Below are 57,486 nucleotides of genomic sequence, written 5' to 3'. Positions count from 1 at the left end.
CTTATGACCGGGAAACAGTCATCCGGTGCTTCAGTATCAAGAAAGCGGGGCATGAAATTTCCTATCAATTTGAGTGGCTTGAACCAGAAGGAAATGAGTGGAAATACGTATTTACTGTAAACAGCAATCGCTGCTTGAAGGATCATTTTTCTGAGCAAATATGATTACAAGTTCAAATGAAAAATAGGGTTGTGCAAGGTGTCCATGCAGATTAGCGCCTTGCTTTTTATTTTTTTTGGTGGTAACATCTTTACGAAGCCATTAATCAACACATTTAAGACAATAAAATATTTCCAACGTTAACTTCGGGGCAGGGTGAAATTCCCTACCGACGGTGATGACTGCTTGGAGACTCGCTAGAATGAGTTTGAAGCTAGTACAAGTCCGTGACCCGCTTGCGCTACATAAGAAGCTTGCGGCTGAGCCGGTGAGATTCCGGGACCGACAGTATAGTCTGGATGGGAGAAGGAGACGCAGGATATATGACGTATCGACTACGAGTATATCTAATATAATCAAAGCATATTCTTTAAGTTCCAATTTTCACAATGACATGTTCATTCATGAGAATCATGTCATGTTGGAAACAGGATTACTTAAAGAGTTGGTTGAGCGACGACGGCTTGGGCTGCTATCTGATGATTGGCCCCTATGTTCCGTTATGTTTTCGCATACCCAACTTTGTGTGCTTTCATTTTGCGTACATTTGCTCTCATGCCCCATCGGATTCCGGTGGGGCTTTATTTGTTTGCTGCCGATGTTGCTTGAAGCAGGGTGGAGGTGAAACATATTTTGGAGATCATTAATGACGAGTACTATATGAGACTAGCCCTGGACATGGCGGGCCGGTCTCAGGGACAAACCGGCATCAACCCGGTGGTTGGGTCCGTTATTGTAAAGGATGGAGCTGTCATCGGTCTTGGCAGTCACTTGAAGCGGGGGACTCCGCATGCGGAAGTTCATGCGCTGAATATGGCCGGCGAGGCGGCAGAAGGCAGCACGGTTTACGTGACGCTGGAGCCGTGCAGCCATCACGGGGCAACGCCTCCGTGCAGCGAAGGCCTGGTCAAAGCCGGGGTAAGCCGCGTAGTTGTTGCTTGCGAAGACCCAAATCCACAAGTGGCCGGTAAAGGTATAGAGCTTCTGCGGCGAAACGGAATCGAGGTGGAGGTCGGTGTCCTGCGGAATGAGGCGATAAAGCTAAACCGGAAATTCATCAAATTCATTACGACCGGGATGCCGTATGTCACGATCAAGACCGCCAGTACGCTGGACGGGAAAATCGCTTCTAAAAGCGGTGACAGCAAATGGATATCAAACGATGCATCACGGGAGCGCGTACACACGATGCGCCATCGCCATCATGGGATTATGGTCGGTGTGGATACGGTGATCGCTGATGATCCTTCTTTAACAACGAGGCTGTCGGTACCTGGCATTTCGCCAGCGAGAATCATTGTCGACTCGACTCTTCGTATACCTGATGAAGCCAAGGTGCTCAGCGATAACGCCGTACAGACGATTGTGCTGACGACGGAGAAGGCTTCTGAAGCCAGGCGGGCACAGTTAACCGAGCGGGGAATCCAGGTTATTGTTAGCGGCAAAGGGCCGCGGGTCGATCTTCAATCCGGATTGCGCAGGCTTGGCGAACACGGCATTTCTTCGCTGCTTGTCGAAGGGGGGGGACGTCTTAACGGATCGCTGCTTAATGGCAAGCTGGTTGATGAAGTTGTTTTGTTCATGGCACCAAAAATCATCGGCGGTCTGAATGCGCCAGGCACCTTTGTGTTTGATGGCTTCGAACTTATGAAGGATGCGGTCGTCTTAAACGATTTAACCGTGGAGCAGATCGGCGATAATGTTTGCATTTCGGGATATCCCGCTTGGAACGAATAGAGAATCAGAAGTTAATGGAAGGAGGGGGCTGCGTTGTTTACCGGGCTAGTGGAGGAAGTAGGCGCCATCAAATCGGTTCAAAGCAAGGGCGAGGCGATGGTTATCAGCATATCTGCAAACACGGTGACCCAAGGGATGAAGCTTGGGGACAGCGTCGCTGTCAATGGGGTGTGCCTGACGGCCACGCAATTTGACCGTTCATCCTTTTCGGTAGACGTTATGCCGCAAACGTACCGCCATACGAATCTGAGCCAGCTCAGATCGGGCAGCAAAGTAAACCTAGAGCGAGCCATGGCTGCAGACGGCCGTTTTGGCGGACATATCGTTCAGGGGCACGTAGACGGAGTAGGAACGATTACGGGAGTGAAGCAGGATCAGAATGCGGTCGTTTTCGAAATATCCCCTGCGAAGAAATCCCTGTTTAGATACATTATTCCTAAAGGCTCCATTACGGTCGATGGAATAAGCCTTACAGTCGTTCGCGCGGAAGACCCTATCTTCAGCGTATCGATCATTCCCCATACTTTGGCGGAAACCGTTCTTGCGCATAAACGCCAGGGGGATACCGTTAATCTGGAATGCGATATCCTCGGCAAATATGTTGAGCATTTGCTCGCATTCGGTAAAGGGAATAACGAGGGTGAGCCGTCCGAGACTGAAGACTCCTCAATAGGCATCGATATGCCGTTTCTGATGAAGAACGGGTTCGCATAAGTCAGATTGCTTCAATTAATCGTGCAGCTAAAGGGAGGGACCTATTATGAGTGATATTCAATTGGATCGGGTGGAGGAAGCCATTTACGAGCTCATGCGCGGCAAAGTCATTATCGTTGTCGATGATGAGGACCGGGAAAATGAAGGGGATTTCGTGGCACTCGCCGAGAAGGCCACGCCGGAGGTCATCAACTTCATGATTACCGAAGGGCGCGGGCTCGTCTGCCTGCCTATTACTTCGGAGCGGGCGGAAGAGCTTGATTTAAAACCGATGGTCGCGCAAAATACGGACTATCATGGTACGGCTTTTACCGTATCGATCGACCATGTCGACACAACAACCGGTATATCGGCCTATGAACGTTCGCTTACGGTGAAGGCGATCATGGATCCCAGCGCGAAGCCTTCCGACTTCCGCAGACCAGGGCATATGTTCCCGTTGATCGCGAAGAAAGGCGGTGTTCTGCGGCGTGCAGGGCATACGGAAGCGGCGGTCGATCTAGCGCGGATGTGCGGTTCATATCCAGCCGGCGTCATCTGCGAAGTGATTAAGGAAGACGGAACGATGGCACGCTTGCCGGATCTTGTGCAGATTGCCAAGCAGTTCGACTTGAAGCTGATCAGCGTCAAGGATTTGATCCATTACCGCAACGAGAAGGAGAAGCTCGTTACTCGGGAAGTGGAGGTACGCATGCCGACCGACTACGGTGAGTTCCGCGCGATCGCTTATACGAACGATGTAGACGCCAAGGAGCATGTCGCTCTTGTCAAAGGGGAAATCAGCAGCGAGGAACCCGTGCTGGTGCGGGTCCACTCCGAGTGTCTGACCGGAGACGTGTTCCATTCCCACCGCTGCGATTGCGGGCCGCAATTCGAGGCAGCACTAAGGCAAATCGAAGAGGAAGGCAGCGGTGTCCTGCTATACATGCGCCAGGAAGGACGGGGCATTGGGCTGGTCAACAAGCTCAAGGCATACAAGCTGCAGGAGCAAGGACTGGATACGGTTGATGCCAACCTGAAGCTCGGCTTCCCGGCTGACCTGCGGGATTACGGCATCGGCGCGCAAATTCTGAAGGATCTTGGCGTCCGCCAGATCCGGCTGCTAACCAATAATCCTCGTAAAATTACCGGACTTGAGGGCTACGGTCTGCAAGTCGTGGAACGTGTCCCTATCCAAATGAAGGAAAATGAGGACAACAGCAATTATTTGCATACGAAGCAGAAGAAACTGGGGCATTTGCTTCATTTTGACGTCATCGAGCAGAACGAAACATCGGGAAATTAAACCATCATATAAATTGGAGGAATTGATTTATGGCACAGGTATTTGAAGGACATCTTGTCTCGGAAGGTTTGAAATATGGGATCGTCGTTGGCCGCTTTAACGAGTTTATAACGAGCAAGCTGCTTGGCGGTGCGCTGGACGCATTGAAGCGTCATGGTGTAAAAGATGAGGAAGTAAACGTAGCCTGGGTTCCCGGAGCATTCGAGATTCCATTTGCTGCACAAAAGATGGCTGAAAGCGGAAAATACGATGCCGTCATTACGCTGGGTACGGTCATCCGTGGATCAACGTCTCATTATGATTATGTATGCAACGAAGTCGCTAAGGGCGTAGCCGCGATCGGATTGAAAACAGGCGTTCCGACGATCTTCGGTGTAGTGACTACGGAGAATATCGAGCAGGCCATCGAGCGCGCAGGCACGAAGGCAGGCAACAAAGGCTGGGATGCGGCAATGGCTGCAATCGAAATGGCCAACTTGACGAATTTGCTAAAATAGTGCTTATTTAATGTAGTACCCTTAATTAGGGTACTGCATTTTTTATTCACTTTGCGTTCAATAAGGAAAGCCTTTTGAACTGCCTCTAACGGGTGGAGGATGTCCATTGACGACAGTAACTTATAAACTGGATACCTTTGAGGGTCCGCTGGACCTGCTGCTTCATCTTATCGATAAGGCAGAGGTCGATATATATCAAATATCAGTCAGTGAAATTACCGATCAATACCTGGAATACCTGGATAACATGCAGGAGCTCGAGCTGGAAATCACGAGCGAGTTTCTCGTTATGGCAGCTACCCTGCTGTCGATCAAGAGCAAGCAGCTGCTTCCTAAGCCGCCTGTGATCGAATTCGATGACGATTTCGATTATTTGATGGAGGATGAGGAGGATCCGCGGGACGAGCTGATCCGCAAGCTGATCGAATACCGTAAATACAAGGGGATTGCCGAGCATTTGCACGAGCGGGAATGGGAGCGAAGCCTGATCTTTACAAAGGAGGCCGAGGATTTATCGCCCTTCATGCCGGAAGTGCATGACAATCCCGTAAAAGGGCTGCATGCTGCCGACTTGATCGCTTCGTTTCAGAAGGCGCTGCGCCGCGCCGTGAAACGCAGCTCGGTCGCCCGAATTCACCGGGACGAAATTTCGGTCAAGGATCGGATCCGTGACGTAATCGCTGCGCTGGAGAGTACGGGCATAGGCGGAAGGCTGCTGTTTTCCAAGCTGCTGCATCCGGAGATGTACCGTCATGAAATCGTGGTCACCTTTCTGGCGATATTGGAGCTGATGAAGATGAAGCAGATCGTATGTTACCAAAACAAACTTTTTGACGACATTGTGATGGAGTGGAGAGGGGAAGTAAAGGCAGATGAATTATCGGGACTTGAAATCGATTATTGAAGGATTGCTGTTCCTGGCCGGAGAGGAGGGTCTCAGCGTAAAGCAGATTGCCGAAGTCACCGAACAGCGCCAGGACATCGTCACCGATGCTCTATTGGACATGAAGTCATCCTTTGAGCGGGAGGGGAGGGGACTGCAAATCGTCCAGCTCGCGGGTAATTATCAGCTGGCCACGCTCCCGGAGCATGCAGCCTATTTCGAAAGGCTGGCCTATTCGCCGACCCGCTCGTCCTTGTCCCAGGCTGCATTGGAGACTTTATCCATCATTGCGTACCGCCAGCCGATAACCCGAATCGAGGTGGAGGAGATTCGCGGCGTCAAGTCGGAACGGGCTATTCATACGCTGGTGAATAAGGACTTGATTCAGGAGGTGGGGCGTGCCGAGGCCATCGGACGGCCAATTTTGTACGGTACGACAGCTGCCTTTTTGGATTATTTTGGCCTAGGCAGCCTGCAGGATTTGCCCGACCTGAACGAGTTTGAAAGTGCGGAGAATTTGGAGGAAGAGACCCAGCTGCTTTTCCAGAAGCTGGAGGAGCAGCAGCTTACGTTTGATGACGTTAACGAGGAGTAGCACAGCCTTCAGCGCATGATTTCCTTTTTACGGAGCCATACTATTTCAAGATCGTCATTTGAATGGTATGGAGGGCTTTCCTGTGTGGATTTGGCTCGGAGTCATCCTGATCCTTTTGCTCGCATGCATTGCTTTGGTCCTCATTTTATTATCTCCGATCAAGTTTCGCTTGGTTGCCCGCAAAGTAAACTGGAACGAAACCGTTCGTATAGAAGTAGTTACACTTTACGGGCTAACTCGGCTTCGCTATGAAATTCCGTACATCATTTTTAAAAATATGAAGGACGGCTTCAAGGTGGAGCAGAAACATGCAAGCAATCTTGAAAAGGGAGAAGCGGATAGCAGTGCGCAGGATATCAATAAAGACAAAGTTCGTTTTTGGGCAGATCAATTTTATGATTTGCTGCGGGCGACAAGAGGGCTAAAGCAATGGATGGCAAGCACGCTAAGGTATGTTACTTTTGACAAGCTGGACTGGTCCACGAATGTTGCTTTGTCCAATGCGGCTCATACCGCAACTTTATCGGGAGTGTTATGGGGCTTGAAAACGACGTTAATCGGTTGGCTATCCTGCTACATACGCTTAAAGCAAAGGCCCAGGCTGTTCGTAGTGCCCGTCTTTGATCAGCCGCCGCAACTTGTCACCGAATTTGAATGCAGCGGCAAAATTCGCTTAGGGCGCGCGCTATACGCTGGATTCGTACTTATTGTTCGTGTGCTAAAGGTAAAAGGCGGATTCAAAAAATGGCTGAGCTTCGCCGTCAAAGGAAATCAAGGGAGTTCGCGGTCTTAGGGACCTGCGGGCTCCTTTTGATTTTGTCACGCATATTACGGCCATGTGCTGCGCAAACTGTAGAAGTGAAGGTAGTTCTTATTACTTAGGCTGAAGAGGAGGATTAATCATGTCAGATCATCCGATCCAAGGGCTGATGCAAACGGCCATGGAAAATATCAAAGATATGGTGGATGTAAACACAATTGTCGGCGAGCCCGTAGAAACACCGGACGGCAGCGTTATATTGCCGATTAGCCGCGTTGGCTTCGGCTTTGCTGCCGGCGGGAGCGATTATAATACTGATGAGATCCATGAGGCGTCCACGCACGATAAACAACTGCCTTTTGGCGGAGGCAGCGGCGGAGGCGTGTCGATCAATCCGATCGCTTTTCTCGTTGTCGGGAAGCAGGGCGTTAACATCGTTCCGCTGGATAATCAAACCCATCTGTTTGAGAAAATGATCGATGCCGTTCCATACGTCATGGACAAAATTCAATCGATGTTTCCGAACAACGGCGCAGGAACAACTCCGTCAGCTTCGATTCAAGGGATCCCCGTTCCCGACCATAATACAGGAAATACGTACAGCTAAACAGGCTTGCCAGTCGAAGAGGCCGATCGATCCTTTCCGCCGATTTTCGGGAGGGGTCTTTTTTTGCCGGGAACGGTGGACATACTCCCCTCTTTTCCCGCATATAGTGTACAAGTATTAGCGCTAGAATACCGGAGGAGTCGCATAATGACAATACGCTCGATATTTCGTTACAGCATGGCAGCCATGATGGCTGTATCGTTGCTCATCCCCGTAAACGCAGCAGCAGAAAATAAAGCGCCACGTCCGCCGGGAACTCATGCACAGGCGGCATCCCTGATCGACGTGAAGTCGGGACGCATTCTTTACAGCCACAAAGGCGACGTGGAAATGCCAGTGGCCAGCTTGACCAAGATCATGACAGCAATTGTTGCGATCGAGCACGGCAAATTGGATGATGTGGTGACTGTCACTAAAAATGCCTATCGCAAGGAAGGCTCGTCCATCTATCTGGAGCTTGGAGAAGAGATGAAGCTGGAAAATTTGCTCTATGGCCTGATGCTTCGCTCAGGGAATGATGCGGCGACAGCGATCGCCGAGCATGTCGGCGGGTCGGAGGAAGGGTTCGTCCATTTAATGAACGAAAAGGTGAAAATGCTGGGGCTCAAGCATACTCAATTCCAGAATCCGCATGGCCTAGATGCTAAGGGGCATTATTCCTCGGCTAATGATTTGGCCGTCATAACCGCTTACAGCTTGCAAAATCCTGTATTTAAGGAAATCGTTAAAACGAGAAGCAAGCGAGCCCCCAACCCGAATAACCCCTGGGATTACAAATGGGATAATAAAAATAAAATGCTGCGATTCTATGAGGGAGCTGACGGGGTTAAGACAGGCTACACTAAAACCGCCCGCCGCTGCCTGGTCAGCTCCGCAAGCCGGGCAGGCCAGCAGCTGGCTGTCGTTACACTTAACGATGGAGACGACTGGAACGATCATCAGAAGCTGCTCGATTATGGTTTTGCCAATTATCCGCTGAAGAAAATCATTGAAGCGGGACAGCCTGTAGAGAACGGCCTAGTAACAGGTACCGGGTTCAGTTATGCCCTTGCCAGCGGCGAACTTGAACGCGTTGAGCGCAGGCTGTTTCTCCAGAGCGCGCGAGCCAAAGACTTCGGATACAGCGGAAAAATAAAAATCTCGCTGGATGGCCATGAAATCGGACAGGTTCCTGTCTATGAGCAGGGCAGCTTCATACCCTCGCCAGACCCGGCGGGGGGGAACCTGACATCCAAGGCGGCGTTCGCTGGCGGAGGCTGGGGAAATTCATTTGCGGCAGTGATCAAATTACTACTGCTCGTAGATTAACATTTTACCCTGTGGAGAGGGGATGAAATAATGGTTAATAAAATCTGGCTAGGGCTTATCATCATCGGCTTTGCTTTTGCGGCGGTGAAAGGGGATATCAATCTCGTTACCCAGGCGGCATTTGAGGGAGCCGCAACAGGTGTCACGGTTTGCTTCGGTTTGATCAGTGTGCTCGTATTCTGGATGGGAATGATGCGGATGGCAGAGGATGCGGGACTCGTCAAAGCCATTTCCAAGCTGCTTGGGCCGGTCGTTACATATTTATTTCCGGACGTTCCAAAGAACCACCCTGCGATGGGATATATTCTTTCGAATATGAGCGCGAACCTTCTGGGGCTGGGAAATGCTGCGACGCCAATGGGCATTAAAGCGATGCAGGAGCTGCAGGAGCTTAATCCGGACAAGGAAACGGCATCCGCAGCGATGTGTACGCTCCTCGCGTTGAATACTGCTAGCATTACTTTGATCCCAACGACATTGATTGCCATCCGGCTCAATTTCGGCTCCGCCAACGCGGCGGATATCGTCGGCTCGACCTTGCTGGCGACGGCCATAGCGACCGCGGCGGCGATTGCGGCAGACCGCTGGTATCGGAACCGCACTTTCCGACGCACGCCGAATCCGCCTGCGTCCGCTTCCGCAATAACGATGAAGAGGTGATCGTCCTTGCTGGATTGGATTAATATTATTTCGGCGTGGGCCGTTCCTATGATGATTGCATTTATTCCGTTATGTGCATTTATGAAGAAGGTTCCGGTGTATGAATCGTTTGTGGACGGAGCCAAGGATGGCTTCTCCACAGCGATTGGGATTATTCCCCACTTAGTAGGGATGATGGTGGCTATTAGCGTTTTTCGCGCCTCTGGCGCGCTCGAATTTTTTACAGGCTGGATGGGTCCGCTCCTTAAAATGCTGCATGTGCCGCCCGAAATAATGCCTTTAGGAATACTCCGCCCCTTGACGGGAACCGGCTCCCTGGCCTTCACCACCGACCTGATCAAGACGTACGGGCCGGATTCCATGATTGGCCGGATCGCTTCTACGGTACAGGGAAGCACCGACACGACGCTATACGTGCTGACCGTATACTTTGGGGCCATCGGCATCCGCAACGGACGCTATGCCTTAAAGGTCGGGCTCTTCTCGGATGCAATAGGTTTTGTGGCCGCGATTGCAGTATGCTTGCTGATATTCGGTTGACAAGCCGTTACGACTGTTGAACAACAGTTCGGACGGCTCTTTATTTTTGCCGGATAACCCGTGCTATTGTGATTTTTCTTTCATATAGGTATCATGTTTATGAGGTGACTAGAGATAATGGAAAGATTACAGAAAATATTGGCCGCTGCCGGTGTGGCATCGCGCCGCAAATGCGAGGAATTGATTACGAGCGGCCAGGTGCAGGTGAACGGCGAAACGGTTACGGCGCTTGGAACGAAGGCTGACCCGGCTGTGGATGTCATTACCGTAAACGGGAGAACGATTGGGGCAGAGAAGAAAATCTATATCATGTTCAACAAACCCAAAGGTGTGATCACGAGTGCTTCCGACCCGCAGGGAAGAAAAATCGTCACCGACTACTTGAAAGGCATTACCGAGCGGCTGTATCCTGTAGGCCGTCTGGATTATGATACGGAGGGTCTGCTGCTGCTGACCAACGATGGCGACTTTGCCCATTTGCTGACGCATCCGAAACACCATGTGCCCAAAACCTACCTGGCTACCGTCAAAGGCGTACCGCACGGGACGGAGCTGGATAAGCTGAAGGACGGCGTCATGCTGGAGGATGGGATGACAGCGCCGGCCGAGGTGGAGTACTACGACGTGGATCCCGACGGCAAGCAAGCGGTCATCAGCATTACGATTCACGAGGGCCGCAATCGTCAAGTGCGCCGGATGTTCGAGGCGATCCAGCACCCGGTTACGAAGCTGAAGCGAATTTCCTTCGGAGGTCTTTACCTTGATAATTTGAAAAGAGGGCTGTATCGTCATTTGAGCAAGGAAGAGGTCGAAGAGCTGTTCAAGCAAGCGCGAAGCGCAGGCAAGCCGAGAAAACGATAGAAGGTCACATAAAGTTCAAATTTAACCTAGCGGCATCTATGACACTTTTCGTTATAATGTTCATAGGATATTCACCTTTTGTCCATATATTATGAGCTTTGTCATAGAAGGAGTGCTGATAATGGGTAAGGCAAGGCGTCCGGTACAAATTATCATATTGACGCTTATCGTCATTTTGGGAGGTTATGCGATAGGCACGGCTGTGTTTGGAGGCGAGAAGGGGATTCCTCAAGCTGGCGATAAACCTCCTGCCTTCAATTTGCGCGGTTTAGACGGACAGGTACATAATCTGGAGAAATACCAGGGCAAGGCGCTGGTCATTAATTTCTGGGCGACCTGGTGTACGTACTGCGTGAACGAAATGCCGGCCTTGCAGACGCAATGGGAGAAATGGAAGGATCAGGACGTCGTTATCCTGGGGATCAATACCGGAGAAGACGATTTGACCGTGGCCAATTTTGTGAAGCAAACCGGAGTCGATTTTCCGATCTTGTTCGATAAGAAGAATGAGATCGTCAGAAAATACGGGGTTGTGCCGATGCCGACTACCTTTTTCGTGAATAAGCGAGGCAAAATTATCTCCATCCATCAGGGCGAGCTGAATTTGAAGACGCTTAACCAACAAATCGCCACGCTCGTTGCATCCAATTGATGATAGGAGGACCAGACATTGATTAAAAATACGAAATGCGAATGCGGGCATCAGAATCCGGTCGGCACGGTGCTCTGCGAAGCATGCGGCAAACCTCAATACGAAGAAGCGGGCCATAGCTCCAGCGAATTGCTGGAGATGCGCTACGATGGGGTAGCCCGCCGCTCACAGCGGGCCAATCCCAATTTCATCGATAAAATCTGGAATTTCTTCTCCTCGGTTAAAGTAGCGGTGTACCTGATCAGCATTACATTGGTTGCAGCAATGCTTGGCACCGTATTTACCCAGGAGACCATGTTTGTTAAAAATTTCGACCCTTCCACGTACTATAAACAGAAGTATGGAACCATCGGTGAAATTTACTATATGCTCGGACTATCCGACACGTACAATTCCTGGTGGTTCATTCTGCTGCTTGTCATGATTGGCGCATCGCTTGTGATTTGCAGTTTGGACAGGGTATTGCCGCTCTATCGAGCGCTGTCCAAGCAGAAAATCCGCAAGCACATGCAGTTCTTGACCCGGCAAAGGGTGGTCTATAAGGGACCCGTTTCTGGCAGTGGGGAGGAATGGGTGAACCGGGCCATCGCTCCGCTGAAGAAGAAGGGTTACCGGGTTCATACCGATGGCGGGGCTTTGCTGGCGGAGAAACAGCGTTTCAGCCGCTGGGGTCCGTACGTCATTCATATCGGCCTGATTGTTTTCCTGCTCGCCGTGCTGTTCCGCGGGCTGCCCGGCCTTCATTTGGACGAGCACTATTGGTTTCCCGAAGGAGAAATCACGCAGATTCCCGATACGAACTATTATTTGAAAAATGAGAAATTTACCGTGGAATATTATACCGAGGATGAGATGTCCGATGAATTCAGACAGAAGGGGAAAATCGTTCCAAAGCTGTTCGAGACGAAAGCCGTACTGTACAAGTGCGTCGCCAGCTGTAATGACCCTTTGAACGAACCCGAGCTTGTAGAGGTCGACCGGCACAACATCCGTGTCAACGATCCTTTGAGCTACAAAGGACTTCAAGCCTATCAATTCGACTTCGAGGAGGTTACGATGCTTCGTTCCGTCCAGCCGACACTTGTGGATCAGGAGACGGGGGAAGTGTATGGTAAGTTTATGCTCCGTATGAACGACCCCGAGACGGAATATGACGTAGGACCTTATCATTTGAAGCTAAAAGACAAGTATTTGGATTTCGGCCTGGACGAGAATAATAAACCGATTACGAAATCGGGCGAGCCGAATGCGCCGGCCTTCTTGTTTACGATCACCGGACCGGGTCTGCCCGAAGATGGGGGACAATTCATCTACTTTCCATACCTTCAGCAGCAGGAGCTTTTCGGTCAGGATAAGCTGAATGAAGCGCTGGGAGGCATTAACCACAAGCTAAGATTCGATATGCTGGCGATGGAGGACGTTGACTTCATTCATTTCACAAGCTTCTTGAACATCCGCATCGACCGCGCTATGCCTTTTGTATGGACCGGACTCGGAATCGTCATGGTGGGGCTCATTATGGGCTTCTATTGGCAGCATCGCAGAATTTGGCTGCGCATCGATGACGGTATCCTGACCTTGGGCGGGCATACGACCAAGAATTGGTTTGGAATGAGGCGCGAAGTGTCATCATTCCTGGAAACGATGGGAATTGAAGTGGATGAGAAGTCTTTGGATAACGGAGGAAACCGGTCATGAATTTATTGGATATCAGTAAACAGGCATTTGTCATTGCTTTTTTACTTTATTGTGTGGCATTTTGTTTTTATGTGGTGACGATTACGGGAAAAACGTGGAAAAATCGTGATCCGCAGGTACATGAGCGCAAATGGGGAAAAATTTCGTTTATTACTTCCACGCTTGGACTTATCACTCATTTGGTGTACGTAGCAACGAGATGGGCTTGGTCTGGACATATTCCGGTCAGCAACATGTATGAATTCATGTCCTTCCTGTCCCTAATGATCATCATGGCATTTACGGTATTGTATTTAATTTACCGCAAAGCCTTGCTTGGTTTGTTCGCGACACCGCTGGGGATTGTCGTCATGGCGTATGCGGCGGTGTTTCCGAAGGACGTGCAGCCTTTGATCCCGTCCTTGCGCTCGATCTGGTTGTATATTCACGTCACGCTGGCCGCGGCCGGGGAATCCTTTTTTGCAATCGCTTGTGCCGCAGGCCTGATGTATCTTTTGCGTACCGTTGATTTCAAGGGGACCGACAAATCGGCTCGCCGCCAGAAGCTATGGCTTGAATTTACGTTTTATTCTATTATTATAGTAGTGGGATTTATCGTGTCGGTTTTTGCTTTCCGTGCCGCCGGGTACGAAGCTGTGTTTACGCCTAAACCTACGGAAACCGAGCAGTCTAGAACAGTTGAAATGGTATACAACTTGCCGCCGATCGTGGCGCCGCATAATAGCCAATTGGTTAGCGCCGATTCTTTCCTTGGCATGAGCAAGCCGTGGATGGAGGTTCCATCCTGGTTCAAAGGAGAGAGCTCAGGCCGCAAAACCAATACACTTGTATGGGCGTTCATTACCGGGACGGTCCTATACGGTTTGTTAAGGCTTATTATCCGCAAGCCGATTAGCGAAGCGGTGTCACCGGCCGTAAAAGGCTTAGACGCTGATCTTCTCGATGAAATCAGTTACCGTTCGATTGCTATCGGATTTCCGGTGTTTACGCTAGGCGCGCTCGTCTTTGCGATGATCTGGGCTCAGCAGGCCTGGGGCAGATTCTGGGGGTGGGACCCTAAAGAAGTATGGGCGCTCATTACCTGGTTATTCTATAGCGTGTATCTCCATCTTCGGTTATCCCGAGGATTCCATGGCCGCAAAGCCTCGTGGCTTGCCGTTTTAGGGTTTCTGGTTGTCATGTTCACGCTCGTAGGCGTTAATCTGATCATCGCCGGTTTGCATTCTTACGCGGGTACGGACTAATGATATAATGTAACCATTTACTAGTGCTTAAGCGAATGGGAAGATGATGAAGGGGTTGTTGTTCATGTCAGATCAAGAAAACCGCATTCTCGTTGTGGACGATGAGGAACGTATTCGCCGTCTGCTCAAAATGTATTTGGAAAAAGAGGGTTATGAAATTGATGAAGCGGAAGATGGAGAGACCGCTCTCAAAAAAGCAACCTCCAATGATTACGGCTTGATCCTTCTCGACGTAATGCTTCCGGGAATTGACGGGGTCGAGGTGTGCAGCCGTTTGCGGCAGATCAAGTCGACGCCGGTGCTGATGCTCACGGCCAAAGGGGAAGAAATCAATCGGGTACAGGGATTTGAAGTTGGGGCAGACGACTATGTGGTCAAGCCGTTCAGTCCCCGTGAAGTCATATATCGGGTCAAAGCGATCATGCGGCGCGCATCGGCTACAGCTTATTTGACCAAAGAGAGCGGTACGAGCAATAATATCGTATTCCCTCATCTTGTCATTGAGCACGATGCCCATCGGGTAACCGCAAGCGGACAAGAGGTTAGCCTTACGCCGAAGGAGTACGAGCTGCTCCATTATTTGGCCACTTCGCCCGACAAAGTATTTTCACGTGAGGAGCTGCTGAAGGACGTATGGAATTACGAGTTCTTCGGCGATTTGCGGACCGTGGACACCCATGTGAAACGGCTGCGCGAGAAGCTGAATAAGGTATCGCCGGAGTCGGCAGCCATGATTACTACCGTATGGGGCGTTGGTTATAAGCTGGAGGTCGCGAAATAAGTGAGCTTCTGGAGAACGCTTGTAGGCAAGCTGTGGATTACGATCATCGGTTTAGTGGCTTTTGTGCTCATGAGCATGGGATTGTTTCTGCTGCCATATATCGATACGAATTTCACCGATCCCGCAGCAGTCAAGAAGCTGTTTGTCATCGTTTCCATCATCGGCTTCTCGCTGACGACGTTTTTTGCCTTATTCCTCTTCACGAAGATTACGCAGCCGATGCAGCAGCTAATCAGCGCTGCCGATGCGATTCGCAAGGGGAAATACGATACGAGACTATCGCTGCAAACGAGCGATGAGATCGGTGAGTTGGCTAATACCTTTAATCATATGGCTGAGGAGCTGGAGAATACGATCCGCAGCTTGAACCATGAGAAGGAACATCTGTCCAGCGTTTTAAGAAGCATGAATGACGCAGTGATTACATTGGATTGGGGAGGAGCGGTCATTCTGACTAATCCTCCAGGCGATCAGCTTCTCCAATTGTGGGGCGACTTGCCGGACGAAGAGAATGACGCACTTCAATTAAGTGTGCAGGGCGAACGGGCGATCGAGATTCCAAAACCACTCCTGCCGATGTTCCGGAAGGTGCTGGATCAGGAAGGGGATCAAAGCGCCAATATTCACGTCAAGCAAAGCGTCTGGTCCGTGCATATGGCGCCGCTTTCCTCGGATGGCGAAATTAGAGGCGCGGTAGCGGTTTTGCGCGATGTGACCGAAGAAGTGCGTTTGGAGAAGATGCGCCGGGATTTCGTGGCCAATGTATCGCATGAAATCCGGACACCGCTGTCGATGATGCAGGGTTACAGCGAAGCGCTTCTCGATGGAATGGCCGCTTCTCCAGAAGAGAGCCAGGAGCTCGTCCAGGTTATCCACGACGAGTCTCTGCGCATGGGACGTCTGGTCCGTGACTTACTCGACCTGGCCCGGATGGAAGCGGGACATACCGATATTGCCATGCACCGGGTTGACGTCAAGGAGCTCATTGAACGCGTTTATCGCAAGTTTGCGGTACGGGCCAAAGAGCACAATGTTCAACTGGAGCTGGATTTGGGGAGCAGACCGATGATAGCCGAAGCAGCCAATGAAGACCGTTTGGAGCAGGTTCTCACGAATCTGCTAGACAATGCCTTCAGGCATACGCCGGAGGGACGGAGTGTTTATATTGCTGCGGAAGCCAGGGAAGGCAAGCAAGGACGTGAGCTTCACATCTCCATTCGAGACGAAGGCACTGGGATACCGACGGAGGATTTGCCTTTCGTATTTGAGAGGTTCTATAAAGCGGATAAAGCCCGGGTTCGGGGAACGGCTGCCGGAACGGGACTTGGCCTTGCTATCGTAAAAAATATCATCGATGCCCATCACGGCTCGATTCAGGTGAACAGCAGCATAGGGAAAGGGGCGCATTTCCAGATCACCCTTCCTGTCGAAAAGGTACAATAATCGTAAAACATCCTTACTTCGTAAGGATGTTTTTGTTGAAAAATTTCTGATCTCGAAGATAAATCTTGTTCATCGTGGAACAAACAGGAGAGGGGCTTCAGACGGGGGATTATCACGTCTGAAGCCCCTTGCTTAATTTTGCAGGCTAATTATGATTTAAATTCGATTTGCAGAGCCGTGTTCAGCTCTTGCAGGCTCATTAGTTCATCAAGCACTTCTTTGGAAACTGTCTTGTCGACGGTCAGCACCATGATCGCCTCGCCGCCAATAATTTTACGTCCAACTTGCATCGAAGCGATATTTACATCATTTTTGCCGAGCAAGGTGCCTACGCTTCCGACAATGCCAGGCTTATCATTATGAGAAATGAAGATCAAGTTGCCTTCCGGAGCAATATCGACCGGGAACTTATCGATCCGTACGATCCGCGCGCCATATTCTTTCAGCAAAGTGCCCGCGATGCGGCGATCTTTGCCGTCTTCTGTTTTCAGCGTAACGCTGATGCGGTTCGTAAAGCCTTTGCTAGCCGAGGATTGCGATACAACCACATCGATATCACGTACCTTGGCCAGATGCACCGAGTTGACGATATTCACATCGTTGCCGAAATGGCGGGACAATACCCCCTTGATGATGTAGCGCGTAAGTGGTTGAGTATCTACCTCTGCTAAATCGCCGGCGTATTCAACATGAATTTCATGTACAGCCTGGTTGTTCAACTGGGCAGCAAAGGCACCGATTTTCTCGCCAAGCTCGAAAAACGGCTGCAATTTGTTCATCACGCTTGCCGCGACTGGAGGCATGTTCACTGCGTTCTTGAACGGTTCATTGCGCAAAATGTGCAGCACTTGCTCCGATACGTCGATCGCTACGTTTTCTTGAGCCTCTACTGTTGATGCGCCCAAATGAGGAGTAACGATGATTTTCGGATTGTTCAGGAATGGATGATCCGCTGCCGGCGGCTCCTGCTCGAATACGTCGAAGGCTGCACCTGCAACGATGCCTTGATCGATCGCTTCGACCAATGCTTGCTCATCGACTACGCCGCCGCGGGCGCAGTTAATGATGCGCATGCCTTTTTTCATCACATCGAACTGCGGACGGGAAATCATGTGCTTCGTTTCAGGAGTAAGCGGCGTATGGACTGTGATGAAGTCAGCGTTCCGTACGATTTCATCGACGGTAGCCAGCTTCACGCCCAGTTTCTCGGCGCGTTCCTCTGTCATGAACGGATCGTATCCGAGGATATCCATGCCAAATGCCTTAGCGCGTTTCGCGACTTCGCTGCCGATACGGCCCATGCCAAGTACACCCAGCTTCTTATTGCGCAGCTCCACGCCGAGGAACTTGCGATCCCAGGTTCCTTGGATCGTCTTAGCGTAAGCTTGCGGAATATGGCGGGCAAGTGCCATCATCATCGCAAAAGCGTGCTCGCATGTCGTAATTGTGTTGCCGTCCGGGGCGTTGATCACGATAATACCGCGTTTGGTCGCTGCATCCAGGTTAATGTTATCGACACCGACGCCTGCGCGGCCGATCACTTTCAGATTGGTTCCGGCTTCCATAATCTTTTCAGTAACTTTCGTTTGGCTGCGTACGAGCAGAGCGTCGTAGTCCGGAATGATTTGGATGAGTTCATCCTCCGAAAGTCCCGTCTTTTTCTCTACTACAACGTCGCTTGCGTCCATCAACTGCTGGATTCCGAGGTCGCTGATGGGATCTGATACTAGTACTTTGAACATGATTTCTTTTCCTCCTAAAAGTTTTGTATATAGCATTGCTTCTTCGGAAAGTCTTCGATACAAAACTTTCTTCGGAAGCATTCGCTTAAATTAGGAAACACTATATCCCGATACCGTTCCAATGCGTTAGAGGAGCGAAGGATCGAGGTTCAAATCTATTTGCTAAAGGCTGCAAGCAGGTTGCCAGCAAGCATAAAAAAACTCTCAATCCGCACACTACTTCCGTAGTAAGGGACGAGAGTTGTTCGTGGTACCACCCTAATTCGCTGCTCCTCGCAGATACAGCCTCAGTTGTCATGATGACATGTTGATAACGGAGTTCCTCCGATTGCGCCTACTCCTATCGTTCAGCACAATTACTCAGGATCGCTAGAGTTCCCATTCCGCTACCGGTTTGCAGCACCACCGGCTCTCTGTAAGCTTCGCGATAACTCGTTTCCTTCATCGTGTTTAACAAATGCAATTTTTCATAATGTATCATGACCATAAGGAAAGTGTCAATACCGTAAATGATAAGGTCCGGAGGAGCCTTGAATAACCTTGGTAATTTGGTTATGATTTTAATGTTGTCGAATTGTAGCACACCCCGCCATACTGACAGCAGCTACTGTTCGGAGAAAAACGGCACCTCCGGAAGGAATTCCGTTGCATAATAGGCTGATTTCCATTTCAGGAACTCTTTTCCTTGCACAGCTTCGGTATCCATAAGGACGTTGACGATGGAATTTACCGAATTCAGCTTCATGGAGCCAGCTTTGCCGCTGTCGATCATCTGGTCGATTTTAGCCGTCATATCCTGCGGGAGATACGATACATAGAGGTTGCTGCTGACCATCAAGTCGCTGACAATTTTATTTTTAACCGCCAGTGGATAGGCTGCCCATTCTTTGATGGAGGTATTTTCCTTAAATACTACGTCCGAAGGGATCGACTTGTTGCTTTTAGCGGCCCATTTCATCATGGACGTATAATATTTTTGCTGGGCTTTCAGTCCGTATTGTTCGGCATTATTCGTAAATTCGTCCTCAGCCAGCAATTTAGCAAGCTGAGCCCCGTTTTTGCTGCCGATTTCAATCCGGCTTGTGCTTTCATCAAAGAGCTTCAAACTTTTCAAAACATCACTTTGTGCATCTTGTAACAAGGGGGAGGACACCGTAATCGTCTGAGCTTGGATCTGCTCATATTGCTTGCGTGATGCATTGCGGATATCCTTCATGATGCCGATTGATTTTACCCTAGAATCGCTGCTTCTCAGTTGGTCGACGAGCCCGAAATACTCATGTTTGAATTGCTCGTAGGGCTGGAAGACAACGTAGTAGTAAGCGACGAGGTCCTGCTGCTCGTAGGAAGCCGTCGTTTCAAATCCCGGTAGGTTCGTCAGATGGGCGTATTTCGCTTCAGCTTGAGTGATGCCCATTTTGAAGCCAAGGAAGAAAGTTCCGAAGGCCGCGACCAGGGTAAACAGAAACCCGAGCATGAACAATAATTCGAACCGGTAAGATTTTTTCTGCATAATCAAAAAACGCTCCTCTTACAAGTATTTTTTAGTCCAAGAGCACTAAAATTGCTTATATGCCTGGTACTGGTTTGTGTATAGAACTATAATAAAGGACAGGATTTGACGAATACTATGAAAAAAGACAAGTTCGGCAAAATAAAAATTCAAAGAGTCGATCCGGGTCAACTTAATGAGCGCCTATTGCTGATTAATTTATACATTACACAAGGTCTTACTTTAATTATCGGAATCATCATCCTTTTTTTTCAGAAGCGAAGCGTGTTTTCACTGCTCCAATTTCCGGAAAATTATCGATTTCTGCTATGGGGCTGTGGATTGGCCGCAGCGATGTTTGGTGTCGATTTCCTGTTATCGAGGTTCGTGAAGGAGGAGAGCTTGGATGATGGGGGAATTAATGAGATGTTGTTTCGCAATCGTCCGGTGTGGCATATCGCAATCATATGCGTCATCGTGTCTGTTTGCGAAGAACTGCTGTTTCGCGGGGCGATTCAGCACGGGCTCGGACCGTATTGGACGAGTATTATTTTTGCCTTGATCCATGTCCGCTACCTTAGACACTGGATTCCAACAGGATGGGTATTTCTTAGCAGCTATGCGCTGGGATACATTTATATACAGGCGGGTACGTTATGGGCTCCGATCGTGTGCCATTTTCTCATTGATTTCATATCGGGACTCGTCATTAAATTTCGGAGGGGAACATGAGTGAACGCTTGAGCAGGATGGAGCGGTACGGTCAGCGCCGCCATCCGAAAGACAGACATCAACGATCCGGGGCGGCCCGGAAGCATCCAGAGCAGCAAATTTCGAGCGAAACCAATTCGAGAGTTCCAACAAGCAACGGTGCAAATTCAAAAAAGCCATTAAAGGAAAATAAGGTCTCGCGCAAACCAAATCGACAAGCGAGAATTAGCGCCATGCAGGGCTCTGATCCTGTTGAAGCTGCCCGTATAGCCCACGGGAGCTATATAGTTGATCCGGTCAGTCGGCAAGATGCAGCCGGGGCACATTTGGATATATCAGCCCGGGAGCTTCCGTCCAGGCGGGAGGTTTATCCTTCCCAACGGGTAAAGTTGACGAGATATTTTTTCAATACCTTGCTTTTTATCTTTATTACGGTGATGGTATCGTTGTTCTGGTGGGGGATCAGCGAATCGCCATGGGGACAAAACAACGGCATGTAGTTTAACCTTGTCAGGTGGCTTCTTTTTATCATATACTATGTAGAATAATTTCAAATTCAGAATATGCCGATGAAGAGAATCCAACTCGGAGGCGTTTTCGCCAAGGGAGCTTGCAAGTGCTGCGCTGCTTTCCTAAGTTAACCGGCACCGCCCGTTATCGCGGAACCAAAGCGATTGGACTGTCAACACAGTTCAATAATTTGGGTGGCACCGCGAGCAGAGCGCTCCTCGTCCCAAAGGATGAGGGCGCTCTTTGTGTTTTAAAAATCACCCCATCCGGGGAAAGGAGCGGTGTTGGTTAATGGAAATGAAATGGATTCGGGATCATGCTGAGCAGATCCAACATGCAGCGAAGTGTAAAGGGATTGAGTTTTCGGTTCGTGAACTTTTGGAATGGGATGATCGCAGAAAAAAGTATCAACTGGAATGTGAAGAGCTTCGTCGGCTGCGAAATGAAGGAGCAGCAAAAGCAAGCGTGCTGCTTGCTGCTGGGAAAGAGGCCGAAACCGGCGAGCTGAAGACGGCCTCAAAGCGTGTCAACAAGGCGCTGAAGGAATCGAGTAAACGGTGGGAAGAAGCAGTTGAAAAGGTTACTAAACTGGCACTTCTGGCCCCTAACGTTATATCTGAAGACACTCCGATTGGAAGCTCGGAGGAAGATAACGTGGAAATCAGGCGCGTGGGCAGAACCCCGGAGTGGAGCTTTATGCCAAAGGATCATGTAGAGTTGGGCATGATGCATGATATGTTTGATATCCCGAAGGGAGTCAAGGCAGGCGGAAGCCGCAGCTATTATCTGAAAGGAACGGGGGTACTTCTGCATCGAGCTGTACAACAGCTTGCTTTCGATCTGTTAATGGAGCGCAGCTTTACTCCTGTGGAAGTTCCGTTGCTGCTCAAGGAACAACCATTTGTTCATAGCGGATATTTCCCAGCTGGGCAGAATCAATCCTTTTATATTGAGGAGGAAGAGAAGTGGCTTGCGGGTACATCGGAGGTTCCGCTCATTTCCTATTTTGGAGGAGATGTGCTGGATCTAAGTGAACCGCTAAGGCTAGTTTCTGTATCAAACTGCTTTCGCAGCGAGGTGGGCTCTGCCGGCCGGGACGTGAAAGGTTTGTACCGCGTACATCAGTTTGCCAAGGTGGAAATGGTCGTGCTCTGTCAGCCCGATCCGGAATTGTCCGAACAAATGCTGCAGGAAATCACGAGCCATGCCGAAGAACTGCTTACTCTTCTGGAGCTTCCCTATCGCGTAATGTCGGTATGTACAGGGGACATGTCGGCCAGAACGTATAAGCAGTACGATATAGAAACCTGGATGCCTAGCCGTGGCAGCTTCGGAGAGACGCATTCTTCGTCTAATCTGCATAGCTTCCAATCGCGTCGTGCCAATATACGATGTATTAACGAGCAAGGCCACCCTGTGTACTGCCATACCTTGAACAATACAGCGGTTGCTTCTCCGCGTATTCTTATTCCACTTCTGGAGAATCATCAAGCACAGGACGGTTCCATTTATATTCCTAAAGCGCTTCGCAAATATGTAGGAGGCAGGGAGCGGTTCAATCCGAATATATAGCCTGAATATAAGGGGCTCCCTTGGTCGACCGTGGACCAAGGGAGCCCTTATTCCTGATTCAAATATGATGTGCCTGGAGATCCTCTACGATTCAGTAGAGTCCTCGGGCAGAGCGGAAATCGTCCGCGGATCTACGAAACTGTAGCCTGCTGCCTGAATTTTCATCAGCAGCTCGTCAAGTGCCTCTTCCGTCCAGGGAAGCTCGTGCATGAGGATATTGCTGCCGGGATGGAGCTGATCCATTACGTTTTGAATGACGCCTTCCGGCTTGTTCTTGAATTTGGCGTCCCAATCCAAGGAGCCGTTGGACCAGGTCATATAGATCATTTCATTATCCTTGACGATGCCGTGAAGTGTATCGTTACCTGAGCCAAAAGGGGGACGGAAGAATCGCGGGCGTTCCCCGACGGTCTCCTCAACAATGCTTTGTACGTCTTCGATCTGCTTGCGAGCGCTATCCGCAGATTCCTTCTTCAAGTCGATGTGATCCCAGCTGTGATTACCGATAATTTGCCCGCGATCATGGATGAGCTTCAGCAAATCCGGATTTTTTTTGACACGGTAGCCATTAACGAAAAATATCGCTTTAGCCTCGTATTTATCGAGGGTATCCAGGAGTCCTTCCAGCATTTCTTTCTCTTTCGGGCCGTCGTCAAAGGTCAGCAGAACGACCTTCTTCTCGGTACCTTCCTCATTCGGAACTACATTATAGGCCTTATTGATGTGATACTTATATTCGGGCGAAGCCTCGGCATCAGAGCTGTTGTCGAAATTTGCTTCCTCTGCTCCCGCGGAAGCATTGCTGCTGCCGTCCCCAGCGACATCGACAGCTTCGGCGTTAACCGGAATCCCGGGGGAATTCGTTTCGGTTGACGCGGTTTGGCCTGCATTGGCAGCGTCAGAATTGACGGATGGACGAACGGAGCCGCATGAGGCAAGAATGATGCAGCAGGCTGCGATGAGCAGAACCTTCTTGTTGAGCAAATGATTTCATCTCCCTTTTCGTGTTTCTTCCTGTATTTATTGCGCATGAGTTTGAACCAAAGCGTGAACACTACAAATGATTTTAACACAATCAAGGAGGTTTTTAGGGTGAAATCTGTCTCATTCTTATGTGGTGCATTAGTTGGGGCTGCAGCTGTGATCTGGTCGGCCAAAAGAAACGGAGGCAAGCTTACAGGCGGCAAAGGAATCATGAATTTGGCTGGAATGACCATGAATTCTGCAGGCAAAGGGAGCGAACATGGGCATTCGTCCGCAAGCGAGCATAAGCACGGCTCGTCCGGCATGGGCGAATCGAAGGTGCATCCCAGTTCCGCTTCATCCTCGCACGATGCGAGTCATTCGAAGGAATACAGTGTGAAGCAAATTACGGACTTCATCAAAGGAAATGCGGATGTCCGCCGCGAGGTGGAGCAGATCTTGAAAGAGACGAATTCGGTCATTCCCGGGCTCTAAAAATTGCCGATTTATGGATCATTTTCAGCTCCCTCGAGGTCGAGCAGAAAATGATTCTTTTTTTGTCTATTTTATTACGTGCATTTAAGTAAGATAAATGATAACATACTTACAAAGAACCATTTCCAGCACATATTACAGCAGGTTTCATAATCTGTTATAACAAGGCTTGGGGAGGAGGATCCTGTATGAAAATTGAAAGATTGGGCCAAGATAAGATACGGATTTTCCTCACGTTTGACGACCTTAGCGAACGCGGTATCCAGAAAGAGGACATGTGGCAGGAAATTCCCAAGGTTCATGACCTGTTCACGGAAATGATGGATCAGGCTTACAATGAAGTGGGATTTGACGCTACTGGCCCTTTGGCCGTTGAAGTTTTTGCGCTTCCTGCTCAAGGAATGGTCGTCATAGTGACGCGCGGCAAATTCGACCACCATCATGGGGTTGGGCCGCACTATGAGGATGATTTACCGGACGAAGTCTATGAGATGGAAGTAACGCTGGAGCAGAGTGATACGATCCTATATTCCTTTGATGATTTCGAAGTATTGATTGAAGCGGCTCACGTTCTGCGGCCTATGCTTACTGAAGCTGGCAGACTATTTAAATATAACGGGAAATGGGTTCTTCATTTAGAGCCAGAAGATTTGGAAGAAGGAAAGCATCCGGCAGTCATTGCGGTTCTCGCTGAGTTCGGCGAGGCGACCTCTGTTACTCCAGCGATGCTGGAGGAGTACGGAAACCAGGTCATGTCCGAGAATGCAATCGGAGTTATCTGCAGTAACTTCAAACGTCAGGACTAAGCCATGGTTGCGGTACGTGTTGTATCGGATCAACGAAAGCTTGAATATTTCGAAGGGTCGATGAGGGGGAATACCGTTGATTTTTTTCTCGATTGCGACCGCAGCGGTAGCCCCCGGAATCGCCTTGTTGACTTATTTTTACCTTAAGGACAAGTATGAAGCCGAACCGCTGCATATGGTCATTAAGGTTTTTTTACTTGGATTTATTATTATTCTCCCGGTTATGATACTGCAGAGCGGATTGATGCTCTGGCTGGGTGAGGGCTCTCTGGTCAACGCTTTCGTCATTTCAGCAGGCGTTGAGGAATCGCTGAAATGGTTTGTACTGTTCCATATGATATATAACCATACAGAATTTGATGAGCCTTACGACGGGATTATATACGCTACAGCCATTTCGCTCGGCTTCGCCACGGTAGAGAATGTCATTTATTCCTTTGCCCAGCAAGCTACTGTCGGAACATTGCTTCTCCGGGCTTTGCTGCCTGTCTCCGGGCATGCCATGTTCGGCGTCATGATGGGTTATTACATGGGCCGGGCTAAATTCTCTACAGGCAAGGATAGCCGAAGATTTCTGGTCTATTCATTGCTAATGCCTCTGTTCTATCATGGTGTATATGACTGGATACTGGGTAATATTACGCATTACTGGATTTGGTATATTGTTCCTCTCATGGCATATCTATGGTATGGAGGCATCGGTAAAATGTACAGGGCCAACAAGAGATCCCCTTTCCGAAGACTGCTTGAGGATAGGGTTAACAATAGCGAAAATAGGGCATCCTAATAACAGCTTATTCGCGGAAATCCATGTCGTGAAGCTGAAAGGGGTGCCTTTTTTTAGTGCGTGTAAAAGTGAAAATCACTTGTAAAACATGCGGCGAACGATTCGTTCTGCGCGGCAAAAAGGAGCGCGGTCAGATCGAGACGGGGTTCAAGCAATGTCTATGCGATAACCGCCATGATTTCGTTATTGAAGAGGACATGCCTTGATGGGCAATGGGTAACAAATGGACAACAAGAAAGAACATTTTTCAGCAGAGCTGTCAAAAGTGAATAATCTTCCTTCCTTCTAGTCAAACTAACTTCAGTTCGTTGAAGGAAGGAGTGTAGATGATATGTATAGACGTTTGAGTGCCATACTATTTCCGATCGCCACGGTTCTGTTAATCGGTGCTTTAATGTGGGGCTATCAGGAAAACCAAGAAAAGAACGCGATTCTCATCAAAGCGGAAAATCAGTATCAGCGCGCATTCCATAGTTTGTCGTTCCATGTCGACAAGCTTCACGGAGAGCTAGGGAATACGCTGGCCGTGCATAGCAACTCGACCGGATCGCAGCGCAAAGGTTTGGTGAACGTATGGAGGATCACGAGCGAAGCGCAGAATGAAATCAATCAGCTGCCATTGACCATGCTTCCTTTTAATAAAACGGAAGAATTCCTGTCCAGAATTTCGAAATTTTCTTATCAGGCGGGAGTTCGCGACTTGGCCAAGCAGCCGTTGACCGACAGTGAAATGAAAAATTTGAAGGAGCTGTACAAGAGCTCTGAGCACATTTCCAAACAGCTGCAGGAAGTTCAGGACAAGGTTCTTTCCAAACGCCTTCGCTGGATGGACGTGGAGACTACGCTAGCCAATCCGAACAGTCAGCAGGACAATACGATTATCGATGGCTTCAAGACGGTAGACAAGCGAGTCGGGGAATACCCGGAGCTGGATTGGGGACCATCCGTGGCAAGCATTTATAACAAACGCTCCGTCAAGAAGCTCGGAGGGAAACCTGTTACCGTCAATGAAATCAAGACGAAAGCCGCCCAGTTCGCTGGAGTTCATTCACCGCATAATATCCAAGTTACCGAAAATGGAAAGGGAACGGAATGGGCTTCCTATACGGCCAAGGTTCAAGGAGGAAACAAGTCCGAGTCCGTTACGCTCGATTTCACGCGTCAAGGCGGCCATTTGATCAATTACTGGAGCGACCGCCACATCGGACCTAAAGCGATCACTCACGAGCAGGCTAGGGAGTCGGCGGCTCATTTCCTGAAGAACAAGGGCTATCACGACTTAACGCCGGTGACTTACGATGAATACGACAATATCGGCAGCTTCACATTTGTCAAAAAAAATAAAGACGTGCTAATTTATCCGGAGAAAGTTTCGGTTCGGGTCGCTTTGGACAACGGGCATGTGATCGGCATGCAGGCAAGCGATTATGTTTATGAGCAGCAGGACGGAAAGGCGCGGAAACTGTCGACTCCAAAGCTAACGCTTGAGCAGGCCCGCAAGTATTTGAATCCCGAATATAAAGAGCAGTATCACCGGCTTGCGCTGATCGAAAACGATATGGCGGAGAAAGTGCTGACGTACGAATTCGGCGGGGCAATCAACGGCTCGAAATATCGTATCTACCTTAATGCTGATAACGGCAATGAGGAAGTCGTCGAGCAAATCCGCGATGGGCACGCTAAGAAGACCTCCCGGTAAAATCGGAAAACGGACCAGATTGAAATGATCTGGTCCGTTTTTTATTGTCAGCGGAATATTTATTTGATCTAGCCCGTGGTATAATCAAATGGTAATGATAACCTATAATAAACAAGGTGGTGGAGGGACTTGTTTCCTAATGTAAATGACCTGCTGTACATTCAGGTCGCATCGGCAGAAGGCAAAAATATGGATAAGGAATACAAGTCACGCATTGCCGATGTGGAAGACGATACGCTTCTGATCGAAGTTCCGATCGAAAGCGGCAGCGGACATATGAAGCGGCTGTATATGGGTGACGAGCTGTCGGTATATTTCCTGACCGATCAAGGAGTCAAAAATTATTTCAATACATACGTTCTTGGCTTCGCGGATGATGTCGTCCAACTGGTCAGAGTCAGAAAGCCGGAGCCTGAGACGATTACCAAGGTGCAGCGGCGCCATTTCCTGCGGGTTGTATCCAAGCTGGACCTTGCGGTCAAGCTGAAGGACAACACTCGGTTCGTGGCATTGACGGAGGACGTGGGAGGCGGGGGCGTGTCTCTGATCGCCGATAGCCAATACCACTTGTCCGAAGGCGAGCAATTGTATTGCTGGCTGCTGCTGTCCTATAAGAACGGAAGCATTGACCATGTTCCCTTCGAAGCTGAAATCGTACGCACGAAGCAGCTCGAAACGGGGCGGACGAAGGCGATGCTGAAATTCGTCAGCATTTCCGATATGGAAAGGCAGAAGCTGATCCGGTATTGCTTCGAACGCCAATTCGATTTCAAGAACCGTTAAATTTCATTCTCGAAGGCCGCGGTGTTCAGGGGCTGACAAGATTGGCATCGGCCTGCTTTGGATATGATAATCATATCCATGCAAGCAGAGGTGAGTTCATTTGCAGAAAGACCACGAGGCCGAGGAATACACGGAGTTGTTTTTGACATTCAGCAGCGGGATGGAGGCTTTTCTGAAAAAGGCGGTCATCGTTGCATTGGCCGGACTTTGCGCCTGTCAGATTATCCTTAGGGTTCCGGCTATTCGGGCTTATATTGCTTCAGCAGACCGTTATGAAGGCGTGGCGCTCGACCGCTCCGGGGAACGATAACAAAGAATCGCACAAAGACGGCTGGCGATTCCCGCCTTTTGCATCCGCCCACGTTGTGTGGTATAATTTTCACGTCGCAGGCAATGCCTGCTTTTTTATTGAGACCGTGTTTTGAGGAGGCGTCCGCGTTGGCTAGGACAACGTCATCACATAACGGCAAGATCAACATCGCGATCGACGGACCTGCCGGTGCGGGGAAGAGTACTATTGCCCGAATGGTTGCAAGCATGCTGTCATATGTCTATGTAGATACCGGTGCAATGTACCGGGCAGCTACCTGGTATTTGCAGAATCTTGGAATCGGGCCGGAAGAAGTCGATAAAGTGCTTCATTCGGTGCAAAATTTGGGTATAGAATTAATGCCGGGAGAAGACGGACAGAAGGTTCTTGTAGACGGTCAAGATGTGACCGCCGAAATCCGCTCTTTAACGGTGAGCTCTCAAGTGTCCCGCTACGCGCAAATCGAAGGTCTGCGAAACTGGCTCGTGTCTCTTCAGCGGCAAATGGCTCTGCGCAAAGGCGTCGTCATGGATGGACGCGATATCGGTACGACGGTGCTGCCGGATGCTGAAGTGAAGGTGTTCATGACGGCAACCGTAGAGGAGCGTGCCCGCCGCAGATTCAAAGAAATGCAGGATCAGCAAGGAATTACGTTGGAAATGATCGCCCGCGATATCGCAGAGCGGGACCGGCTGGACCAGGAGAGGGAAGTATCCCCGCTTCGGCAGGCTGAGGATGCCATTCTGCTGGATACGACGCATTTGACGCCTCGTGAAGTGGCAGAGCGCATCGTTTCATTTAGCCAATCTTATGGGAGAGAGAACAGAAATGATTTATAGCTTTTGCCGTGGTGCATTACTACTTATTTATAAAGCGCTATTCCGTTTGGAGGGGGAAGGACTTGAGCATATCCCCAAGGAAGGCGGCGTGCTACTCTGTTCCAACCATATCAGCTTGCTGGATCCGCCGACGATCGGCATACTCCTGAAGCGGAAAGTACACTTCATGGCCAAGAAGGAATTGTTCGACATTTTCGGTTTTGGCTGGCTTATTACGCAGCTTGGCGCATTCCCAGTCAAGAGAGGCGGCGTGAGCAAGGAGTCGATCAAGACGGCATTAACCATTCTTCGTACGGGTAAAGTCATGGGGATTTTCCCGGAAGGCTCCCGCTCCGGCGGGATGGGCAAGAGGGGAGCGGCGACCTTCGCGCTTCGCAGTGATGCGGTCATTATTCCCGTAGCCATTGTGGGAAATTATAAGTTATTCAAGAAAATGAAAGTTGTTTACGGGGCTCCGATCGATATCTCGGAGTTCAAGGAAGGTTCTGATCCTGATGCCGCAGAGCGCGTGACGGAAATGATTATGTCCCGGATTGCGGAACTTAAGGCGCAGGGGTGACTGGATTGATCGCTGGACAAGAGTTTATATGCATGAAGGCAGGAGACTTTTGGAAAGCTATCAACATCAAGCTGTTTTGAACTTCGCTTCAAGCGGGTTTAAATAAATGGGTTGCTGAATTGAGGAGGGTATTGACATGTCGGAAGAAATTAAGAATCAAGAAGCTGTTGAGGCAGCGAACCAGGATGAACTGGATCAAATCGTATCCTTGAAAAAAGGGGACACCGTTAAAGGAACGATCGTCAAAATCGAGGACAACCAGGCTTATGTGAGCATTGGATATAAATATGACGGCGTTATTCCTATTCGTGAATTGTCCTCTGTTCATTTGGACAGCGCTTCGGATGCCGTTCAAGTAGGTCAAGAGGTAGAGACCAAAGTCGTTAGCATTGACGATGAGAAAGAGCGTCTTGTGCTATCCAAACGGGCGATTGACAGCGAGAATGCGTGGGAAGTGCTGCAGAAGCGCTTCGAAAGCCAAGAGACTTTTGAAGTAACCGTTGCCGATGTCGTTAAAGGCGGTATCGTGGCGGACGTTGGCGTTCGCGGATTCATTCCCGCATCGATGGTGGAGCGTCATTTTGTGGAAGATTTCAGCGATTACAAAGGTCGCACGCTTCGCGTTAAAGTGAAGGAAATCGATCCGGAGAACAACAAAGTGATCCTGTCGCAAAAAGACGTTCTCGATGAGGAATTCGAAGCGAATAAGCTCAAAGTCATGAGCGAGCTGCAAGAAGGCCAAGTCATCGAAGGGACGGTTCAGCGCCTGACTCAGTTCGGTGCATTCGTAGACGTAGGCGGCGTAGACGGACTTGTTCACGTATCCGAAATTGCTTGGAACCATGTTGACAAACCGTCGGATGTGCTTTCCGAAGGACAACAAGTGAAGGTTAAGGTTCTGAAGGTAGATCCTGAGAAAGGCAAAATCAGCCTGAGCATCAAGGCAGCAATGCCTGGCCCTTGGGATACTGCGGCAGAGCAATTCAAGTCGGGAGATATCGTTAGCGGTGAAGTGAAGCGTCTTGTTAGCTTCGGTGCTTTTGTCGAAATTGCGCCTGGCGTAGAAGGACTAGTTCATATTTCGCAAATTTCCCACAAACATATCGGTACACCACATGAGGTATTGAAAGAGGGACAGACGGTTCAAGTCAAAGTCTTGGATGTGAATACAGCCGAGCAGCGCATCAGCCTGAGCATCAAGGAGACGGAAGAGGCTCCAGCACCGGCACCGAAGAGCGAGAAGCCATCCAGAGGCAGCAGCGTAAGGAAAGAGGACTTGAACGACAACCCTAACGTTTCGCTGAATAATCAAGGCCTGAGCGTTACCCTTGGCGAGCGGTTTGGTGACAAATTGAGCAAGTGGAAATAGACGGGATTTAGCAGGCATAAGGATCGGCGGCCCCCTAACACGGGTTCGCCGATTTTTATTTTTGTTTATGTATGGTTCACGGGGAGTAAAGAAATAGCAGGCGGCTATAATAAAAACGTTTACTTTACCGGAAGATGGGCAAAACGTAACGCCTTAAAATAAGCAATGAAACGTTAGCCAATTAGTGCTTTTTTTGCTATGATGATAATCGTGAATCATGACTTAGTTAAGCATTTCGTTTAAATATAGGGATAAAAATTTAGGAGGTATCCGTATGGCAAGACCCGTTGTGGCTATCGTAGGAAGGCCGAATGTGGGCAAATCGACGATTTTTAACCGGATTATCGGCGATCGGCTCGCGATCGTGGAAGACAAGCCCGGTATTACCCGCGACCGTATATACGGCGTAGGCGAATGGAATGGCAAGCCGTTCAGCATCATCGACACGGGAGGCATTGAGCTCGGGGACGAGGAACCGATTTTGAAGTCGATTCGCATGCAGGCCGAGCTGGCGATTGAGGAAGCGGACGTCATTGTTTTCATGTGCGATGCCAAAGCCGGGGTAACGAGCTCAGACGAGGAAGTTGCCAATTTGCTGTACCGCTGCGGCAAGCCGGTTATCGTAGCCGTCAATAAGGTGGATAACATCGGCCGCTCCGATCACATTTATGAATTTTACAACTTGGGTTTTGGGGAGCCGATTGGCATTTCGGGCAGCCATGGGACAGGGATCGGCGATCTGCTGGATGCCATTGCCGAGAATTTACCAGAACTTGCGGATGATGAATATGACGAGGATGTCATTCGTGTCGCTCTGATCGGCCGGCCGAACGTAGGCAAATCGTCCCTGATTAATGCAATTCTCGGGGAAGAACGGGTCATCGTCAGCGATATTGCCGGAACGACCCGCGATGCGATAGATACACCGTTCGAGAAGGATGGCCAGCGTTACGTGCTGATTGATACGGCAGGCATGCGCAAGCGCGGCAAGGTCTACGAGACGACGGAGAAATACAGCGTCATGCGGGCGATGAAAGCCATCGAGCGGGCCGACGTCGTTCTTGTATTGATCAATGGGGAAGAAGGCATCATCGAACAGGATAAGCATATTGCCGGTTATGCCTATGAGGCAGGCAAGGCTTCTGTTTTTGTCGTAAACAAATGGGATGTTGTTGAGAAGGACGACAAGACGATGCATCAATTCGAGCAGAAGATCCGTGATCATTTCCTGTTCATGACTTATGCGCCTGTCGTTTTCCTGTCCGCGAAGACGAAGCAGCGTCTGCATAAGCTGCTGCCCGTCGTGCAGCATGTGGCGGATCAGCATGCGAAGAGGGTGCAGACGCACTTGCTGAACGATGTCGTATCCGATGCGATTGCGATCAATCCGCCGCCGACAGATAAGGGAAGAAGACTGCGGATCAACTACGTGACCCAGGTATCCGTCAAACCGCCGACAATCGTGGTGTTCGTCAATGATCCGGAGCTGATGCATTTTTCCTATGAGCGGTACTTGGAGAATAGGATCCGGGCGGCATTTGATTTTGAAGGTACTCCAATTCGGTTGTTCACACGCCGTAAGTCTGATGAAGGTTAGGAGAGGAAAAATGTGATTTTACCCGTGATTGCAGTAATTTTCAGTTATTTGTTGGGATCTGTCAGCTTCAGTGTCCTGCTGGCGAAATCCTTGAAAGGAATTGATATCCGTCAGCATGGAAGCGGCAATGCTGGAGCAACCAACACACTGAGAGTACTCGGCAAGGGGCCGGCGATCATGGTGCTAGCTCTTGATGTGCTTAAAGGAATAGCTGCGGTCTGGATTGGCAGGTGGCTTGGCGGGGAGCATGTATGGGTACCTCTCTTATGCGGGCTCGCTGCCATTATCGGCCACAACTGGCCGGTCTATTTCCGGTTTCGCGGAGGAAAAGGGATTGCCACAACGATTGGCGTTATGGCTTCCTTGTTTTTCTTTCCGGCGCTTTACGCAGGAATAATCGCTATTTTATCGATCGTTTTTACGAGATACGTCTCTCTCGGTTCTTTGCTGTTTGTTCTGCTGACTCCATTATTTCTGGTGCTCACTGGAGAAACCGGTCCTTATTTATGGACGAGTCTGATTATTTTTGTCTTTGCATTTTGGAGGCATCGCACGAATATCGTGAAATTGATCCAAGGCAAAGAGAATAAACTTGGCTCCAAGGGAGGTAAACGAGTTGTCTGAGAAAGCGGCCGTATTAGTGGCAGGAAGCTGGGGAACGGCATTAGCCAGCGTCCTCGCCGATAAGATGGATGTGATGATCTGGACTCGTAACGAGGCGCAAAGAGATGAAATTAACGAAAAGCACCGCAATGAAAAATATTTGCCGGGCGTTGATCTATCGCACCGGATCGTCGCCACAAGTAACATGGGGGAGGCCGTCGCCGGAGCGAAGGCGGTCGTCATCGTCGCGCCATCCTCAGCGATGCGGGATGTAGCCCGGGCGCTGAAGCCCTACTGGAATGAGGATATGACCGTCGTCCATGCTACCAAGGGTTTTGAGACGGAGAGCTTAAAGCGGATGTCCGTCGTCATTGCCGAGGAGCTGGGCTGTGAGGAAGGGCGGATTGTAGTCCTGTCCGGTCCCAGTCATGCGGAGGAGGTCGTGAAGCGCTGCCCGACGACCGTTGTGGTCGCCTCGCTGGAGGAAAAGCAGGCACAGATAGCGCAGGATTTATTTATGAACTCCTATTTTCGGGTATATACAAATCGCGATATGCTGGGGGTGGAGCTGGCCGGTGCCCTGAAAAATATTATCGCCCTCGGGGCGGGCATGTCAGATGGGCTCGGTTACGGCGACAATGCCAAAGCCGCGCTGCTGACACGAGGATTAGCGGAAATTACCCGCATCGGAGTGGAAATGGGCGCGAACCCGCTTACTTTTGCCGGTCTGGCCGGAGTGGGAGACCTGGTTGTAACCGCAACCAGCCGCCACAGCCGGAATTGGCGCGCCGGCTACATGATTGGCGAAGGCAAATCGGTGGATACCGTGCTTGGCTCTATGGGGATGGTTGTTGAAGGCATTCGGACAACGAAGGCTGCCCGCACCATTTCAGAGAAATACCATGTACAGATGCCGATCGCACAGCAGTTGTATCATGTGCTGTTTGATGGAGTCGAGCCAAGGGTCGCTGTGGAAGCCCTGATGGGTCGCGATCGCAAGACCGAGATGGAGGTCATGTCCCTCGAAACCTGGGAGCAGTGGCACGCCTAACTTTAGGCCTGGGCACCCATAGGAAGCTGGCCCGTATCTTAACACCTTTTTCGTTTGCTTTTCATAAACTGTGGAAGAGCAATGCGAAGGGGGGAGAATATGAGCAAAATTTCCAAAGAAGCCCTGAACGCGATCAACAAGAAGGCAGGAAAGAATATTTCCGAGAGCTCCGTCAAAAAGCTGGCAAGTACAGTGAAGCCGTCTACTTTGCAGAGCGAAGCGGAGCTGCGGAGGCTGATTAAGCAGGTATCCGCGATGGCCAAGGTGCCTGTGACAGAAAGCACGATTTCGGAAATTATCGGAGCCGTGAAGAAAAGCGGCATGAATCCGAACAATATGGAAGCATTGATGAAATTAATGCTTAAGAAGTAAGAATAAGAATACGGCGATTTGACGGAAAGGCACCGAAAGGTGCTTTTTCTATTTGTGTGTATAATTTTGGAGGAATCCTTTGCGTGCTGCATAGCCTGTTCTTATTCGAAATGCTATAATATTCATCATATCGATTATGGGAAATGGGAGAGTTTACGTTCATGGATGCAATGACGAAGATGTGGTTATCGATCGCAGCGATTCTCGTAATGGGCGTGTCCGTCTTTTTGGTCACTTTTGCCCGCACCAAAACAAAAGGCATCGTCAAAGGGATTTTGTCCTTGCTCGCTTTTATTGTGATGCTTACCGGCTTCCTGATGGGGCTTGTGTCGATCACGTAAGTGGGATGAAGAAGCATTGCAGAAGGAATAAGACCAAGTATAACGGAGTCAAGGGAAGAGGTATGTAATGAGCATAGACATCGCAGAGGAGGGACAGGCCCCGCTGGTAGCTGCCTTGAAGAATTTAGGCGGCCGGCTGGATCAAGCTGATGCCGCCTGGCTGCTGGGCGGAAGCTGCGGTTTGTGGCTGCAGGGAGTGCCGCTGGAGCGCTCCCCTCGTGACATAGACGTTTATTATGATAGAGCTGAAGCGAAGAAGCTCCATAACCGCCTAACGGATCTGGCACTGGACGAGCCTGTGTGGGATGAGAGCGGCCGCTACTCCTCCATGTTAAGCCACTACCGTCTGGGGGCGCTGACGATGGAGCTGGTCGGTAGTTTTGAAATCAGAAACGGCAGTTCGATGTACCGTACGGAAGTAAGCGGCGTACTGACCGGATATGCAGAGCAAATCATGCTGGAAGGCGTGCCGATTCGGTTAATGCCTCTTGCCCATGAGCTGCTCTTCAATGTGCTGAGAGAACGTCCGGACCGTTATTGTGCAGTTGCCGAGGCGATTCGGAAGTCGCCGGAGCGGCATGTGGGTCTGCTGAAGCTGCTGCTTGACCGCAACGCATGGGAAGCAGAAACGGTATCTGCCGTAGCGAAATTGCTGGCAGCTCCCGAAATACACGAGGAATGGCTGCTAAAGGCAAGGCAACAGCAATAGGAGGAACTCCGTATGGACTATACGATCAGATTTATGCCTCAGGATAAGACGGCAAAAGTCCGTCCAGGGACAACCGTCCTACAGGCCGCACGGAACGCCAGAGTTCATGTCGCGACGCGCTGCGGCGGCAATGCGGCCTGCCTGATGTGTAAGGTGGAGGCGGATACAGGGCATAACTCGTCGTTAAGCCCGCCTACCGCTGCTGAGCAGCGCAAGCTGGGACCGCTACTAGAGAAGGGAATTCGGCTGGCCTGCCAGGCCAAAATCACCGGGGCTGCCGAGGTTCGGCTGCCGGAGGATCCCCTAAAGGCAGCGATCCGCAAGCAGCTGGAGCGCCAGCAAGAGGATGATTTGTGGTAAGGGTTGAGATGATATTTGCAAAGGATGAAGAGTTGTGAATAAGACTTATATGAGATACATCGCATGCATGATCATTGTTGCGGCGGGAATTACACTACTGTCAGGCTGTATGTATCCCGGGGCCAAGCGGCAGGAACAGAGCGTATCTTACCGGGAAAGCGTCGAGCGGATCCAAAGCGCAATCAACGCTTTCCAGCAGGATACGGGAATCCTGCCGATTATTACGGCGGGGGAAGAGGTGCCTCGCTACGAAAAATTCCGGATCAACCTGGACCAGCTGAACAAGCAGGGGTATATGGATCAAATCCCTGATACGGCTTTCGAGCAGGGAGGCAGCGCTTATTTTCTCATCATCGATGAAGAGAGTAATCCGACGGTCAAAGTGATGGATTTGATCACGGTACAGAAGGTGAACGACGTTCAGAGGCTTGTCGATGAATACGAAAGATCTCATCCAGGGCAATGGCCGGTAACTCAAGAAGAGGAAACGTACCCGGGCCTGTATGAGGTGGATTTAAAGAAAATCCGCGGTGAGGGGCATGAGCTGCTTAGCGTCTATTCCAGACAGCCGCTTCCCTATTTGATCGATAAATCGGGACGGGTATACGTCGATTACGCCTGGGATATTATGCAGGCCATAGATAAATCCGGCACGGCGGCCAGCAGCGAGCAGGGAGATCTTAGGGTGCTGCTGACGGAGCAGTCTTATTTTGTTCCGGTAAAATCCCTGCCATATGCCTGGGTAGACGGTACTCCGGTGGCGCAAGCCGAAAATTAAATCAAGAGAGCGTTCTAAGCTCATTTGGATGCCTTCCTATGAATTCTTCATAGGGAGGTTTTTTTCGCATGTCATAGGAAGCGGGCACCGATCATACAATGTTATATGGCGGAAACCTTGGTGCCGCCCGGCGCGGCGGTATAGCAAAAAAAAGTAGGCGCGGACGGTATAATCCGTCATAATAGTGCATTTGCTACATATGATGATACTAGTCCAAACGAATGTACGAGTTGTTGTAAATAACGAAGCGGATGCTCTCAAAGCATTTTTCCTTCGGCGAATTTTGAGGAGGGGATATCATTGGTATTGGAGAAAGTGGACATTTACAAGGACATTGCCGAACGCACCGGGGGAGATATTTATCTCGGTGTGGTTGGAGCCGTCCGAACCGGAAAATCGACCTTTATTAAACGCTTCATGGAAACGGTCGTTCTGCCGAACATTTCCAGCGAAGCCGATCGGATCCGTGCAGTGGATGAACTTCCGCAAAGCGCAGCCGGCAAGACAATCATGACGACCGAGCCCAAATTCGTGCCAAATAATGCCGTGCAAATCAAAGTGGCAGAAGGGCTGGAAGTCAACGTCAGGCTTGTGGATTGCGTCGGTTACGCCGTCGAAGGGGCAAAAGGCTATGAGGATGAAAATGGGCCGCGCATGATTTCTACGCCATGGTTTGAAGAGCCGATTCCGTTCCAGGAAGCGGCGGAGATCGGCACGCGGAAGGTCATCCAAGAGCATTCCACCCTTGGTGTTGTAGTGACGACAGACGGTACGATCGCCGACATTCCGCGTTACTCTTATGTAGAATCCGAAGAGCGCGTCATCGCTGAATTGAAGGAGGTCGGCAAGCCGTTCGTCCTCGTGATCAATTCCACGCGCCCGCTTAGCGAGGAAACGCAGCAGCTCCGCGGTGAGCTTGCCGAGAAGTATGATATTCCGGTCATCGCATTAAGCGCAGCGACAATGACGGAAGAGGACGTTACCGGAGTACTTCGGGAAGTGCTTTACGAATTCCCTGTGCACGAGGTCAACGTGAATTTGCCGAGCTGGGTAATGGTGCTGAACGAGAACCACTGGCTGCGCAGCAATTACGAAAACTCGGTCCGCGATACGGTCAAGGACATCCGCCGTCTGCGCGACGTCGACCGGGTCGTCAGCAACTTTCTCGAATATGAATTTATCGACCGTGCCGGACTCAGCGGCCTGAATATGGGGCAGGGCGTAGCAGAAATCGATCTGTATGCGCCGGATGATCTGTATGATCGAATTCTGATGGAAGTCGTCGGTGTTGAAATCAGGGGGAAGGATCATCTGCTGCAGCTGATGCAGGAGTTCACGCATGCCAAAAAGGAATATGACCGCTTTGCGGAAGCACTGGAAATGGTCAAGACGACTGGGTACGGCATCGCTGCTCCATCTCTGGCTGAAATGGCGCTGGATGAACCGGAGCTTATCCGCCAAGGATCCAGGTTCGGGGTACGCCTGAAAGCTACGGCGCCATCGATTCATATGATTCGGGTCGACGTTGAATCCGAGTTCGCGCCGATCATCGGAACGGAGAAGCAAAGTGAAGAACTGGTACGCTATCTGATGCAGGACTTCGAGAATGACCCGATTAAAATATGGGAATCTGATATTTTTGGCCGTTCCTTGCACTCCATCGTCCGGGAAGGCATCCAGGGCAAAATCGCCATGATGCCGGACAACGCCCGCTACAAGCTTCAGGAGACGCTTGGCCGCATCATCAATGAAGGCTCCGGCGGACTGATCGCTATCATTTTATAGAAGCATAACCTTTCTATTCCAACCGTGCACGAAGCTGTTACAGCTGTGTGCGGTTTTTTATTTTGTTTAATTAGTAAAAACCGATTTACATACTTGGAATTAAGATATATATTAATGTATAAAGATTTTTAAAGATACATACCTAGAGGGGGAGAAACCATGAAAAAAATCACGTTTGGGCAAAAAACATGGACGACAGCGCTAATCCTGCTGCTCGTTCTCGTCGTCAGTGCGTGCGGCATCAAGAAGGAGCCAGCACCGGCTTCGGGGGCGGAATCTCAGCCAGCGGCAGAGCAGGGCAGCGGGGCGGCAGATGTGAGCGGCAAAGAGCTTGCGGGCAAGAAGGTAGCGCTGGTCATGGAATTCAATACGGGTACGTTCTCGCAGCAATATGTTCAGGGCGTAACGGAAGAAGTGAAGAAATTCGGCGGGGAGCTTACTACGTTCGTCGCGGAAAATGATAAGGCGAAAATGTCCTCGCTCTCGAATCTGCGGTGAATCAAAACTTTGACATCATCTTGACAGATCACGGCGCAGCCGAGTTTTTGGAGCCTGGCATTAAGAAAGCGGTAGAAAAAGGAATCGCCGTAGTTGTATTTGATGCGACGGTAGAAGTACCTGGCGTAACCGTATTGTCCCAGGACGATCAGAGCATGGCTGCATTGTCGCTGGAGCAGCTGAAGCAGGATTCAGGCGGCAAGGGCAATATCGTCAAGGTGTGGGTGGCCGGATTCGCACCTATGGAACGCCGTGATATCGAATACCAGAAGTTTTTGGCGGACAACCCGGAGATGAAGGAAATCGCCAGCTTCGGAACGGCGTCCAATCCGGCGCTCGACTCGCAAACCCAGATGGAAGCCGTTTTAAAAAGATATCCAAAGGGCGAAATTACAGCGGTATGGGCCGCTTGGGATGAGTTCGCCAAAGGGGCGGCCAGAGCGATTCAGCTTGCGGGCCGGGATGAAATCAAAGTATACGGCATCGATTTAAGCGACGAGGATTTGCAGATTATCCAGGATCCAGAGAGCCCGTGGGTCGCTTCCGCCGCGGTGGACCCGAAAGATATCGGCCGGGTACAGGTCAGATACGCTTACCAGAAGCTGCATGGCGATGAGACGGAGGATAACGTCGTTCTGAAGGCGGTGCTCGTCGCGCGGGATGCCCTGCCTGACCAGCAGGTGTCCACGGATGACCTGTCCGAGTACGTTGAGGGCTGGGGCGGCTCCAAGCAAGGTATTCAAGAGTGGATGAAAGAGTATGGCGTAGAGTAGGAGCTAGGGCTGTAAAATGCGAAAGGCGCGCCGGTGGGCGCGCTTTTTTTGAATAAGGGAGTGCTGCTAATTGGCGACATCGGCAATAAAAAAAACGGAAGAACAGTATGTGCTGCAGATGAAAGGAATTACAAAGTCGTTCGCTGGCATTCCGGCTCTTCGCGGCGTCGATTTCGGCTTAAGAGGCGGAGAAGTGCATGCGCTGCTCGGTGCGAACGGAGCAGGCAAGAGCACGTTGATGAAAATTTTGGCAGGGGCCTATGAGTACGATGAAGGGACAATGCTGCTGAACGGAGGGGGCGTGAGGCATAAATCGCCTGCAGATGCGAAGCGGCTCGGTATCCATTGCGTCTATCAGGAGGTAGACGCTAGCCTCGTTCCCCAACTTACGGTCGCGGAGAACGTTATGCTGGATGCGATTGGAGCCTCGGACGGCAAGGCGTGGATCAGTCCTAGGCGCCAGGCGCAAGAGGCGGAGCAAATACTGGCATCGCTTCAAGTAGATATTCCTGTCAAGAGAAAGGTCGTCGATTTAACGATTGCTGAAAAGCAGATGGTGCTGCTCGCACGGATCGTCAGGCAGGATGCGAAGGTCATTATTTTTGACGAGCCTACGGCTCCGCTTAGCGGTTCGGAGGCGGATACTTTTTTTCGCATATTAAGCGAGCTAAGACATCGGGGGACGGCATGCGTCTTTATAACTCACCGCTTGCCCGAGGTGATGGAGCATGCTGACTATGTCACGGTGATGCGGGACGGAACAAAGGTGCATTCCGGACCGGTCGGCGCTTTGAGTATGGAGGAGCTGGTCGCCCAAATGCTGGGGAAGAGCTTTGCGGAAGAGTTTCCCAAGGTTCCTGCCGAGATCGGCGACATCGTTCTAAGCGTTAACGGGCTGCGTCAGGGCCGCAAAGTCAAAGGCGTCGATCTGACGGTGCGCAGCGGGCAAATCGTGGCCGTCGTCGGCCTGGTTGGCGCCGGCAAGACGGAAATCGCCCGGATGCTAGCCGGGGCGGACCGTCCGGACGGCGGGGAGATTTGCATGGGAGGCCGCAGGATGCTGTTCAAGCAGCCGGCGGATGCCATTGCGGCGGGTATCGTCAGCGTGCCCGAAGAGCGGCGCAAGCAGGGAATCGTCATGGAGGAGTCTGTGGAGCGCAATATCAGCCTGCCCCTGCTCAATCGGATCAGCCGTTTCAGCTTTATTTCCGGAAACCGGGAGCGGAGCCTTGCCGAGCGCATAATTTCCTCGCTGGGCATTAAGACGGCTTCGGCCAAGCTGCCCGTAAAATATTTGAGCGGAGGAAACCAGCAGAAGGTGGCTATCGGCAAATGGCTGGAGAAAGAAGCGGATATTATTCTGTTCGACGAGCCGACTAAAGGGGTCGACATCGGGGCGAAGAGCGATATTTTCCGTATTATTGGACAATTGGCGGCTGCGGGGAAAGGCGTGCTGTATTTGACGAGCGAACTTGACGAAGGGCTGGGGATCGGGGATGTGATCGCCGTGCTGTATGACGGCAGAATTGCGGCTGTACTGCCGCGCAGCGAGGCTACCATGGAGAAGATTATGTACTTTGCAAGCGGTGGACGGGAGGAAAATTTGTGAAAGACAGATTGATGAATGTAACGTTCCGGTATGGAACGATAACGGTCGTATTGGCGGTCATCGCCTTTTTCTCGATCAGACTGCCCTACTTTTTCACTTACAGCAATTTAAGCGACATTCTGAATTCGATCGCAATCGTGACCTTTGTTGCGATTGGCGTTACGCTGTCACTGGCCGTAGATGGCTTCGATTTATCCGTGGGATCAACGGTTTCGCTAACTACAGTCGTTTCGGCATCGCTGATGATCTGGTATCAGATGCCGCTTTATGTTGTGATCATATTTCCGTTATTAATCGGGGCTTTGATCGGTCTCTTGAATGCTTTTCTAATCATCAAAATGAGGATTCCAGATTTGCTGGCGACCTTGGCGATGATGTATATCGTCGCGGGAATCCAGAAAACGTATGCCCAAGGGTATACGATCTACAACAATATGCAATTCCCGGACGGAAGCAAAGCGGCGGGCAAAATGGATAAAACCTTCCTGCTGCTGGGACAAGGGGAGTTCCTTGGGATTCCGATCAGCGTCATTCTACTCATCTTTTTCGTGATCGTCGTTCATCTGTTTCTGACCCGGACCAAATATGGCCGGCAAATCTATATCACCGGGGGCAACGAGGAAGCGGCAAGACTGTCGGGGATCAAGGTGAAGAAAGTGCGGATGTTCGCCTACATGGCGTCTGGCGTATTTGCGGCCATTGGCGGACTGCTCTTCGCTTCGCGGGTCGGTTCGGGACAAATCGACGCAGGAGCTCCTCTGCTGATGGAGGCAGTTGCCGCCACTTTTGTCGGCTTTTCCGTCTTCGGCGCGGGCAAACCGAACATTATCGGCACTTTTATCGGCTCGGTACTCATCGGCGTACTCGTTAACGGACTAACCATGATGAATGTTCAATATTTCGCGCATGACATCGTGAAGGGCTCGGTACTAGTGCTTGCTTTGTCGATCACTTTTTACGTGCTGAACCGGTCTAGGACTTAAAAAACTTGAAATTCTAGATGGGCTGTATTACTATAAGTTTGTTCCGCAGCTTTGACGGCTGCGGCCAAATGAACTTTTGCTGGGCAAATATCCAGTAATAATGTAGAATAACGTATATTCTGCGGTAAAACGGAAACACAGAATATCAGAGTGATGTATTTTTGAACGGGGAGGTGAGTTTTGATGAATAAATCCGATTTGGTGAACCAAGTTGCTGAGAGCACGGAGCTTTCCAAGAAAGACGCAGCTAAAGCGGTTGACGCTGTATTTGAGGCGATCTCCACGGCGCTGCAAAACGGCGACAAAGTACAACTGGTTGGTTTTGGCAACTTTGAAGTTCGCGAACGTTCCGCCCGTAAAGGACGTAACCCGCAAACAGGAGAGGAAATCGAAATCCCTGCGAGCAAAATTCCTGCATTCAAACCAGGTAAAGCGCTCAAAGACGGAATTAAATAAAGATTTCTACATATCTTCTCTGGTAAAAAGTCCGTGGGCGCTTGTTCACGGCCTTTTCTTTTAAGGGACGGATGGATGTAGTTCTTCAGTGTATTTATCCGATGGGAGGAATCGCACAGGATGGATCAGCACAATCAGAGTGCCGGCAGCGGGGAAGAGCGAAACGTAAATAACGGCGATTATTTCGTCGTGAAGGCGAAGGAGCAGGGCGTGCAGGTCATCGGGCTTACCCGTGGCAAGGACACGCGCTTCCATCATACGGAGAAGCTGGACAAGGGCGAGGTGCTCATCGCCCAATTTACCGACCATACGTCGGCGGTGAAAATTAGAGGTAAAGCTGTCGTTATGACCAAGCACGGCAGAATCGATACAGAAGAATGATTTTGATTTTGCAGGCATAGCCTGCTTTTTTTAATTGTACAATGGGGTATAGACCATATAGGGCAGAATATAACCAGGTCAAAAACCAAGGGAGAATGCCTCATGAAGCGTACTACCATTATTGTACAGGCGCTGCTGATTTCGATGGGCTGTGCCGTCCTGTTGGCGGCCGTATCTTGGCTTGGCGGAGAGGCAGGCGAGGCCGCCCCGGCCAATGCAGCTCTGCTCGACAAGCATGAGCAGCCTGTGGAACTGAATCATGATAATCTAGTCGATGAGCTGATCGCTTGGAAGCTGCTTGTCCCCGTTGCCAAGGTCGAGTTGAGCGGAAGCGTGTTGTCGCTTGATTTCAGGATTACGGAAGGGGCCGATCAACCGGACAGACTATATCAAGGACTTGCTCAAGCCATTGATCGCGCCTTTGCAGGTACGAGCAACGTGCATCGCCTGCTGGTGCGGTTCATAGCGGAGGACAGGTGGCTCGGAAATAAATACTTGCTGCTGGCTGCGGATGTGCGCCGGGGGGAGTGGCCCAAGGATGCCCTTGAGGAGCTGCGGACCCGGGGCGACCTGGAATTAAGCCATGAGCTGAAACGCTGGTTCAGGGTTACGGAAACAAGTCTGTGGAAGACGATGATCCACAAGTAACCCATAGGCTTGCGAAGACTTATATTTTATTGCGAAATAAGCGCCGTATCTTGTGCGCGGCGAAATAACATATGCTATAATAGACAGGATTGTGACATCTCTTTGAATTAACCATCATTTCAGAAGAGACTGTCAGTATTAGCGGCTCGGAGGCAGAGGATGAAACCTTATCGCATAACTGAAATGGCACATAAATATGTCGGATACGACATGATTACCAACCACACGGCGCTACCGGAATATCCGGTTGCCCGTGTTCGTTTGCTTTATATGTTTCTAAACATCCGTGACAGCAGCAAAATTCGGGCGCATGAGACCTCCGCACTGGCGGCTTTTCTCGTACAGCTCGGGCTCGACACGCATGACATGATCGATGTCGACTCGACCTGCAAGGAGGAGCGGAGCATGCGATCCCGCCAGCTTAAGGTACTGGCGGGCGATTATTTCAGCAGCCTGTTCTATGAGCTGCTTGCGAAGGCAGGACAAATTGAACTGGTGTCTTCCATGAGCACAGCGATTTGCGAAGTCAACCGGCTGAAGGTTGGGCTCTACAACAAGCTGAAGAAGCTTCTGCCTACGGAAGAATATTTGAAGGAATGCACACAAATCAAGATGGGCTTGTTCCAATCGTTCTCCCATCTGATGGACAAGCCGCTGCAAAATCTGTGGAGATTGCTGCTGGCTGAGCTTAGCCGCTGCGAGGTCGTGCTTGGTGAAATGAAGGCCAGCAGCATGCTGCCGGAGGAACGCCAAGGCTTCGCTTATTTGCGGATTATGGAAACGGGTACGGCTGAGGACAAAGAAGCCATTTCACGGCGCAAGGTCGACCGGAGGGAGTGGTCTTCGCTTCTGGCCAAATACGACGTGAACGAGCAGCTTGTTCACAAGCTGCATCAATCCGTAGAGCGGGTTCAAGTGCTCGTTCAGGAACTAAAGGAGGACAAGGAGCAGTCCGAGCTGGCTGCGATTGTCGAACCGTTTCGTACCGCACTATCAACGCAGCGTCGTGCAATGCAGGAAGGGTAAGGTGAGAGACGAAGATGAGCAATTCTACATCTGAACCAAAGGAGCAGTTTGTCCATGCGGTATTCGAGAATATAGCTCCCAAATACGATATTATGAACGATATTATCAGCTTCAGGCGGCATAAAGCCTGGCGCAAGTTTACGATGGCGAAGATGAATATGTCGCCGGGGGATACGGCAATCGATCTTTGCTGCGGTACCTGCGATTGGACCATCAGCATGGCCGAGGCCAGCGGAGGACAAATCACTGGCCTGGATTTCAGCGAGAATATGCTGCAGTTCGGCCGCCGCAAGGTGAATGAACGCGGGCTGAGCGATCGGATTTCGCTTGTGCAGGGCAATGCGATGAATCTTCCTTTTGAGGATAATACCTTCCAATATGCCACGATCGGCTTCGGCCTGCGCAACGTGCCCGACCTGCATCAGGTGCTTCGCGAAATGCAGCGGGTAGTCAAGCCCGGAGGCATGGTTGTCTGCCTGGAAATGTCCAAGCCGACCTGGCAGCCGTTTAAGGGAATTTATTATTTCTATTTCCAAAAGGTGATGCCGCTGCTTGGCAAACTGTTCGCCAAACGCTATGAGCAGTACAAATGGCTGCCTGATTCGCTAGCCGCTTTTCCAGGAAGGGACGAGCTGGCTCAGATTTTCCGGGAAACCGGCCTGCAGAAGGTCGAAGCGTATCCTTTAACGGGTGGAGTCGCCGCCTTACATATCGGTACAAAGGAGACGCCTCATGTTTAGAAAAGCTATTATTTTTTTACAGATGATCAAATTTGAACATACCGTATTTGCCCTGCCTTTTGCCTTTATGGGCTCATTGCTCGGCTCGGTCATGATTCATCAGACATTTCCGTCATGGGGGCAGATCGGCTGGGTGCTGCTGGCGATGTTCGGTGCAAGAAGCGCTGCAATGGGGCTTAACCGTCTCATCGACCGGGTGAGCGACAAGAAGAACCCCCGGACGGCGAATCGGGCGATTCCTGCCGGACTCCTCAAGATCGGGGAAGTTCTCATTTTTATTATCGTGTCGTTTGCCCTGCTGTTCTGGGCTGCGGCCAAGCTGGATCCGCTGGCAATGAAGCTGCTGCCGATTGCCGTCGTCATGCTGGTGCTGTACTCCTATACGAAGCGATTTACTTGGCTCTGCCATGTCGTGCTGGGCTTGACGATCGCGCTCGCTCCGCTTGGCGGCTGGGTTGCTGTGACAGGCAAGGTGGATCTGACCGCTATGATCCTGTTTGCTACCGTGACGTTTTGGGTGGCCGGCTTCGATATCGTCTATGCTTGTCAGGATGTCGAATTTGACAAGACAGAGGGGCTGTATTCTATCCCGGTACGATTCGGGGTAGCGGCTTCACTGAAGATTGCCCAGGCGTTTCATATCATCACCGCTGTCGGCTTTATTGCTCTGCTGCTGCTCAGCGATTTGGGCTGGTGGTACATCGCCGGAATGATAATCGCTTATTTGATTTTATTTTATGAGCATTACATCGTATCGCCTAGCGATCTCAGCCGATTGCAGACGTCCTTCTTCCTGATGAACGGTGTCCTCAGCATCGTGGTATTCTCGTTCACCTTGATTGATTTGGTGGTGCGGCACTATTGATGGGCAGCAGCACTGAGAGACGAAAAGGGATGGTTGTCGGCATTACGGGGGCTAGCGGCTCGATTTATGGCGTGAAATTGGTACAGTCCCTGCTGCAGCTTGGATTTGACGTGCATCTTGTCATTACGAATGCCGGCTGGCGGGTCATCAAAGAGGAGCTTGGCTGGAATACATCGGACCGTGAAGCGGTCCTGCAAGAGCACTTCGCGGGCTTCTCGGGGCAGTACGTTTATCATCCGATCGCCGATATCGGTGCAACGATCGCCAGCGGTTCTTATTTGGTAGACGGCATGATCGTCATGCCGTGCTCGATGGGGACCCTCTCCGGAATTGCCCACGGCGCGTCGGATAATTTGCTGACCCGTGCGGCGGACGTGATGCTGAAAGAAGGCCGGCCGCTCATTCTAGTACCGCGTGAAACGCCGCTGCATGCGATTCATCTGGAGAACATGCTGAAGCTGGCCAAGCTTGGAGTTCGGATCGTTCCGGCCATGCCGGCATTTTATTTCGGCCCGCAGAATATCGATGACCTGGTCTCTTTCTTGGTTGGTAAAGTACTAGACAGCTTGAGAATTGAACATAATCTGTTTACCAGATGGGGGGAGCAACGTGAAGAACAGGAGCAATGACGACGTCTTGATTGGACGGATTAAGTACAGCAACGTCTGGCCTGTATTTCATTATTTCGATACGAATATGCTGCCCGGCAGCCCTAGCCTCGTAACGGAGGTGCCTTCGCTGCTGAACCGGGGCATGCTGAGCGGCTCGCTCGATATCGCGCCGGTATCCTCGTTTGCCTTCGGGCTGGGCTGGGAACGGTTCTGGCTGCTTCCGGGACTGTCCGTTAGCTCGGACGGCCCCGTGAACTCCATTCTTTTATTCTCCAGGAAACCCCCGCAGGAGATCCGCAATGGCGTCATTGCTCTGACCAATACGTCTGCGACCTCAGTTAATCTGCTGAAGATTATTATGGAGAAGGCCTACGGCGGCAAGCCGACCTACTGGGACAGCGAGCCGAACCTGGACGCGATGATGGAGAGCAGTGATGCGGCTTTGCTGATCGGTGACCACGCGATTGAGGCGTCCTGGCGGGATCATAATTATATCGTGACCGATTTAGGGGAAGTCTGGAAAAGATGGACCGGGTACGGAATGACCTTTGCGGTGTGGGCCGTGCAGAAGTCTTTTGCGGAGGAGCATCCAGTATTCCTGTCGCGGGTATGTTCTGCTTTCGAAGAAAGCAAGCGCCGCAGCCTCAGCGATTTAAGCCCGCTCGTGGATCGGGCGTGCCGGGAAATCGGCGGAACGCCCCAGTACTGGCGTCATTATTTTAACAATTTATGTTATGATTTTAACGAGAAACAGCAGGCTGGATTAGCTTTGTATTTCGCTTATGCTCGTGAGCTCGGCCTTCTAGAGCACGAGGTAAGCTTGAACATATGGAGCGATAATACGTTGATACGGGTGAAAGAATGAAACTAATGGATATTTTCGGTACATTGAAGAAAGACATGGACTTCATCGAACGGCAGTTGTACCGGAGCGTCGAGGGCGATGAGGAGTTGCTGAACGAAACCTCGCTCCATCTCCTGAAGGCGGGAGGCAAGCGGCTGCGCCCGATCTTCGTGCTGCTGGGCGGCAAATTTGGCACGTACGATCTGGAGCGGCTGCAGTATGTCGCCGTACCGCTCGAGCTGATCCACTCGGCATCGCTCGTACACGACGATGTGATCGACGACGCGGGAACGCGGCGGGGCAAGCCGACGGTCAAGGCGAAATGGGACAATAAAATCGCAATGTATACGGGCGATTACATTTATGCCAAAGCTTTGATGCTGGCCACCCAGCTGCCTGATCCGGAGGTGCACCGGATTTTGTCCAAGGCGATGGTGCAAATGTCGATCGGGGAAATGGAGCAAATCCGCGATTTCTTCAATACCGGACAGTCGGTTCGCCATTACCTGCTGCGCATCCGGCGCAAAACCGCTCTGCTGATCGCGATCAGCTGTCAGCTTGGTGCAGTGGCTGCAGGAGCCGATGCGAGGGCGAGTTCGCTTCTGTACCGCTACGGCTATAATATCGGCATGGCTTTCCAGATTCGCGATGATCTGCTTGATTTATGCGGTACGGAGAAGAGCATCGGCAAGCCGCCAGGCAGCGACATGCGTCAGGGCAATATTACCCTGCCGGTTATTTATACGCTCCAAGACCCGGAGCTTAGCGGGCCGCTGCTTCAGGCCATCGAAGGGATACGCGGCGCGGATGGGAGCGAGCATATCTCGGAGGCGATCAATATTATCAAATCGGGCTCAGGTATTGCGCAGGCCGAGCGGCTGGCGGAGACATTTACCGATAAGGCGCTGGCGGCGCTTGATCAGCTTCCGGAGAGCAAGGCTAGAACCCACTTGAAGGAGATTGCTTTATTCATCAATAAACGTTCCTATTAGGAGGATGCACCTTCTTCAGGAGCGTGATTTTTATGGTACCCTTATTCCCTGATTTCTGGTAAAATACGCTGTAGTCGTAGCTTAAAAGAATGCACTATATCATCGTAGTATTCAATGTGACAACATTAGGGGAGGTAAACCATGGAACGGACATTTTTGATGGTTAAGCCAGATGGGGTTCAGCGTGGTTTGGTAGGAAGAATCGTTAGCCGGTTTGAAGACAAAGGACTGAAATTGATTGCCGGCAAGCTCGTTCACGTGACGGAAGAGCAGGCGAAGCGTCATTATGCCGAGCATGAGGGCAAGCCCTTTTTTGACAGCTTGGTGCGCTTTATTACGTCTGGTCCGGTATTCGCAATGGTCTGGCAGGGCGATGATGTCATTGCATTGTCCCGAATGGTTATCGGTAAAACTCAGGTGACTGAGGCTTTGCCGGGCACGATCCGCGGAGATTTCGCAGCCCACACGCCATTTAATCTTATCCATGGTTCTGACGGTTTGGAGAGCGCAGAACGGGAAATCGCCAACTTTTTCGAGCCTCATGAAATACTAAACTACTCCAGAAGCATTGATCCATGGATATGAAAGAGTTGATTTCCAATCAGATTCGCTTCGGCCAAGACGGCGTACCCGATCCGGATTATGAGGGCTTTATCCGTAATGTCAAACAGCTGACGGGGATTGATTTGGCGCAGTATAAAGAGGCTCAGATGAAAAGGCGCTTAACGACGCTGCGAAACAAAAATGGATATTCGACCTTCGCGTCTTTTTTCTCGGCGATGACGAACGATAAAACGTTATTCTATGAATTTTTGGATAAAATGACGATCAATGTGTCCGAGTTCTGGAGAAATCCCAATCGTTGGGAGACGCTGCGGGATACCGTACTGCCCGCTCTGACGGCCGGGAAGTCCCGGCTGCGGGTATGGAGCGCGGCCTGCTCCACCGGAGAAGAACCGTATACGCTAGCGATGATTCTAAACGACCAGGGCCTGCTGCAAAATACATACTTGTTGGCAACCGATATAGATGACGGCGCACTCGGGAAGGCTAACGAGGGACTTTACCTGGAACGGTCGCTCAAGGATGTCCCGCCCGATGTGGCTGGGCGGTATTTCACCCCCGAAGGCGTGATGTACCGTATCGAGCCCAAGCTGAAGAAGGCGGTTACCTTCAAGAAGCAGAATTTGCTGCTCGATGATTTCGAGGAAGGCTTCGACCTGATTGTTTGCCGCAACGTCATGATCTATTTCACGGAAGAAGCGAAGCAGAAGCTCTATCACCGCTTTGCCCAGGCGCTTCGTCCAGGCGGCATCCTGTTTGTGGGCAGTACAGAGCAAATATTCTCTCCGGGCAATTATGGTTTGGAAACTTCGGAAACTTTTTTCTATCGCAAAAAAGATTGATGTATATTCATGCGAGACTTACCCGATACTTGGAATATCCAATGTCGTGGAGGGTTAGTCATGGATAAGAGAAAAGTGATCGATGCTTATCGCAGAGGGTTCCTGACGCCGCAGGAATGCGCGCAAGTACTTGGCGTGGAACGCGGCCAATTAAACGGGCTTCTTGATTTGCCAGCGGATTCGCTGCGCATCATTGCTGCTTCGGCGAACAACCGTCCGGCCTCAAGCTAGTCGGTAGTAGATACGATCCAGACGCACCGTAGTTGCTGCTTCAGGCAGTAGCGGCGGTGCGTCTTTTTAGGTATAGAAGGGCATAGCGTTCCTTGTCAAAAGGAAAGCACATATACTATAATTAGCAAAGATATGTTCGGATTTTAGCTCTTTACAGTTTAGCAGTTTTAAAGGGGGAACGCATCATTAATGAGGACGTTAACGGTAGACTTAGGGGATCGCTCGTATCCTATTTATATTGGTGAAGGCTTGCTCAGCAAGTCCGGAGAATATTTTCTGCAGCATCAATTGACGACGAAGAGCCCGCTGCTGATCGTCTCCGACGAGAACATTGCTCCGAAATATTTGCAGACCGTCGTAGATTCGCTGCAAGCGAGCGGATACCAAACCGTAAGTTCGGTCGTGAAGGCCGGTGAGAAATCAAAATCGCTGGATGTCTTTGAAGAGGTGATGACTGCGGCGATCGAGGGCGGCCTTGACCGCAAATCGACCGTGGTTGCCTTGGGCGGCGGAGTCGTCGGGGATTTGGCCGGTTTTGTAGCAGCGTCCTTTATGCGCGGAGTGCATTTCGTGCAGATGCCGACAACGATTCTGGCCCATGACAGCAGCGTTGGCGGCAAAGTGGCCGTCAATCACCGTTTGGCCAAGAATATGATCGGCGCATTCCACCAGCCGGCCATGGTGCTATATGATGTAGATACACTGCAGAGCTTGCCGGAACGGGATGTTCGCTCGGGCCTATCCGAAATGATCAAGCATGGTTTGATCTGGGACGAACAATTTGCTTACTGGTGCCGGGATAACGCCGATCGTCTGCTCGCGCTGGACCGTGAAGCGCTCACTTACGGGCTGACGGAGGGATGTTCTGTTAAAGCCAAGGTCGTGTCATCCGATGAGACGGAGCAAGGTTTGCGTGCGATCCTTAACCTGGGTCACACGATCGGCCATGCACTGGAGGCTATCGGCGGCTACGGCGAGTTTCTGCATGGCGAGGCGATTTCGATAGGGATGGCAGCGGCTGCTCAGCTCGCCGTCAACAGAGGCAGGGATCGTTCTATTTACGAGGAGACGACCGCCCTGCTGGCCAAGTTCGGCTTGCCGACGACGATTCCCGGGCATTTGAATGATGAGGAGATCATTTCCGCGATGCTCCATGATAAGAAATTCAAAGAAAACCAAATCGTCTTTATCTTGCCTGTCCGAATTGGAGAGGTTGAAATTGTATCCGACATGACGTTGGATGAAGTGCGACAAGTCATCAAACAATTGAAAGGGGAAGGGCAGCATGTATAATCGGGGGATTCGGGGAGCCACAACAGTTACCCGCAATGAGGAGACGGAAATTTTGCAGGAAACGGCTGTGCTCCTGAAAGAAATCGTCGCTCGTAACGAAATCGAGCCAGAGGATATTTGCAGCGTATGGATAACAGTGACAGCAGATTTGGATGCTACATTTCCTGCACGGGCCATCCGTGTGCTGAAGGGATGGGAGCTCGTGCCCCTTATGTGCTCGACGGAAATTCCGGTCAAAGGCAGCTTGCCGATGTGCATCCGCTTATTGATCCAAGTGAATACGAACAAGAGCCAGCGCGAAATGAAACATGTGTACTTGAATGAAGCGAAGAGCCTGCGTCCGGATCTTGCGGCATCCGGCTCCTAGAATAAATTGCGCCGGATGGTTGCCATGGAACATGGAATCATGTATTATTAATAACAGAATTTAGTTTTGATCGTGTGTTTTGAGCTGAGTAGAGCTTTAGATGAGCAGAGTTGAGCTGAGTAGCAGTACCTTGAGTGCAGGTATAGAAACATAGAGTCGTGAAATCGGATATCAGATAATGATAGATGCTGGGGATGTCCCTGGTTTGTCGTTAGCTGAAGTCTGGACTTTCCTCGTTGACTCTTTATTTCTTGTATTTCGGGTATTTGCGTAGCAGTATAATACTTGCGAGTCTATCCAAACCTCTACTTCGGTAGAGGTTTTTTTATTTGAACAGCAAAGCTCGAAGCATCGCATTGAAGCGCCATAATGTTGAGGAAAAGGAAGTGAAGGACATGATAACCACGCATGTAGAAGAGGTAATCAAACTGGCTAAGCAATACAATTTAATCCCCGTAGTACGTCCACTGCTGGCTGACATGGAGACGCCGATCCGTATTTTTCGCCGGGTTGCCCAGCGGGAGCAGGCATTTTTGCTGGAAAGTGTAGAGGGAGGAATTCAATGGGCCAGATATTCCTTCATCGGAACTGATCCTTTCATGATGGTCAAGGCGAAGAAGGGCAAGGTGGTCATTGAACGAGCAGGCGAACAGACAGAGCTGCCCGGCAAGCCGCTGGAAGAGCTGAAGGCGATCCTGCGAAAATACCGCAGCCCGAAGCTGCCGGAACTGCCGCCGTTTACGGGCGGGGCAATCGGATTTTTCGGATACGATCTGCTGCAATATTATGAGAAGCTCCCGGCCCATCAAGTTGACGATATGAATATGCAGGACATTCAATTTATGTTCTGCGACCGGGTGATCGTATTCGATCACGTCAAACAGCACATATTGCTCGTAGCCAATGTCCATGTCCAGGAGGGCGATAGCGACGAAGATATTCGCCGCACCTATGGGCAGGCGCAGCAGGCGCTGGATGAAATGGCGGATTTACTGCTGGATGAAGGGCCGGGAGAACGCTTGAATCACAGACCGGTTCCCGGGGACGTCGAGCTGGGAGAAATCCAGTCGAATATGACCAAGCAGCAGTACCTCGATATGGTGGAGCGAGGCAAAGAATATATCCGTGCAGGGGATATTTTCCAAGTGGTGCTGTCCCAGCGCTTCCACATCGAGACGGCGGTCGATCCGCTTCACGTCTACCGGGTGCTGCGTACGATGAATCCGTCTCCGTATATGTATTATTTGAAAATGGGTGAAGAGATTATCGTCGGCACTTCCCCGGAGGCGCTGGTAAAGGTTGAGGGCGACCGAGTGGAGACGCGGCCTATCGCTGGAACGCGGCCAAGGGGAGCGACACCAGAGGAAGACGCGGCCCTGGAGGCGGATTTGCTGCAGGATGAGAAGGAGCGTGCCGAGCATGTGATGCTCGTAGATCTCGGACGAAACGATCTTGGGCGTGTATCCGAATTCGGTACTGTAAAATGCGAAAATTACATGGACATCGAGCGCTATTCCCATGTCATGCATATGGTTTCCAAGGTGTCAGGCAAGCTGCGGAACGACAAGGATTTCTTCGATGCCTTCATCTCCTGCCTACCGGCAGGAACGGTGTCAGGGGCTCCGAAGCTGCGGGCGATGGAGATCATCGCCGAACTGGAACGGGAAGCCCGGGGCACTTATGCCGGAGCGATCGGGTACCTCGGTTTTTCCGGCAATATGGACTCCTGCATTACAATTCGCACGATTGTGTTCAAGAATGGCAAAGCTTATGTACAGGCCGGGGGCGGAGTTGTCTGGGATTCGCTGCCGGAGAATGAATATCAGGAATCGATGAACAAGGCGAAGGCGCTGCTGAAGGCGATTCGGACAGCTGAAGCAATGTTTCCGACAGAATCGGGCGACGAAGCGGTCATTAACCAGGATTATTTGTATGAATATACCCCTTGAATAAAGGATGAGGAGGAAGGGACTATGAGCGGACAGGAAATGCTGCAATCGGTGCTTAACCGTTTGATACAAGGTCAGAATTTGAAGCGGGAGGAAGCCCGCGGGGTTATGGAAATGCTGATGAACGGCGAAATGACGCATGCCCAGATCGGAGGGCTTCTGATGGCTCTTCGGATTAAAGGAGAGACGGTCGACGAGATCGCCGGGTTTGCTGAAGTGATGCGCAGCCACGCCAACCGGCTGCAAACGGAAACGAAGCAGCTGCTGGATACGTGCGGTACCGGCGGCTCGGGAATTCACAAATTCAACATCTCGACGACTTCGGCCATCGTGGCTTCGTCGGTGTCCGTCCGCGTTGCCAAACACGGCAACCGGTCGGCTTCGGGCCGTGCCGGGAGCGCGGATGTGCTGGAGGCGCTTGGGGTCAACATTCATCTCAGCGCGGATCAGGCCAAGCATTGCCTTGACGATATCGGCATCTGCTTCCTCTTCGCCCAGCTGTATCACCCGTCGATGAAATATGCGGCTGCCCCGCGCAAGGAACTGGGCGTGCGCACCATATTCAATATGCTTGGCCCGTTGACGAATCCGGCGGGAGCGGACCGCCAGGTGCTGGGCATTTATGATCGGGAGAAGACGGAGACTGTCGCTGAAGTATTAAGGGAGCTTGGGCTGAAGCGTGCGCTTGTCGTGACGAGCCATGAAGGCCTGGATGAAATCAGCATTTCTTCCGCGACACGCATCTCGGAATTAAGAAACGGAAACGTAACGACTTATGATGTGCATCCGAGCGATCTAGGCCTGGGAACATACCCGCTCAGCGAAATGATGGGCGGGGATCCGGCTGTCAATGCAGCTATCATCCGCCGTGTGCTGCAGGGGGAGAAGGGCGCATACCGGGATGTCGTGCTGGCCAATGCCGGAGCGTGCATTTATGTGTCCGGCCTTGCAGACAGCATTCGCGAAGGCGTTGCCATCGCAGCGGAATCGATTGATTCGGGCAAAGCGTATGGTAAACTGGAGGAGCTTATTAAAACGACGGAGGCACTGAGCTATGTATCTTGATAAAATTGTGGAAACGAAACGGCAGGAGGTCGCCGCGCTCGCGGCGCATTTTTCAATAAACGAAGCGGAGCGGCTTATTGCGGACATGGGTCCGACCCGAGGCTTTCATCGGGCATTGGCGGAAGGACGCAACAGGGAGATGGGCTTGATCGCCGAAGTGAAGAAGGCCTCTCCATCCAAAGGGCTGATTCGAGCGGATTTTCACCCGGTAGAAGTTGCCCGCAGCTATGAGGCGGCCGGAGCGGACTGCATTTCCGTACTTACGGACGAGAAGTACTTCCAAGGGAGTGGTGATTATTTGCAGGCGATCCGCAAGACCGTCAAGCTGCCGCTGCTGCGCAAAGATTTTATTATCGATGAGCGGCAGATTTTTGAAGCCAGGCTGCTTGGGGCGGATGCGGTGCTGCTGATCGCGGCCATTTTAGACGATGTCCAGCTTCGGGATTACTTGCAGGCAGCGTCTTCGCTTGGCCTGGATTCCTTGGTAGAAGTCCATGACCGTACTGAGCTCGAGCGCGTACTCAGTCTGAATACGGCTAAGCTGATCGGGATCAACAACCGTAATTTGAAAACCTTTGAGACGACGCTTCAGGTGACCGCTGACTTGGCGAAGCAGGTGCCTGCGGATGTTACGCTTATAAGCGAGAGCGGTATTCAAACGCCGGAGGATATTTCATTTTTGGCGGGCTGCGGCGCCAAAGGCGTTCTCATTGGGGAAACGTTCATGCGCCATGAGGACGTGCAGCAGGCTGTTGTCAATGTCATGGGCTCGGCAAGCCGGGCTGGACAATAATTATGGCCAGTAGAAGGGAGCCCTGTGCATGATGAGCAGCACTGCGGTAAAAATTTGTGGACTTCAATCCGTTGAAGTGCTAAAATCTATGGTACACTTACCTATCGATTACATTGGCTTTGTATTCGCCAAGAGCAAGCGCCAGGTCAGCGAGGCTCAGGCTGCCGAGTTAATTCCCATACTTCAGGAATGGATCACGGGGACGGCGCCAGCCAGCGTCGGCGTGCTCGTTAATCCGACTTTACCGGAGCTTTCGCGAATATTAGCGGAGGCTCCTCTCGATATTATCCAGCTTCACGGTTCGGAGACGCCAGAGTTTTGCCGGGAAGTGAAGCAGGCGTTCGGGGTGAAAATATTTAAGGCGCTTTCGGTGAAAGATGACGGCTCGATTCATCATGAGCAGCCGTTGGCTGGTTATGAAGGCGTCATTGACGGATTGCTGCTGGATACGTATGACCCGCTCTATGGCGGGGGGTCAGGCAAGACCTTCGCCTGGGAGCGCGCGGAACCATATAAGACTTGGGCCAACCGGCAGGAAATAGAGTTCCTTGCTGCTGGCGGCCTTCATCCCGGCAATGTGGAGGAGCTAATCGGCTGCCTAAATCCTGACGGCGTTGACGTTTCCAGCGGGGTTGAGACAGACGGAGTAAAAGATATAAATAAAATTATAGCATTCGTGGAGAGGGTGAAAGGGAAATGACGCAAGTACCTGACGAACAGGGGCGCTTTGGTCCCTTTGGCGGCCGATATGTGCCGGAGACATTAATGAACGCGCTCATCGAACTGGAGGAATCCTATCGGAAATACGAGGATGACCCCGAATTTCTCGAGGATATCCGCTATTTGTTGAAGCAGTATTCAGGCAGGGAAACTCCGCTTTATTATGCCCAGCGTCTGACAGAGCATTTGGGTGGAGCCAAAATATATTTGAAGCGTGAAGATTTGAACCATACCGGGGCCCATAAAATCAATAACGCCATCGGGCAAGCCTTGCTGGCCAAACGGATGGGCAAGAACAAGGTTATCGCCGAGACTGGGGCAGGGCAGCATGGCGTAGCGACAGCGACGGTGGCTGCTTTGCTTGGGCTGGAATGCAAGGTGTTCATGGGTGAGGAGGATACGAAGCGCCAGCAGCTTAACGTATTCCGCATGAAGCTGCTCGGAGCCGAGGTGGTGCCCGTGCTGTCTGGTACGCGGACGTTGAAGGATGCCTGCAACGAAGCGCTGCGCTACTGGGTAGCTAACGTTCAAGATACGTTCTACATTCTCGGATCGGCTACGGGCCCGCATCCTTATCCG

At 50.9% G+C, this 57,486-nt stretch carries 64 protein-coding genes, 1 pseudogene, 1 riboswitch and 1 other annotated feature (2 of these 67 running past the window's edge); of the genes and pseudogenes, 62 read left to right on the top strand and 3 right to left on the bottom strand.

From position 1 onward, the window contains the following. The 18 genes from MKX50_RS15205 to MKX50_RS15120 form a co-directional block, all read left to right on the top strand. Positions 1 to 164, top strand: the 3' portion of a protein-coding gene (locus MKX50_RS15205) for a hypothetical protein (RefSeq protein WP_213590579.1). It extends 118 nt beyond the left edge of the window; 164 of the gene's 282 nt are visible here — the last part of the coding sequence; the start codon falls outside the window, past its left edge; its stop codon occupies positions 162 to 164. Positions 165 to 297: 133 nt separating this feature from the next. Next, positions 298 to 474: riboswitch (FMN riboswitch) on the top strand. 318 nt (positions 475 to 792) lie between these two features. Beyond that, the gene (gene ribD, locus MKX50_RS15200; RefSeq protein ID WP_213590580.1) at positions 793 to 1,896 is read left to right on the top strand and encodes a bifunctional diaminohydroxyphosphoribosylaminopyrimidine deaminase/5-amino-6-(5-phosphoribosylamino)uracil reductase RibD; all 1,104 of its coding nucleotides are present in this window, start codon (positions 793 to 795) and stop codon (positions 1,894 to 1,896) included. Positions 1,897 to 1,929: 33 nt separating this feature from the next. Beyond that, entirely contained in the window at positions 1,930 to 2,610 is a 681-nt protein-coding gene (locus MKX50_RS15195; RefSeq protein ID WP_339157299.1) for a riboflavin synthase, read from the top strand. Between the two features lie 46 nt (positions 2,611 to 2,656). Beyond that, positions 2,657 to 3,895 (top strand): bifunctional 3,4-dihydroxy-2-butanone-4-phosphate synthase/GTP cyclohydrolase II, encoded by a 1,239-nt coding sequence (locus tag MKX50_RS15190; protein ID WP_213590582.1) that lies wholly within the window; start codon positions 2,657 to 2,659, stop codon positions 3,893 to 3,895. Positions 3,896 to 3,924: 29 nt separating this feature from the next. Beyond that, complete coding sequence (gene ribE / locus MKX50_RS15185) at positions 3,925 to 4,392, top strand: 6,7-dimethyl-8-ribityllumazine synthase (protein ID WP_110932447.1); 468 nt, start codon at positions 3,925 to 3,927, stop codon at positions 4,390 to 4,392. Between the two features lie 106 nt (positions 4,393 to 4,498). Continuing rightward, entirely contained in the window at positions 4,499 to 5,296 is a 798-nt protein-coding gene (locus tag MKX50_RS15180; RefSeq protein ID WP_213590583.1) for a segregation/condensation protein A, read from the top strand. Next, positions 5,265 to 5,870: an SMC-Scp complex subunit ScpB gene (scpB, locus tag MKX50_RS15175; protein ID WP_213590584.1), complete on the top strand. Its 606-nt coding sequence runs from the start codon at positions 5,265 to 5,267 to the stop codon at positions 5,868 to 5,870. The genes MKX50_RS15180 and scpB overlap by 32 nt, the downstream gene beginning before the upstream one ends. Positions 5,871 to 5,952: 82 nt before the next feature. After that, positions 5,953 to 6,663 carry a DUF2953 domain-containing protein gene (locus MKX50_RS15170; protein WP_213590585.1) on the top strand — a complete coding sequence of 237 codons (711 nt, stop codon included), beginning with the start codon at positions 5,953 to 5,955 and terminating at the stop codon, positions 6,661 to 6,663. A gap of 109 nt (positions 6,664 to 6,772) precedes the next feature. Beyond that, positions 6,773 to 7,237 carry a GerW family sporulation protein gene (ytfJ, locus tag MKX50_RS15165; protein ID WP_213590586.1) on the top strand — a complete coding sequence of 155 codons (465 nt, stop codon included), beginning with the start codon at positions 6,773 to 6,775 and terminating at the stop codon, positions 7,235 to 7,237. A gap of 147 nt (positions 7,238 to 7,384) precedes the next feature. Then, positions 7,385 to 8,545 carry a D-alanyl-D-alanine carboxypeptidase family protein gene (locus MKX50_RS15160; protein ID WP_213590587.1) on the top strand — a complete coding sequence of 387 codons (1,161 nt, stop codon included), beginning with the start codon at positions 7,385 to 7,387 and terminating at the stop codon, positions 8,543 to 8,545. Positions 8,546 to 8,575: 30 nt separating this feature from the next. Beyond that, positions 8,576 to 9,205 carry a nucleoside recognition domain-containing protein gene (locus MKX50_RS15155; protein WP_213590588.1) on the top strand — a complete coding sequence of 210 codons (630 nt, stop codon included), beginning with the start codon at positions 8,576 to 8,578 and terminating at the stop codon, positions 9,203 to 9,205. Positions 9,206 to 9,211: 6 nt separating this feature from the next. Beyond that, on the top strand, positions 9,212 to 9,745 hold the full coding sequence (locus tag MKX50_RS15150; RefSeq protein ID WP_339157298.1) for a spore maturation protein: 534 nt from the start codon (positions 9,212 to 9,214) through the stop codon (positions 9,743 to 9,745). A gap of 117 nt (positions 9,746 to 9,862) precedes the next feature. After that, on the top strand, positions 9,863 to 10,606 hold the full coding sequence (locus MKX50_RS15145; protein WP_213590589.1) for a pseudouridine synthase: 744 nt from the start codon (positions 9,863 to 9,865) through the stop codon (positions 10,604 to 10,606). 121 nt (positions 10,607 to 10,727) lie between these two features. After that, entirely contained in the window at positions 10,728 to 11,258 is a 531-nt protein-coding gene (locus tag MKX50_RS15140; RefSeq protein WP_213590590.1) for a redoxin domain-containing protein, read from the top strand. Positions 11,259 to 11,276: 18 nt separating this feature from the next. Further along, positions 11,277 to 12,956: a cytochrome c biogenesis protein ResB gene (locus MKX50_RS15135; protein ID WP_339157297.1), complete on the top strand. Its 1,680-nt coding sequence runs from the start codon at positions 11,277 to 11,279 to the stop codon at positions 12,954 to 12,956. Next, positions 12,953 to 14,200, top strand: coding sequence for a c-type cytochrome biogenesis protein CcsB (ccsB, locus tag MKX50_RS15130; protein WP_213590592.1), 1,248 nt, complete (start codon positions 12,953 to 12,955; stop codon positions 14,198 to 14,200). The genes MKX50_RS15135 and ccsB overlap by 4 nt, the downstream gene beginning before the upstream one ends. A gap of 64 nt (positions 14,201 to 14,264) precedes the next feature. Then, a complete protein-coding gene (locus MKX50_RS15125; RefSeq protein WP_055107737.1) occupies positions 14,265 to 14,981 on the top strand; it encodes a response regulator transcription factor in 717 nt (238 codons plus the stop codon). Beyond that, positions 14,982 to 16,424 carry an ATP-binding protein gene (locus MKX50_RS15120; RefSeq protein ID WP_339157296.1) on the top strand — a complete coding sequence of 481 codons (1,443 nt, stop codon included), beginning with the start codon at positions 14,982 to 14,984 and terminating at the stop codon, positions 16,422 to 16,424. It abuts the gene before it with no gap. 149 nt (positions 16,425 to 16,573) lie between these two features. Here the strand turns inward: MKX50_RS15120 and serA are convergent, their stop codons facing one another. Both serA and MKX50_RS15110 read right to left on the bottom strand, forming a co-directional pair. Then, positions 16,574 to 18,166 (bottom strand): phosphoglycerate dehydrogenase, encoded by a 1,593-nt coding sequence (serA, locus tag MKX50_RS15115; protein WP_213590594.1) that lies wholly within the window; start codon positions 18,164 to 18,166, stop codon positions 16,574 to 16,576. Positions 18,167 to 18,393: 227 nt separating this feature from the next. Beyond that, positions 18,394 to 18,620, bottom strand: a binding site (T-box leader). Positions 18,621 to 18,770: 150 nt separating this feature from the next. After that, positions 18,771 to 19,679: a hypothetical protein gene (locus tag MKX50_RS15110; protein WP_213590595.1), complete on the bottom strand. Its 909-nt coding sequence runs from the start codon at positions 19,677 to 19,679 to the stop codon at positions 18,771 to 18,773. Between the two features lie 117 nt (positions 19,680 to 19,796). Here MKX50_RS15110 and MKX50_RS15105 point away from each other — a divergent pair, with 117 nt between their 5' ends. The 3 genes from MKX50_RS15105 to serS all read left to right on the top strand — a co-directional run bounded on the left by MKX50_RS15105 (position 19,797) and on the right by serS (position 22,451). Next, positions 19,797 to 20,390, top strand: coding sequence for a type II CAAX endopeptidase family protein (locus MKX50_RS15105; protein WP_213590596.1), 594 nt, complete (start codon positions 19,797 to 19,799; stop codon positions 20,388 to 20,390). Further along, a complete protein-coding gene (locus tag MKX50_RS15100) occupies positions 20,387 to 20,869 on the top strand; it encodes a hypothetical protein (protein ID WP_213590597.1) in 483 nt (160 codons plus the stop codon). The genes MKX50_RS15105 and MKX50_RS15100 overlap by 4 nt, the downstream gene beginning before the upstream one ends. A 301-nt stretch (positions 20,870 to 21,170) precedes the next feature. Next, positions 21,171 to 22,451, top strand: coding sequence for a serine--tRNA ligase (gene serS, locus MKX50_RS15095; protein ID WP_339157295.1), 1,281 nt, complete (start codon positions 21,171 to 21,173; stop codon positions 22,449 to 22,451). Positions 22,452 to 22,535: 84 nt separating this feature from the next. On the opposite strand, the gene MKX50_RS15090 is transcribed toward serS, so the two are convergent. Beyond that, a complete protein-coding gene (locus MKX50_RS15090) occupies positions 22,536 to 23,435 on the bottom strand; it encodes a polysaccharide deacetylase family protein (RefSeq protein WP_244996382.1) in 900 nt (299 codons plus the stop codon). A gap of 108 nt (positions 23,436 to 23,543) precedes the next feature. Between MKX50_RS15090 and MKX50_RS15085 the strand changes: the two genes are divergently transcribed. The 41 genes and pseudogenes from MKX50_RS15085 to trpB all read left to right on the top strand — a co-directional run. Next, entirely contained in the window at positions 23,544 to 23,909 is a 366-nt protein-coding gene (locus tag MKX50_RS15085; protein ID WP_155610147.1) for a hypothetical protein, read from the top strand. Between the two features lie 188 nt (positions 23,910 to 24,097). After that, complete coding sequence (locus tag MKX50_RS15080; RefSeq protein WP_213590599.1) at positions 24,098 to 24,715, top strand: genetic competence negative regulator; 618 nt, start codon at positions 24,098 to 24,100, stop codon at positions 24,713 to 24,715. Positions 24,716 to 24,791: 76 nt separating this feature from the next. Beyond that, on the top strand, positions 24,792 to 25,502 hold the full coding sequence (gene prsW, locus MKX50_RS15075; protein ID WP_213590600.1) for a glutamic-type intramembrane protease PrsW: 711 nt from the start codon (positions 24,792 to 24,794) through the stop codon (positions 25,500 to 25,502). A 56-nt stretch (positions 25,503 to 25,558) separates the two neighbouring features. Continuing rightward, complete coding sequence (locus MKX50_RS15070; RefSeq protein ID WP_196427142.1) at positions 25,559 to 25,708, top strand: hypothetical protein; 150 nt, start codon at positions 25,559 to 25,561, stop codon at positions 25,706 to 25,708. A 125-nt stretch (positions 25,709 to 25,833) separates the two neighbouring features. After that, the gene (gene ypeB / locus MKX50_RS15065) at positions 25,834 to 27,201 is read left to right on the top strand and encodes a germination protein YpeB (RefSeq protein ID WP_213590601.1); all 1,368 of its coding nucleotides are present in this window, start codon (positions 25,834 to 25,836) and stop codon (positions 27,199 to 27,201) included. 129 nt (positions 27,202 to 27,330) lie between these two features. Next, on the top strand, positions 27,331 to 27,984 hold the full coding sequence (locus MKX50_RS15060; RefSeq protein ID WP_213590602.1) for a flagellar brake domain-containing protein: 654 nt from the start codon (positions 27,331 to 27,333) through the stop codon (positions 27,982 to 27,984). Positions 27,985 to 28,084: 100 nt separating this feature from the next. Next, entirely contained in the window at positions 28,085 to 28,294 is a 210-nt protein-coding gene (locus tag MKX50_RS15055; protein ID WP_213590603.1) for a hypothetical protein, read from the top strand. A 128-nt stretch (positions 28,295 to 28,422) separates the two neighbouring features. After that, positions 28,423 to 29,133: a (d)CMP kinase gene (gene cmk, locus MKX50_RS15050; RefSeq protein ID WP_213590604.1), complete on the top strand. Its 711-nt coding sequence runs from the start codon at positions 28,423 to 28,425 to the stop codon at positions 29,131 to 29,133. After that, the gene (locus tag MKX50_RS15045; RefSeq protein WP_213590605.1) at positions 29,123 to 29,692 is read left to right on the top strand and encodes a lysophospholipid acyltransferase family protein; all 570 of its coding nucleotides are present in this window, start codon (positions 29,123 to 29,125) and stop codon (positions 29,690 to 29,692) included. Before cmk ends, MKX50_RS15045 begins: the two co-directional genes overlap by 11 nt. A gap of 136 nt (positions 29,693 to 29,828) precedes the next feature. Continuing rightward, a complete protein-coding gene (gene rpsA, locus MKX50_RS15040) occupies positions 29,829 to 31,061 on the top strand; it encodes a 30S ribosomal protein S1 (protein ID WP_213590606.1) in 1,233 nt (410 codons plus the stop codon). A gap of 274 nt (positions 31,062 to 31,335) precedes the next feature. Continuing rightward, complete coding sequence (gene der / locus MKX50_RS15035; RefSeq protein ID WP_213590607.1) at positions 31,336 to 32,658, top strand: ribosome biogenesis GTPase Der; 1,323 nt, start codon at positions 31,336 to 31,338, stop codon at positions 32,656 to 32,658. Between the two features lie 12 nt (positions 32,659 to 32,670). Then, complete coding sequence (plsY, locus tag MKX50_RS15030; RefSeq protein ID WP_213590608.1) at positions 32,671 to 33,282, top strand: glycerol-3-phosphate 1-O-acyltransferase PlsY; 612 nt, start codon at positions 32,671 to 32,673, stop codon at positions 33,280 to 33,282. Further along, the gene (locus tag MKX50_RS15025; RefSeq protein WP_213590609.1) at positions 33,275 to 34,312 is read left to right on the top strand and encodes an NAD(P)H-dependent glycerol-3-phosphate dehydrogenase; all 1,038 of its coding nucleotides are present in this window, start codon (positions 33,275 to 33,277) and stop codon (positions 34,310 to 34,312) included. The genes plsY and MKX50_RS15025 overlap by 8 nt, the downstream gene beginning before the upstream one ends. 99 nt (positions 34,313 to 34,411) lie before the next feature. Further along, the gene (locus MKX50_RS15020) at positions 34,412 to 34,684 is read left to right on the top strand and encodes a stage VI sporulation protein F (protein WP_155610136.1); all 273 of its coding nucleotides are present in this window, start codon (positions 34,412 to 34,414) and stop codon (positions 34,682 to 34,684) included. A gap of 161 nt (positions 34,685 to 34,845) precedes the next feature. Next, positions 34,846 to 35,025, top strand: coding sequence for a DUF2768 family protein (locus MKX50_RS15015; RefSeq protein ID WP_155610135.1), 180 nt, complete (start codon positions 34,846 to 34,848; stop codon positions 35,023 to 35,025). A gap of 67 nt (positions 35,026 to 35,092) precedes the next feature. After that, positions 35,093 to 35,734: a hypothetical protein gene (locus tag MKX50_RS15010; protein ID WP_213590610.1), complete on the top strand. Its 642-nt coding sequence runs from the start codon at positions 35,093 to 35,095 to the stop codon at positions 35,732 to 35,734. A 12-nt stretch (positions 35,735 to 35,746) separates the two neighbouring features. Continuing rightward, complete coding sequence (locus tag MKX50_RS15005; RefSeq protein WP_213590611.1) at positions 35,747 to 36,094, top strand: 2Fe-2S iron-sulfur cluster-binding protein; 348 nt, start codon at positions 35,747 to 35,749, stop codon at positions 36,092 to 36,094. A gap of 34 nt (positions 36,095 to 36,128) precedes the next feature. Beyond that, a complete protein-coding gene (locus tag MKX50_RS15000; protein ID WP_339157294.1) occupies positions 36,129 to 36,872 on the top strand; it encodes a hypothetical protein in 744 nt (247 codons plus the stop codon). Positions 36,873 to 37,178: 306 nt separating this feature from the next. Continuing rightward, the gene (spoIVA, locus tag MKX50_RS14995; RefSeq protein WP_155610805.1) at positions 37,179 to 38,657 is read left to right on the top strand and encodes a stage IV sporulation protein A; all 1,479 of its coding nucleotides are present in this window, start codon (positions 37,179 to 37,181) and stop codon (positions 38,655 to 38,657) included. Positions 38,658 to 38,816: 159 nt separating this feature from the next. Then, positions 38,817 to 39,928: pseudogene (locus tag MKX50_RS14990) on the top strand (sugar ABC transporter substrate-binding protein). 118 nt (positions 39,929 to 40,046) lie between these two features. Then, positions 40,047 to 41,537: a sugar ABC transporter ATP-binding protein gene (locus tag MKX50_RS14985; protein WP_339160144.1), complete on the top strand. Its 1,491-nt coding sequence runs from the start codon at positions 40,047 to 40,049 to the stop codon at positions 41,535 to 41,537. Beyond that, positions 41,534 to 42,520 (top strand): ABC transporter permease, encoded by a 987-nt coding sequence (locus MKX50_RS14980; protein WP_213590613.1) that lies wholly within the window; start codon positions 41,534 to 41,536, stop codon positions 42,518 to 42,520. The genes MKX50_RS14985 and MKX50_RS14980 overlap by 4 nt, the downstream gene beginning before the upstream one ends. A 183-nt stretch (positions 42,521 to 42,703) precedes the next feature. Further along, positions 42,704 to 42,976 (top strand): HU family DNA-binding protein, encoded by a 273-nt coding sequence (locus MKX50_RS14975; protein WP_055107762.1) that lies wholly within the window; start codon positions 42,704 to 42,706, stop codon positions 42,974 to 42,976. Between the two features lie 120 nt (positions 42,977 to 43,096). Further along, on the top strand, positions 43,097 to 43,357 hold the full coding sequence (gene mtrB / locus MKX50_RS14970; protein ID WP_155610131.1) for a trp RNA-binding attenuation protein MtrB: 261 nt from the start codon (positions 43,097 to 43,099) through the stop codon (positions 43,355 to 43,357). A 102-nt stretch (positions 43,358 to 43,459) separates the two neighbouring features. Then, positions 43,460 to 44,005: a hypothetical protein gene (locus MKX50_RS14965; RefSeq protein WP_213590614.1), complete on the top strand. Its 546-nt coding sequence runs from the start codon at positions 43,460 to 43,462 to the stop codon at positions 44,003 to 44,005. 183 nt (positions 44,006 to 44,188) lie between these two features. Next, the gene (locus MKX50_RS14960) at positions 44,189 to 45,031 is read left to right on the top strand and encodes a heptaprenyl diphosphate synthase component 1 (RefSeq protein WP_339157293.1); all 843 of its coding nucleotides are present in this window, start codon (positions 44,189 to 44,191) and stop codon (positions 45,029 to 45,031) included. A 14-nt stretch (positions 45,032 to 45,045) separates the two neighbouring features. Continuing rightward, positions 45,046 to 45,771, top strand: a complete 726-nt coding sequence (locus MKX50_RS14955) for a demethylmenaquinone methyltransferase (RefSeq protein ID WP_213590616.1) — start codon at positions 45,046 to 45,048, stop codon at positions 45,769 to 45,771. Next, on the top strand, positions 45,764 to 46,636 hold the full coding sequence (locus tag MKX50_RS14950) for a UbiA-like polyprenyltransferase (protein ID WP_213590617.1): 873 nt from the start codon (positions 45,764 to 45,766) through the stop codon (positions 46,634 to 46,636). The genes MKX50_RS14955 and MKX50_RS14950 overlap by 8 nt, the downstream gene beginning before the upstream one ends. Continuing rightward, positions 46,636 to 47,265, top strand: coding sequence for a UbiX family flavin prenyltransferase (locus MKX50_RS14945; RefSeq protein WP_213590618.1), 630 nt, complete (start codon positions 46,636 to 46,638; stop codon positions 47,263 to 47,265). The genes MKX50_RS14950 and MKX50_RS14945 overlap by 1 nt, the downstream gene beginning before the upstream one ends. Next, entirely contained in the window at positions 47,246 to 48,112 is an 867-nt protein-coding gene (locus MKX50_RS14940; protein ID WP_339157292.1) for a menaquinone biosynthesis protein, read from the top strand. The genes MKX50_RS14945 and MKX50_RS14940 overlap by 20 nt, the downstream gene beginning before the upstream one ends. Then, positions 48,109 to 49,083 (top strand): polyprenyl synthetase family protein, encoded by a 975-nt coding sequence (locus MKX50_RS14935; protein ID WP_213590620.1) that lies wholly within the window; start codon positions 48,109 to 48,111, stop codon positions 49,081 to 49,083. Before MKX50_RS14940 ends, MKX50_RS14935 begins: the two co-directional genes overlap by 4 nt. A gap of 141 nt (positions 49,084 to 49,224) precedes the next feature. Beyond that, the gene (gene ndk, locus MKX50_RS14930; RefSeq protein WP_213590621.1) at positions 49,225 to 49,668 is read left to right on the top strand and encodes a nucleoside-diphosphate kinase; all 444 of its coding nucleotides are present in this window, start codon (positions 49,225 to 49,227) and stop codon (positions 49,666 to 49,668) included. Continuing rightward, on the top strand, positions 49,659 to 50,489 hold the full coding sequence (locus MKX50_RS14925; protein WP_339157291.1) for a protein-glutamate O-methyltransferase CheR: 831 nt from the start codon (positions 49,659 to 49,661) through the stop codon (positions 50,487 to 50,489). The genes ndk and MKX50_RS14925 overlap by 10 nt, the downstream gene beginning before the upstream one ends. A 60-nt stretch (positions 50,490 to 50,549) precedes the next feature. Further along, a complete protein-coding gene (locus tag MKX50_RS14920) occupies positions 50,550 to 50,720 on the top strand; it encodes a hypothetical protein (RefSeq protein WP_196427103.1) in 171 nt (56 codons plus the stop codon). Positions 50,721 to 50,909: 189 nt separating this feature from the next. After that, the gene (gene aroB, locus MKX50_RS14915) at positions 50,910 to 52,013 is read left to right on the top strand and encodes a 3-dehydroquinate synthase (protein WP_339157290.1); all 1,104 of its coding nucleotides are present in this window, start codon (positions 50,910 to 50,912) and stop codon (positions 52,011 to 52,013) included. Continuing rightward, the gene (gene aroH, locus MKX50_RS14910; RefSeq protein WP_055107772.1) at positions 52,006 to 52,380 is read left to right on the top strand and encodes a chorismate mutase; all 375 of its coding nucleotides are present in this window, start codon (positions 52,006 to 52,008) and stop codon (positions 52,378 to 52,380) included. The genes aroB and aroH overlap by 8 nt, the downstream gene beginning before the upstream one ends. Positions 52,381 to 52,775: 395 nt before the next feature. Continuing rightward, positions 52,776 to 54,329, top strand: coding sequence for an anthranilate synthase component I (trpE, locus tag MKX50_RS14905; RefSeq protein ID WP_339160142.1), 1,554 nt, complete (start codon positions 52,776 to 52,778; stop codon positions 54,327 to 54,329). 24 nt (positions 54,330 to 54,353) lie between these two features. Continuing rightward, entirely contained in the window at positions 54,354 to 55,394 is a 1,041-nt protein-coding gene (gene trpD / locus MKX50_RS14900) for an anthranilate phosphoribosyltransferase (RefSeq protein ID WP_339157289.1), read from the top strand. Further along, complete coding sequence (trpC, locus tag MKX50_RS14895; RefSeq protein WP_339157288.1) at positions 55,384 to 56,187, top strand: indole-3-glycerol phosphate synthase TrpC; 804 nt, start codon at positions 55,384 to 55,386, stop codon at positions 56,185 to 56,187. The genes trpD and trpC overlap by 11 nt, the downstream gene beginning before the upstream one ends. A 31-nt stretch (positions 56,188 to 56,218) precedes the next feature. Next, positions 56,219 to 56,887, top strand: a complete 669-nt coding sequence (locus MKX50_RS14890; protein ID WP_339160139.1) for a phosphoribosylanthranilate isomerase — start codon at positions 56,219 to 56,221, stop codon at positions 56,885 to 56,887. After that, positions 56,884 to 57,486, top strand: partial view of a tryptophan synthase subunit beta gene (gene trpB / locus MKX50_RS14885; RefSeq protein WP_213590626.1) — the 5' portion only. 597 nt of this gene lie beyond the right edge of the window; only the first 603 of its 1,200 coding nucleotides appear in the window; it begins with the start codon at positions 56,884 to 56,886; the stop codon falls past the right edge of the window. The genes MKX50_RS14890 and trpB overlap by 4 nt, the downstream gene beginning before the upstream one ends.

This window comes from Paenibacillus sp. FSL W8-0186 (assembly GCF_037969765.1).
Taxonomy (GTDB): Bacteria; Bacillota; Bacilli; order Paenibacillales; family Paenibacillaceae; genus Fontibacillus; species Fontibacillus woosongensis.
This window is presented reverse-complemented; position numbering and strand designations above follow the sequence as displayed.

Coding starts and splice junctions, on each gene's coding strand:
- MKX50_RS14965 (WP_213590614.1), top strand. CDS start 43,460: ATGAAGCGTACTACCATTATTGTACAGGCGCTGCTGATTTCGATGGGC.
- MKX50_RS15105 (WP_213590596.1), top strand. CDS start 19,797: ATGAAAAAAGACAAGTTCGGCAAAATAAAAATTCAAAGAGTCGATCCG.
- mtrB (WP_155610131.1), top strand. CDS start 43,097: ATGGATCAGCACAATCAGAGTGCCGGCAGCGGGGAAGAGCGAAACGTA.
- MKX50_RS14975 (WP_055107762.1), top strand. CDS start 42,704: ATGAATAAATCCGATTTGGTGAACCAAGTTGCTGAGAGCACGGAGCTT.
- MKX50_RS14890 (WP_339160139.1), top strand. CDS start 56,219: ATGAGCAGCACTGCGGTAAAAATTTGTGGACTTCAATCCGTTGAAGTG.
- MKX50_RS15005 (WP_213590611.1), top strand. CDS start 35,747: ATGGACTATACGATCAGATTTATGCCTCAGGATAAGACGGCAAAAGTC.
- MKX50_RS14925 (WP_339157291.1), top strand. CDS start 49,659: ATGGATATGAAAGAGTTGATTTCCAATCAGATTCGCTTCGGCCAAGAC.
- MKX50_RS14955 (WP_213590616.1), top strand. CDS start 45,046: ATGAGCAATTCTACATCTGAACCAAAGGAGCAGTTTGTCCATGCGGTA.
- MKX50_RS15015 (WP_155610135.1), top strand. CDS start 34,846: ATGGATGCAATGACGAAGATGTGGTTATCGATCGCAGCGATTCTCGTA.
- MKX50_RS15155 (WP_213590588.1), top strand. CDS start 8,576: ATGGTTAATAAAATCTGGCTAGGGCTTATCATCATCGGCTTTGCTTTT.
- scpB (WP_213590584.1), top strand. CDS start 5,265: ATGAATTATCGGGACTTGAAATCGATTATTGAAGGATTGCTGTTCCTG.
- trpC (WP_339157288.1), top strand. CDS start 55,384: ATGTATCTTGATAAAATTGTGGAAACGAAACGGCAGGAGGTCGCCGCG.
- ytfJ (WP_213590586.1), top strand. CDS start 6,773: ATGTCAGATCATCCGATCCAAGGGCTGATGCAAACGGCCATGGAAAAT.
- MKX50_RS15020 (WP_155610136.1), top strand. CDS start 34,412: ATGAGCAAAATTTCCAAAGAAGCCCTGAACGCGATCAACAAGAAGGCA.
- MKX50_RS15080 (WP_213590599.1), top strand. CDS start 24,098: ATGAAAATTGAAAGATTGGGCCAAGATAAGATACGGATTTTCCTCACG.
- MKX50_RS15110 (WP_213590595.1), bottom strand. CDS start 19,679: ATGCAGAAAAAATCTTACCGGTTCGAATTATTGTTCATGCTCGGGTTT.
- trpE (WP_339160142.1), top strand. CDS start 52,776: ATGATAACCACGCATGTAGAAGAGGTAATCAAACTGGCTAAGCAATAC.
- rpsA (WP_213590606.1), top strand. CDS start 29,829: ATGTCGGAAGAAATTAAGAATCAAGAAGCTGTTGAGGCAGCGAACCAG.
- MKX50_RS14935 (WP_213590620.1), top strand. CDS start 48,109: ATGAAACTAATGGATATTTTCGGTACATTGAAGAAAGACATGGACTTC.
- MKX50_RS14920 (WP_196427103.1), top strand. CDS start 50,550: ATGGATAAGAGAAAAGTGATCGATGCTTATCGCAGAGGGTTCCTGACG.
- ccsB (WP_213590592.1), top strand. CDS start 12,953: ATGAATTTATTGGATATCAGTAAACAGGCATTTGTCATTGCTTTTTTA.
- der (WP_213590607.1), top strand. CDS start 31,336: ATGGCAAGACCCGTTGTGGCTATCGTAGGAAGGCCGAATGTGGGCAAA.
- ypeB (WP_213590601.1), top strand. CDS start 25,834: ATGTATAGACGTTTGAGTGCCATACTATTTCCGATCGCCACGGTTCTG.
- aroH (WP_055107772.1), top strand. CDS start 52,006: ATGTATAATCGGGGGATTCGGGGAGCCACAACAGTTACCCGCAATGAG.
- MKX50_RS15100 (WP_213590597.1), top strand. CDS start 20,387: ATGAGTGAACGCTTGAGCAGGATGGAGCGGTACGGTCAGCGCCGCCAT.
- MKX50_RS15145 (WP_213590589.1), top strand. CDS start 9,863: ATGGAAAGATTACAGAAAATATTGGCCGCTGCCGGTGTGGCATCGCGC.
- serA (WP_213590594.1), bottom strand. CDS start 18,166: ATGTTCAAAGTACTAGTATCAGATCCCATCAGCGACCTCGGAATCCAG.
- trpD (WP_339157289.1), top strand. CDS start 54,354: ATGAGCGGACAGGAAATGCTGCAATCGGTGCTTAACCGTTTGATACAA.
- MKX50_RS14985 (WP_339160144.1), top strand. CDS start 40,047: ATGAAAGGAATTACAAAGTCGTTCGCTGGCATTCCGGCTCTTCGCGGC.
- MKX50_RS15160 (WP_213590587.1), top strand. CDS start 7,385: ATGACAATACGCTCGATATTTCGTTACAGCATGGCAGCCATGATGGCT.
- serS (WP_339157295.1), top strand. CDS start 21,171: ATGGAAATGAAATGGATTCGGGATCATGCTGAGCAGATCCAACATGCA.
- aroB (WP_339157290.1), top strand. CDS start 50,910: ATGAGGACGTTAACGGTAGACTTAGGGGATCGCTCGTATCCTATTTAT.
- ndk (WP_213590621.1), top strand. CDS start 49,225: ATGGAACGGACATTTTTGATGGTTAAGCCAGATGGGGTTCAGCGTGGT.
- MKX50_RS14960 (WP_339157293.1), top strand. CDS start 44,189: ATGGCACATAAATATGTCGGATACGACATGATTACCAACCACACGGCG.
- MKX50_RS15140 (WP_213590590.1), top strand. CDS start 10,728: ATGGGTAAGGCAAGGCGTCCGGTACAAATTATCATATTGACGCTTATC.
- MKX50_RS15190 (WP_213590582.1), top strand. CDS start 2,657: ATGAGTGATATTCAATTGGATCGGGTGGAGGAAGCCATTTACGAGCTC.
- MKX50_RS14945 (WP_213590618.1), top strand. CDS start 46,636: ATGGGCAGCAGCACTGAGAGACGAAAAGGGATGGTTGTCGGCATTACG.
- MKX50_RS15045 (WP_213590605.1), top strand. CDS start 29,123: ATGATTTATAGCTTTTGCCGTGGTGCATTACTACTTATTTATAAAGCG.
- ribE (WP_110932447.1), top strand. CDS start 3,925: ATGGCACAGGTATTTGAAGGACATCTTGTCTCGGAAGGTTTGAAATAT.
- MKX50_RS15010 (WP_213590610.1), top strand. CDS start 35,093: ATGAGCATAGACATCGCAGAGGAGGGACAGGCCCCGCTGGTAGCTGCC.
- MKX50_RS15125 (WP_055107737.1), top strand. CDS start 14,265: ATGTCAGATCAAGAAAACCGCATTCTCGTTGTGGACGATGAGGAACGT.
- MKX50_RS14950 (WP_213590617.1), top strand. CDS start 45,764: ATGTTTAGAAAAGCTATTATTTTTTTACAGATGATCAAATTTGAACAT.